At 66.2% G+C, this 56,541-nt stretch carries 52 protein-coding genes and 1 pseudogene (2 of these 53 running past the window's edge); 39 read left to right on the top strand and 14 right to left on the bottom strand.

Annotated elements, in window-relative coordinates:
- Positions 1-630: the 3' portion of an efflux RND transporter periplasmic adaptor subunit gene (locus IB256_RS25315; protein ID WP_192404556.1), read on the top strand. 711 nt of this gene lie to the left of the window's left edge; the window shows 630 of its 1,341 coding nt (coding positions 712-1,341); its start codon lies beyond the left edge, outside the window; it ends in the stop codon at positions 628-630.
- 5 nt (positions 631-635) lie between these two features.
- Positions 636-2,735, top strand: a complete 2,100-nt coding sequence (locus IB256_RS25320; RefSeq protein WP_192295647.1) for an HlyD family efflux transporter periplasmic adaptor subunit — start codon at positions 636-638, stop codon at positions 2,733-2,735.
- Positions 2,736-2,831: 96 nt separating this feature from the next.
- Here IB256_RS25320 and panB read toward each other — a convergent pair whose 3' ends face one another.
- Entirely contained in the window at positions 2,832-3,656 is an 825-nt protein-coding gene (gene panB / locus IB256_RS25325; protein ID WP_192295646.1) for a 3-methyl-2-oxobutanoate hydroxymethyltransferase, read from the bottom strand.
- An 85-nt stretch (positions 3,657-3,741) separates the two neighbouring features.
- Here panB and IB256_RS25330 point away from each other — a divergent pair, with 85 nt between their 5' ends.
- The 6 genes from IB256_RS25330 to IB256_RS25355 all read left to right on the top strand — a co-directional run bounded on the left by IB256_RS25330 (position 3,742) and on the right by IB256_RS25355 (position 13,933).
- Positions 3,742-4,536 (top strand): AraC family transcriptional regulator, encoded by a 795-nt coding sequence (locus IB256_RS25330; RefSeq protein ID WP_192404558.1) that lies wholly within the window; start codon positions 3,742-3,744, stop codon positions 4,534-4,536.
- Between the two features lie 159 nt (positions 4,537-4,695).
- Positions 4,696-6,993 (top strand): 5-methyltetrahydropteroyltriglutamate--homocysteine S-methyltransferase, encoded by a 2,298-nt coding sequence (gene metE, locus IB256_RS25335; RefSeq protein ID WP_192404560.1) that lies wholly within the window; start codon positions 4,696-4,698, stop codon positions 6,991-6,993.
- Between the two features lie 188 nt (positions 6,994-7,181).
- A complete protein-coding gene (cobF, locus tag IB256_RS25340; protein WP_192295643.1) occupies positions 7,182-7,946 on the top strand; it encodes a precorrin-6A synthase (deacetylating) in 765 nt (254 codons plus the stop codon).
- 154 nt (positions 7,947-8,100) lie between these two features.
- Positions 8,101-8,667, top strand: coding sequence for a cysteine dioxygenase family protein (locus IB256_RS25345; RefSeq protein WP_081516974.1), 567 nt, complete (start codon positions 8,101-8,103; stop codon positions 8,665-8,667).
- A 118-nt stretch (positions 8,668-8,785) separates the two neighbouring features.
- The gene (locus IB256_RS25350; RefSeq protein WP_192295642.1) at positions 8,786-9,922 is read left to right on the top strand and encodes a two-component system response regulator; all 1,137 of its coding nucleotides are present in this window, start codon (positions 8,786-8,788) and stop codon (positions 9,920-9,922) included.
- Positions 9,923-9,961: 39 nt separating this feature from the next.
- Positions 9,962-13,933 (top strand): response regulator, encoded by a 3,972-nt coding sequence (locus IB256_RS25355; RefSeq protein ID WP_192404562.1) that lies wholly within the window; start codon positions 9,962-9,964, stop codon positions 13,931-13,933.
- Between the two features lie 10 nt (positions 13,934-13,943).
- Here IB256_RS25355 and IB256_RS25360 read toward each other — a convergent pair whose 3' ends face one another.
- Entirely contained in the window at positions 13,944-14,720 is a 777-nt protein-coding gene (locus IB256_RS25360; protein ID WP_081516971.1) for an IclR family transcriptional regulator, read from the bottom strand.
- Positions 14,721-14,897: 177 nt separating this feature from the next.
- Here IB256_RS25360 and IB256_RS25365 point away from each other — a divergent pair, with 177 nt between their 5' ends.
- The 4 genes from IB256_RS25365 to IB256_RS25380 all read left to right on the top strand — a co-directional run bounded on the left by IB256_RS25365 (position 14,898) and on the right by IB256_RS25380 (position 18,446).
- Positions 14,898-15,656: an ABC transporter substrate-binding protein gene (locus tag IB256_RS25365; RefSeq protein WP_192382876.1), complete on the top strand. Its 759-nt coding sequence runs from the start codon at positions 14,898-14,900 to the stop codon at positions 15,654-15,656.
- Between the two features lie 110 nt (positions 15,657-15,766).
- Positions 15,767-16,423: an amino acid ABC transporter permease gene (locus IB256_RS25370; protein WP_138214369.1), complete on the top strand. Its 657-nt coding sequence runs from the start codon at positions 15,767-15,769 to the stop codon at positions 16,421-16,423.
- Positions 16,420-17,163: an amino acid ABC transporter ATP-binding protein gene (locus IB256_RS25375; RefSeq protein WP_081516968.1), complete on the top strand. Its 744-nt coding sequence runs from the start codon at positions 16,420-16,422 to the stop codon at positions 17,161-17,163. The genes IB256_RS25370 and IB256_RS25375 overlap by 4 nt, the downstream gene beginning before the upstream one ends.
- Complete coding sequence (locus IB256_RS25380) at positions 17,160-18,446, top strand: NAD(P)/FAD-dependent oxidoreductase (protein WP_192404564.1); 1,287 nt, start codon at positions 17,160-17,162, stop codon at positions 18,444-18,446. Before IB256_RS25375 ends, IB256_RS25380 begins: the two co-directional genes overlap by 4 nt.
- Before the next feature lie 22 nt (positions 18,447-18,468).
- Here the strand turns inward: IB256_RS25380 and IB256_RS25385 are convergent, their stop codons facing one another.
- Positions 18,469-19,242, bottom strand: coding sequence for an AraC family transcriptional regulator (locus IB256_RS25385; RefSeq protein ID WP_192404566.1), 774 nt, complete (start codon positions 19,240-19,242; stop codon positions 18,469-18,471).
- A 222-nt stretch (positions 19,243-19,464) separates the two neighbouring features.
- On the opposite strand from IB256_RS25385, the gene IB256_RS25390 reads away from it, so the two are divergent.
- From IB256_RS25390 to IB256_RS25405, 4 genes are all read left to right on the top strand, one after another.
- Positions 19,465-20,559: a polyamine ABC transporter substrate-binding protein gene (locus tag IB256_RS25390; protein ID WP_192404568.1), complete on the top strand. Its 1,095-nt coding sequence runs from the start codon at positions 19,465-19,467 to the stop codon at positions 20,557-20,559.
- Positions 20,560-20,764: 205 nt separating this feature from the next.
- The gene (locus IB256_RS25395; protein WP_192295636.1) at positions 20,765-22,123 is read left to right on the top strand and encodes a glutamine synthetase family protein; all 1,359 of its coding nucleotides are present in this window, start codon (positions 20,765-20,767) and stop codon (positions 22,121-22,123) included.
- 40 nt (positions 22,124-22,163) lie between these two features.
- Positions 22,164-23,249, top strand: coding sequence for a polyamine ABC transporter substrate-binding protein (locus tag IB256_RS25400; protein WP_081516963.1), 1,086 nt, complete (start codon positions 22,164-22,166; stop codon positions 23,247-23,249).
- 14 nt (positions 23,250-23,263) lie between these two features.
- A complete protein-coding gene (locus IB256_RS25405) occupies positions 23,264-24,559 on the top strand; it encodes an NAD(P)/FAD-dependent oxidoreductase (RefSeq protein WP_192295635.1) in 1,296 nt (431 codons plus the stop codon).
- Positions 24,560-24,764: 205 nt separating this feature from the next.
- Here IB256_RS25405 and IB256_RS25410 read toward each other — a convergent pair whose 3' ends face one another.
- Positions 24,765-25,565 (bottom strand): helix-turn-helix domain-containing protein, encoded by an 801-nt coding sequence (locus tag IB256_RS25410; RefSeq protein WP_225601952.1) that lies wholly within the window; start codon positions 25,563-25,565, stop codon positions 24,765-24,767.
- A 245-nt stretch (positions 25,566-25,810) separates the two neighbouring features.
- Between IB256_RS25410 and IB256_RS25415 the strand changes: the two genes are divergently transcribed.
- Positions 25,811-26,221 carry an MAPEG family protein gene (locus tag IB256_RS25415; RefSeq protein ID WP_192295633.1) on the top strand — a complete coding sequence of 137 codons (411 nt, stop codon included), beginning with the start codon at positions 25,811-25,813 and terminating at the stop codon, positions 26,219-26,221.
- Positions 26,222-26,228: 7 nt separating this feature from the next.
- Here the strand turns inward: IB256_RS25415 and IB256_RS25420 are convergent, their stop codons facing one another.
- Positions 26,229-27,269 carry an RNA methyltransferase gene (locus IB256_RS25420; RefSeq protein ID WP_192295632.1) on the bottom strand — a complete coding sequence of 347 codons (1,041 nt, stop codon included), beginning with the start codon at positions 27,267-27,269 and terminating at the stop codon, positions 26,229-26,231.
- 112 nt (positions 27,270-27,381) lie between these two features.
- Here IB256_RS25420 and ampC point away from each other — a divergent pair, with 112 nt between their 5' ends.
- On the top strand, positions 27,382-28,524 hold the full coding sequence (ampC, locus tag IB256_RS25425) for a class C beta-lactamase (protein ID WP_192404570.1): 1,143 nt from the start codon (positions 27,382-27,384) through the stop codon (positions 28,522-28,524).
- 147 nt (positions 28,525-28,671) lie between these two features.
- A complete protein-coding gene (locus IB256_RS25430) occupies positions 28,672-29,757 on the top strand; it encodes an MBL fold metallo-hydrolase (RefSeq protein WP_192404572.1) in 1,086 nt (361 codons plus the stop codon).
- Between the two features lie 85 nt (positions 29,758-29,842).
- On the opposite strand, the gene IB256_RS25435 is transcribed toward IB256_RS25430, so the two are convergent.
- Both IB256_RS25435 and IB256_RS25440 read right to left on the bottom strand, forming a co-directional pair.
- On the bottom strand, positions 29,843-30,547 hold the full coding sequence (locus tag IB256_RS25435; RefSeq protein ID WP_192295629.1) for an MgtC/SapB family protein: 705 nt from the start codon (positions 30,545-30,547) through the stop codon (positions 29,843-29,845).
- A 357-nt stretch (positions 30,548-30,904) separates the two neighbouring features.
- On the bottom strand, positions 30,905-31,849 hold the full coding sequence (locus tag IB256_RS25440) for a GlxA family transcriptional regulator (RefSeq protein ID WP_318652568.1): 945 nt from the start codon (positions 31,847-31,849) through the stop codon (positions 30,905-30,907).
- Between the two features lie 119 nt (positions 31,850-31,968).
- Between IB256_RS25440 and IB256_RS25445 the strand changes: the two genes are divergently transcribed.
- Entirely contained in the window at positions 31,969-32,763 is a 795-nt protein-coding gene (locus tag IB256_RS25445) for an alpha/beta fold hydrolase (protein ID WP_192404574.1), read from the top strand.
- A 202-nt stretch (positions 32,764-32,965) separates the two neighbouring features.
- Positions 32,966-33,586 (top strand): cell wall hydrolase, encoded by a 621-nt coding sequence (locus IB256_RS25450; protein ID WP_192295626.1) that lies wholly within the window; start codon positions 32,966-32,968, stop codon positions 33,584-33,586.
- An 11-nt stretch (positions 33,587-33,597) separates the two neighbouring features.
- Here the strand turns inward: IB256_RS25450 and IB256_RS25455 are convergent, their stop codons facing one another.
- On the bottom strand, positions 33,598-34,119 hold the full coding sequence (locus tag IB256_RS25455) for an RrF2 family transcriptional regulator (RefSeq protein ID WP_192295625.1): 522 nt from the start codon (positions 34,117-34,119) through the stop codon (positions 33,598-33,600).
- 324 nt (positions 34,120-34,443) lie between these two features.
- On the opposite strand from IB256_RS25455, the gene IB256_RS25460 reads away from it, so the two are divergent.
- Entirely contained in the window at positions 34,444-35,646 is a 1,203-nt protein-coding gene (locus IB256_RS25460) for an NAD(P)/FAD-dependent oxidoreductase (protein WP_192404576.1), read from the top strand.
- Between the two features lie 238 nt (positions 35,647-35,884).
- On the opposite strand, the gene IB256_RS25465 is transcribed toward IB256_RS25460, so the two are convergent.
- Positions 35,885-36,493, bottom strand: a complete 609-nt coding sequence (locus tag IB256_RS25465; RefSeq protein ID WP_192295623.1) for a TetR/AcrR family transcriptional regulator — start codon at positions 36,491-36,493, stop codon at positions 35,885-35,887.
- 103 nt (positions 36,494-36,596) lie between these two features.
- Here IB256_RS25465 and IB256_RS25470 point away from each other — a divergent pair, with 103 nt between their 5' ends.
- From IB256_RS25470 to IB256_RS25485, 4 genes are all read left to right on the top strand, one after another.
- The gene (locus tag IB256_RS25470) at positions 36,597-37,829 is read left to right on the top strand and encodes an oxygenase MpaB family protein (protein WP_192404577.1); all 1,233 of its coding nucleotides are present in this window, start codon (positions 36,597-36,599) and stop codon (positions 37,827-37,829) included.
- A 77-nt stretch (positions 37,830-37,906) separates the two neighbouring features.
- Entirely contained in the window at positions 37,907-38,929 is a 1,023-nt protein-coding gene (locus IB256_RS25475) for a DNA topoisomerase IB (RefSeq protein ID WP_192404580.1), read from the top strand.
- A 109-nt stretch (positions 38,930-39,038) separates the two neighbouring features.
- Complete coding sequence (locus IB256_RS25480) at positions 39,039-39,737, top strand: AzlC family ABC transporter permease (RefSeq protein WP_192404582.1); 699 nt, start codon at positions 39,039-39,041, stop codon at positions 39,735-39,737.
- Positions 39,734-40,048 carry an AzlD domain-containing protein gene (locus IB256_RS25485; RefSeq protein ID WP_045214509.1) on the top strand — a complete coding sequence of 105 codons (315 nt, stop codon included), beginning with the start codon at positions 39,734-39,736 and terminating at the stop codon, positions 40,046-40,048. The genes IB256_RS25480 and IB256_RS25485 overlap by 4 nt, the downstream gene beginning before the upstream one ends.
- A 13-nt stretch (positions 40,049-40,061) precedes the next feature.
- On the opposite strand, the gene IB256_RS25490 is transcribed toward IB256_RS25485, so the two are convergent.
- On the bottom strand, positions 40,062-40,622 hold the full coding sequence (locus tag IB256_RS25490; RefSeq protein WP_231708998.1) for a TetR/AcrR family transcriptional regulator: 561 nt from the start codon (positions 40,620-40,622) through the stop codon (positions 40,062-40,064).
- 201 nt (positions 40,623-40,823) lie between these two features.
- Between IB256_RS25490 and IB256_RS25495 the strand changes: the two genes are divergently transcribed.
- From IB256_RS25495 to IB256_RS25530, 8 genes are all read left to right on the top strand, one after another.
- Positions 40,824-41,159, top strand: coding sequence for a hypothetical protein (locus IB256_RS25495; RefSeq protein ID WP_192295618.1), 336 nt, complete (start codon positions 40,824-40,826; stop codon positions 41,157-41,159).
- Positions 41,160-41,233: 74 nt separating this feature from the next.
- Positions 41,234-41,899: a M24 family metallopeptidase gene (locus tag IB256_RS25500; protein WP_192404586.1), complete on the top strand. Its 666-nt coding sequence runs from the start codon at positions 41,234-41,236 to the stop codon at positions 41,897-41,899.
- Positions 41,900-41,914: 15 nt separating this feature from the next.
- On the top strand, positions 41,915-42,256 hold the full coding sequence (locus tag IB256_RS25505; protein WP_192295616.1) for a gamma-glutamylcyclotransferase family protein: 342 nt from the start codon (positions 41,915-41,917) through the stop codon (positions 42,254-42,256).
- A gap of 285 nt (positions 42,257-42,541) precedes the next feature.
- Positions 42,542-42,757 carry a hypothetical protein gene (locus IB256_RS25510; RefSeq protein WP_192295615.1) on the top strand — a complete coding sequence of 72 codons (216 nt, stop codon included), beginning with the start codon at positions 42,542-42,544 and terminating at the stop codon, positions 42,755-42,757.
- Positions 42,758-43,131: 374 nt separating this feature from the next.
- On the top strand, positions 43,132-44,631 hold the full coding sequence (locus IB256_RS25515) for an APC family permease (RefSeq protein WP_192404588.1): 1,500 nt from the start codon (positions 43,132-43,134) through the stop codon (positions 44,629-44,631).
- Between the two features lie 118 nt (positions 44,632-44,749).
- Complete coding sequence (locus IB256_RS25520; protein WP_192404589.1) at positions 44,750-45,931, top strand: iron-containing alcohol dehydrogenase; 1,182 nt, start codon at positions 44,750-44,752, stop codon at positions 45,929-45,931.
- 270 nt (positions 45,932-46,201) lie between these two features.
- On the top strand, positions 46,202-46,885 hold the full coding sequence (locus tag IB256_RS25525) for a DUF2272 domain-containing protein (protein ID WP_192404590.1): 684 nt from the start codon (positions 46,202-46,204) through the stop codon (positions 46,883-46,885).
- 32 nt (positions 46,886-46,917) lie between these two features.
- A complete protein-coding gene (locus IB256_RS25530; protein ID WP_192295612.1) occupies positions 46,918-47,526 on the top strand; it encodes a hypothetical protein in 609 nt (202 codons plus the stop codon).
- Between the two features lies 1 nt (position 47,527).
- Here the strand turns inward: IB256_RS25530 and IB256_RS25535 are convergent, their stop codons facing one another.
- Positions 47,528-48,430: a LysR family transcriptional regulator gene (locus IB256_RS25535; RefSeq protein ID WP_192295611.1), complete on the bottom strand. Its 903-nt coding sequence runs from the start codon at positions 48,428-48,430 to the stop codon at positions 47,528-47,530.
- A gap of 143 nt (positions 48,431-48,573) precedes the next feature.
- On the opposite strand from IB256_RS25535, the pseudogene IB256_RS25540 reads away from it, so the two are divergent.
- Positions 48,574-49,058 (top strand): annotated as a pseudogene (locus tag IB256_RS25540) (GFA family protein).
- Between the two features lie 3 nt (positions 49,059-49,061).
- On the opposite strand, the gene IB256_RS25545 reads toward IB256_RS25540, so the two are convergent.
- On the bottom strand, positions 49,062-49,277 hold the full coding sequence (locus tag IB256_RS25545) for a hypothetical protein (protein ID WP_225601954.1): 216 nt from the start codon (positions 49,275-49,277) through the stop codon (positions 49,062-49,064).
- A 107-nt stretch (positions 49,278-49,384) separates the two neighbouring features.
- Between IB256_RS25545 and IB256_RS25550 the strand changes: the two genes are divergently transcribed.
- Together IB256_RS25550 and IB256_RS25555 are read left to right on the top strand one after the other, a co-directional pair.
- Positions 49,385-50,893 (top strand): winged helix-turn-helix domain-containing tetratricopeptide repeat protein, encoded by a 1,509-nt coding sequence (locus IB256_RS25550; protein ID WP_192404591.1) that lies wholly within the window; start codon positions 49,385-49,387, stop codon positions 50,891-50,893.
- A 241-nt stretch (positions 50,894-51,134) separates the two neighbouring features.
- Entirely contained in the window at positions 51,135-52,124 is a 990-nt protein-coding gene (locus IB256_RS25555) for an AraC family transcriptional regulator (protein ID WP_192295607.1), read from the top strand.
- 98 nt (positions 52,125-52,222) lie between these two features.
- On the opposite strand, the gene IB256_RS25560 is transcribed toward IB256_RS25555, so the two are convergent.
- Positions 52,223-54,160, bottom strand: coding sequence for a tyrosine-protein phosphatase (locus IB256_RS25560; protein WP_318653576.1), 1,938 nt, complete (start codon positions 54,158-54,160; stop codon positions 52,223-52,225).
- Between the two features lie 130 nt (positions 54,161-54,290).
- Positions 54,291-54,683: a GFA family protein gene (locus IB256_RS25565; RefSeq protein ID WP_192295606.1), complete on the bottom strand. Its 393-nt coding sequence runs from the start codon at positions 54,681-54,683 to the stop codon at positions 54,291-54,293.
- A gap of 214 nt (positions 54,684-54,897) precedes the next feature.
- Here IB256_RS25565 and IB256_RS25570 point away from each other — a divergent pair, with 214 nt between their 5' ends.
- Both IB256_RS25570 and IB256_RS25575 read left to right on the top strand, forming a co-directional pair.
- Positions 54,898-56,112: an MFS transporter gene (locus tag IB256_RS25570; RefSeq protein ID WP_192295605.1), complete on the top strand. Its 1,215-nt coding sequence runs from the start codon at positions 54,898-54,900 to the stop codon at positions 56,110-56,112.
- A gap of 192 nt (positions 56,113-56,304) precedes the next feature.
- On the top strand, positions 56,305-56,541 hold the beginning of the coding sequence (locus tag IB256_RS25575; RefSeq protein WP_192404592.1) for a TonB-dependent receptor. 2,034 nt of this gene lie beyond the right edge of the window; 237 of the gene's 2,271 nt are visible here — the first part of the coding sequence; the start codon lies at positions 56,305-56,307; its stop codon lies beyond the right edge, outside the window.

Here is a 56,541-nt window from a genome sequence, read left to right on the forward strand (position 1 = left end):
ACGCCGCTCTTCGAGCTGGACGAAACCACCCTGCGCAGCCGCGCCGACGTGCTGGCCAAGGAAGTTGCCGTGGCCGACGCCGAACTCATGGCCGCCAGCCAGCGCGCCTTCGACAACCCGCAGAGCAAGAGCGAACTCTCGGTGCTCGACGGCCGCTCCCGCCAGCGCCGCGCCGAACTGGCCGCCGTGCAGGCGCAACTGGCGCGCACCCGCGTACTCGCGCCGCGCGCCGGCGTGGCCGTGTACAGCGACCCCAACGACTGGCTGGGCAAGCCGGTGGTGACCGGCGAACGCATCCTGCAGATCGCCGACCCGAAGGCACCAGGCATGCGCATCCAGCTGCCGGTGGCCGATGCCATCGCGCTGGAGCCGGGGGCACCCGTGGCGCTGTTCCTCACCGCCTACCCGCTCGACCCGCTGCACGGGGAAATCCTCGACACCAGCTACCAGGCCAAGCCCAGCGATGAAGGCGTGGCCTCCTACCGCCTGCTGGCCAGCGTGCAGGACGCCCCGCCCCATGCGCGCCTGGGCCTGCACGGCACTGCCAAGCTCTACGGCGAACGCGTGGTGCTCGGCTACTACCTGCTGCGCCGCCCGCTGGCGTCCCTGCGCGCCTGGACCGGCTGGTAGCGACGATGGACATTGCTGCCGAAGACCTGCCCACCCCGCCGCTGCGCGACGACCTGCGCCTGGACGAAGCCGCGCCCGGCCCGGACGGAGAGCCGGTGTGGGTGATCCAGGACAGCGTGCTCAACCGCTTCTACCGCATCGGCTGGCTGGAGTTCGAATGCCTGCTGCGCTGGGAACAGACGCCCCGGCAGATCAGCGAGCAGATCGCCGAGCAGACCGCGCTCAAGCCCGACGCCGAGCAAGTGCTGGGCTTCCGCCAGTTCCTCGAACACCACCAGCTGCTTCGTCCCGGCCCCGAGGCACTGGCGCGACTGGCCGCGCGCAGCGAAGGCAAGCAATGGACCACCTGGAACTGGTGGCTGCACCACTACCTGTTTTTCCGTATCCCGCTACTGCGCCCGCAGCGCTTCCTGCGCGCCATCGCCGGCAGCCTCGACTGGCTGTTCAACCGCTACGTGGCGATGCTGGTGCTGTTGCTCAGCCTAGCCGGCATCGTGCTGGTGGCGCACCAGTGGGACACCTTCACCCACGACGTGGTGGAGTCATTCTCCTTCGAGGGCCTGCTCAGCTTCGCCGCCGCGCTGGTGGTGGCGAAGACGCTGCACGAGCTGGGGCACGCGCTGGTGGCCACGCGACTGGGGCTGAAGGTCGCGCACATGGGCATCGCCTTCGTGGTGATGTGGCCGATGCTCTACACCGACACCGGCGAGAGCTGGAAGCTGCGCAGCAACCGCCAGCGCCTGGCGATTGCCAGCGCCGGGATCATCACTGAACTGGGCCTGGCCGGGTTGTCGACGCTGGGCTGGGCACTGGCCGACCCCGGCCCCTTCCGCAACGGGTTGCTGTACCTGGCGACCACCAGCTGGGCGCTGTCGCTGGCCCTGAACGCCAGCCCCTTCATGCGCTTCGACGGCTACTTCATCTTCTCCGACCTGCTGGACTTCCCCAACCTGCACGAACGCGCCGGCGCCCTGGCGCGCACCACGCTGCGGCGCAACCTGCTGGGGCTGGATGAGCCCTGGCCGGAGCATTTCCCCACCGGCAAGCGCCGCCTGCTGGTGGCTTTCGCCTTCGGTACCTGGGTCTACCGCCTGCTGCTGTTCCTCGGCATCGCCGTGGCGGTCTACTACTTCTTCTTCAAACTGCTGGGGATCTTCCTGTTCGCCGTGGAAATCAGCTGGTTCATCGTTCAGCCTGTGTGGCGCGAACTCAAGGTCTGGTGGCAGCGCCGTGCGGAAGTGAAGCCGCGGCGCAAGCTGGTGTTCCTCGCGCTGCTCGGCGCCATCGTCCTGCTGCTCGCCATTCCCTGGCGCACCCAAGTGCATGCCATGGGCGTGGCGCGTGCGGCGCAGCAGTTGCACGTCTACGCGCCCTTCCCTGCGCTGCTGCGCGACCTGCGCCCGGGTGGCGAAGTCGGCAAGGGGGAAACCCTGGCGGTGATGGAGGAGCCCGACATTGCCGCCAAGGTAGCTGGCAGCGAGGCGAGCATCCGCGGTTTCCAGGGGCGGCTGGCGGGGATGCTGGCCGACCCGTCCGGTCTCTCCGAGGAAGCCGTCACCCGCCAGCGCCTGGGCGTGGAGTACCAGCAGGCCCGCGCCGCCCGCAACGAAATGGCCCGTCTCAACCTGCAGGCGCCCTTCAGCGGACGCTGGATGGACGTCAACCCGGACTGGAAGCCCGGCCAGTGGATCAACACCCGCGAGCCCATCGGCGTACTGGTGGACCCGCAGCACTGGCTGGTGGACGCCTACGTCAAACAGGACGAAGTGCAACGCCTCACCGACGGCGGCCATGTGCGTTTCTACCCCGAAGGCGTGCCGCGCCCCATCGAGGGCCAGGTGGTGCTGATCGGCACCACGCGCATCAGCCAGCTGGAACATCCGATGCTCGCCTCGCGCTACGGCGGCCCGCTGAACGTCAATCCGCAGGGCGAGGCACTGGTGCCCAACCCGGCACTGTTCCATGTGCTGGTAAGGCTCGACGAGCCGCCACCGGGCCTTCACGAAACCCGTGGCCACCTGCAGATCGAGGGGACGCGGCGCAGCTGGCTGGGCGAGGGTTTCACCCGGTTGCTGGCGGTGGCATTGCGCGAGAGCGGGTTCTAGCGCCGGAGCTTTCCTGCCGGAGCGCGCCATGCGCGCGATTGCGGCATGGCCCGGCCCTGCAGATTGATGTTCCGTGCTCTTGGCCCCGCGCCGGGCTCACTCCTTCGCCATGCCGAAACAATGCCGCGCCTGCGGGAACTGGCGCTCACGCACCTCGCTGGCAAAGCGTTCGGCCGCCGCGCCGATCAGTTCGTCCACCCGCACGTACTGCTGCGCGAAGCGCGGAATCTGCTCGCCGGACAGCCCGAGCATGTCCTCGGTCACCAGCACCTGCCCTGCGCAGGCAGGTGAAGCGCCGATGCCGATCACCGGGATCTCCAGCCGCTCGCAGACCTGTCGCGCCACTGGCTCCAGCACGCCTTCGAGCACCACGCTGAAGGCCCCGGCGGCAGCGATGGCATCCGCGTCGCGCAACACCCGCGCAACGCCGGTTTCCTCCTTGCCCTGCACCTTGAAACCACCGAGGGCGTTGACCTTCTGCGGCATCAGGCCGATATGCGCCATCACTGGAATACCGCGCTCGACCAGGAAGGCTATGGTCTCGGCCATCTCCGCGCCCCCTTCCAGCTTCACCGCCTGCGCGCCACTCTCGGCAAGCACCCGCGCGGCGGCGATAAACGCCTGCTGCGGCGAGGCCTGGTAGCTGGCGAAGGGCATGTCCACCACCACGCAGGCCCGTTGCGAGCCCCGGACTACGGCGGCGCCGTGGACAATCATCATGTCGAGGCTGACGGCCAGCGTGTGCGGCATGCCGTAGAGCACCATGCCCAGCGAGTCCCCTACCAGCAGCACATCGACGTGCGGGTCGAGCAGCCGCGCCATGGGCGCCGAGTAGGCGGTCAGCACGACCAGACTGCCGGGCTCGCGGCGTTGGCGGATGTCCAGGATCGACAGGCGTTGTTGCAGGCGATGGCTGCTCATGGTGCTCTCCACGGATGGCTGATATTGGCCGGGGAAGACGCTACCATCGGCCCTCCATGACCCACTTCCGACAGTGAGACAAGCTATGCCGCCAGCGGGACAGGATGCTTTGGCACTTCCCGGCTTCACGTCGCTGCCCCGCCCCGTGTGGCTGCGCGCCTTCGACATGCCCGCCGGCCACGAGGTGGAGCCCCATTCTCACCCCTGGGGGCAACTGATGTACGCCGCCAGCGGCGTGCTTGAGGCGGCGACCGAGCAGTACGCCTGCGTGATTCCACCACGCCGGGCGATGTGGCTGCCGGCGGGCGTTCGCCACAGCGCGCGGGCGCGCACGCTGGTGGTCCACCGCAGCTTCTACCTGGCCCCGGAACTGGCCGTCGGCCTGGGCCCGTGCCGCGTGCTGGAAATCTCGCCGCTGCTGGACAACCTCATCCAGCGCGCCAGCGAATTCTCCCACGACTACCCCGACGAGGGCCCGGAAGCGCGCCTCATGCAGGTACTGGTGGACGAGCTGCACAGCGCGCCAGACTCCGGCCTGGCCCTGCCGCTGCCGCGTGATGCCCGCCTGCGGCGCGTCACCGATCACTTGCAGGAGCACCCCGGCGAGCGCCTGGGCATCGAGGACTGGGCGCAGCGCGTCGGCGCTTCAAGGCGCACGCTGGCGCGGCTGTTCCGTGACGAGACCGGGCTGTCGTTCCGCGAATGGCGCGAGCGGGTGCGCCTGCTGGCGGCCCTGCCGAGGCTGGAACGCGGCGAGTCGGTGACACTCATTGCCGGCGAGTTGGGCTACGAGTCCACCTCGGCGTTCATCGAGCTGTTCCAGCGCCAGCTCCACACCTCGCCTGGAGCTTTGGCGCGGCAAATGCGGGCAGGAAGGTAATCGCCCGTCAGAGCGTCCCTGGGACGGGCCAGCGCAGCACCAAGCAGAACGGGCGACGAACATGAGAGTTACTTATGTTCATCACAAGAACAATGAGTTTGTCTCATGAAGGCTGCGCCGGGAGAATTTCCCCATCGTTGATTCAATGGAGAGATTCACATGGCGCTGGCACACAACCTCGGCTTTCCCCGCATCGGCCGCGACCGCGAGCTGAAGAAAGCCCAGGAAGCCTTCTGGAAGGGCGAGCTGGACGAAGCCGGCCTGCGCGCCATTGGCCGCGAGCTGCGTGCCGCCCACTGGCAGGTGCAGAAGAACGCCGGCATCGAGCTGCTGCCGGTGGGCGACTTCGCCTGGTACGACCAGGTGCTGACCCACTCGCTGACCTTCGGCGTGATCCCCGAGCGCTTCCGCGCCCATGGCGAAGCCAAGCCCACCCTGCAGACCCTGTTCGCCATGGCGCGAGGCGTCAGTACGGGATGCTGCGGCGCGCATGCCCAAGAGATGACCAAGTGGTTCGACACCAACTACCACTACCTCGTCCCCGAGTTCAGCGCTGACCAGCAGTTCGAACTGAGCTGGGAGCAGCTGTTCGAGGAAGTGGAGGAAGCCCACGCTCTCGGCCATCAGGTGAAACCGGTGGTAATCGGCCCACTGACCTACCTCTGGCTGGGCAAGACCAAAGGGGCCGACTTCGACAAGCTCGACCTCGTGGAGCGCCTGCTGCCGCTCTACGGCCAGATTTTCCGCCGCCTTGCCGCGCAAGGCGTGGAGTGGGTGCAAATCGACGAACCGATCCTCGCCCTCGACCTGCCGCAGGACTGGAAGAATGCCTTCGAACGCACCTACAACCTGCTGCAGAGCGAGCCGCTGAAGAAGCTGGTGGCCACCTACTTCGGCGGCCTGGACGACAACCTGGGCCTGGCCGCCGGCCTGCCCGTGGACGGCCTGCACCTCGACCTGGTGCGCGCACCAGAGCAGTTCCCGACCATCCTCGACCGCCTGCCGGCCTACAAGATTCTTTCCCTCGGCGTGGTCAACGGCCGCAACGTCTGGCGCTGCGACCTGGAGAAGAGCCTGGAAGTGCTGCGCCACGCCCATGAGCGGGTGGGAGATCGCCTGTGGGTTGCGCCGTCCTGCTCGCTGCTGCACAGCCCGGTGGACCTGGAGCGCGAGGACCAACTGGATGCCGAGCTGAAGAGCTGGCTGGCCTTTGCCGTGCAGAAGTGCGCCGAAGTCGCCCTGCTCGCCCGTGCCGTCAATCAACCCGAGGCGCCGGAAGTCATCGCCGCGCTGGAGCAGAGCCGCACCGTGCAGGCCAGCCGCGCCGCCTCGCCACGCATCCACAAACCGGAGGTGAAGGCCCGCCTCGCGGCGGTGAAAGCCGCCGACTGCCAGCGCCAGTCGCCCTTTGCCCAGCGCATCGTCAAGCAACGCGCCGGCCTGAACCTGCCGGATTTCCCCACCACCACCATCGGCTCCTTCCCGCAGACCTCGGCTATACGCCTGGCGCGCCAGGCCTTCAGGCAGGGCAAGCTCAGCATCGCCGACTACACCCAGGCCATGCACAGCGAAATCCGCCATGCCGTGGTGATCCAGGAAAACCTCGGGCTCGACGTACTGGTGCACGGCGAGGCCGAGCGCAACGACATGGTCGAGTACTTCGCCGAGCAGCTCGACGGCTACCTCTTCACCCGCTTCGGCTGGGTGCAGAGCTACGGCTCGCGCTGCGTGAAACCGGCGGTGATCTTCGGCGACCTGAGCCGCCCGAAAGCCATGACCGTGGCCTGGATCCGCTACGCGCAGAGCCTTACCAGCAAGGTGATGAAAGGCATGCTGACCGGCCCGGTGACCATGCTGATGTGGTCCTTCCCGCGCGAGGACGTCTCCCGCGAAACCCAGGCGCGCCAGCTGGCCCTGGCGATCCGCGACGAGGTCGTCGACCTGGAGCGCGCCGGTATCAGGATCGTGCAGATCGACGAAGCCGCCTTCCGCGAGGGCCTGCCACTGCGCCGCAGCGACTGGGGCCGCTACCTCGACTGGGCCACCGAAGCCTTCCGCCTGTGCGCCTCCGGCGTGCGCGACGAAACCCAGATCCACACCCACATGTGCTACAGCGAGTTCAACGACGTGATCGAATCCATCGCCGCCATGGACGCCGACGTGATCACCATCGAAACCTCGCGCTCGGACATGGAGCTTCTGGAAGCCTTCGAGAAGTTCGAGTACCCCAACGAAATCGGTCCGGGCGTCTACGACATCCATTCGCCACGTGTGCCGGGCAAGGACGAGATGGTCAAGCTGCTGCGCAAGGCCGCGCAACGGATTCCCGCCGAGCGCCTGTGGGTCAACCCCGACTGCGGCCTGAAGACCCGTGCCTGGCCGGAAACGGAAGCGGCGCTGGTGAACATGGTCGCGGCCGCCCGCGAGCTGCGCAAGGATGTGGCGCTGCTGGGCTGAGCCGACCTGGCGCTCCACCCATCCTGCCTGACCCGCCCTACGGTGACGCCGCGCCAGCCCCGTAGGGCGCAAACGCCCCAGGCGTTATCCGCCCTACGCTTCTGCTACCGCGGCGATCCGGCAGATGAGCGTGGCGCCGGACAGGCGTAATCTGGTGCCCCTCCGGACGAAGGCACGCAGGACCAGACATGAAGCAGCTGCTCATCATCGGCATCGGCGCGGGCGACCCTGAATACCTCACGGTGCAGGCGATCAACGCGATGAACCGCGCGGACGTGTTCTTCCTCATGGACAAGGGCGCGGCCAAGGACAAGCTGATCCAGCTGCGCCGCGACATCCTCCAGCGCTACGTCTCCCGCAGCGATTACCGCATCGTCGCAGCCGAGAGCCCCGAACGCGTGCGCGAAGGCGACTACACCGGACAGGTACGCGACCTCAACCAGGCCAGGCAGCAGGTGTTCGAGCGGCTGATCGAAGACGACCTGCAGGACGGCCAGTGCGGCGCCTTCCTCGTCTGGGGCGACCCGTCGCTCTACGACAGCACGCTGCGCATCCTCGATGCGATCCTGCGCGGGGGCCGGGTGAGCTTCGACTACCAGGTCATCCCCGGCATCACCAGCGTGCAGGCGTTGGCCGCGCGCCACCGGGTGCCACTGAATGCCATCGGCCAGTCGGTACAGATCACCACCGGCCGCCGTCTGGCCGAGGGATTTCCGGCCAACGCCGAGAGCGTCGTGGTGATGCTCGACGCAGAAGACACCTACCGCCAGCTGGACGACCCGGAACTGGAAATCTACTGGGGCGCCTACGTCGGCACGCCAGACGAGATTCTTCGTAGCGGGCGGCTCGTCGAGGTCGGCGGCGATATCCAGCGCACCCGCCAGGCGGCCCGCGAGGCCAACGGCTGGATCATGGACACCTACCTGCTGCGGCGCGCGCCGAAGGACGCCTGAGCCCACACGCAGGGCGCATGACGGACACGGGGTGATCCGCCGAAATGGCGGATAACCCGTGCCGGATTAAGCGCCCTACCGTTCTGAGCAGGCTCGACAAAAGCGGCTAGAGTGATTTCGTTGTGTCGACAACGCCCGCCGGAGCGCACCGCTCATGCCCAACGTCAGCCTCGCCCGCTTCATCGAACACGCCACCCAGCTCAGCCGGCAGGAATCCGAACCCTGCCAGTGCGTCGCCTCCCTGGCGCCCTTCATGATGGAGCTGCTGGCCCATGCCGGCGACTTCCTCGAAGCGCACCACTACCAGAGCGACCCGTTCCACTACGCGCGCAACCTGGTCTACCAGGCGCCGGACGACAACCTCTCGCTCTACGCCCTGGTCTGGTCGCCGGGCCAGTGGACGCCGGTGCACGACCACGGCAGCTGGGGCGTGGTGGGCATAGTCGAGGGCGTGCTGGAGGAGCGCAGCTACGTCTGCCTGTCCGCCGACCGTAACCGCGACGAGGGCATCGAACTGGTCAAGGGCGGCATGATCCTGCTGCCGCCCGGCGCGGTCACCAGCTTCGTCCCCAACCCCGACCACATCCACGTCACCGGCGTTCCCGCCGACCGTCCGCGCGCGGTCAGCCTGCACCTTTACGGGCGGATGATGAACAACTACCACATCTATGACGTCGAGGCCGGCACGCGGCATTTCGTCGAGGTCGAGCACAACGGCTGAAACACCCGCCGAACACGCCTGCCGGATCACCCCGGAGGCTTGCCCGGCGCGATCTATACTCACACCGGCGCGCGGGCAGGAAGTCCCGCAGCGCTTGCCCTGTGGCGGAGGATGGTCAATGAATGCACCTGGTCCCGTTGTTCGTCCGACGATCCTGATCGTCGACGATGCTCCCGAGAACCTCACGCTCCTCTCGGAACTGCTCAAGCTGCTGTACCGCGTCAAGGCAGCGCGAACCGGCGAGAAGGCACTGCAGATCGCAAAGTCCGACGATCCGCCGGATCTCATCCTGCTGGACGTGATGATGCCAGGCATGAACGGTTTCGAAGTCTGCCGGCGCCTGCGCGAAGACCCCCGCACGCAGCGCATCCCGGTGATCTTCATCACCGCCCAGGTCGCCGCCGACGAGGAAATCCGCGGCCTGGAGCTGGGCGCGGTGGACTACCTGACCAAGCCGATCAATCCGCCCACCGTGCTGATGCGCGTGGACAACCAGTTGCGCATCAAGGCCGCCGCTGACTTCCTGCGTGACCAGAACGAATTCCTCGAACAGGAAGTGCAACGACGCACCCGCGAGCTGGCGGCCATTCAGGACGTCACCATCATCGCCATGGCATCCCTGGCGGAGACCCGCGACAACGAGACCGGCAACCACATCCGTCGTACCCAGCACTACGTCAGCGCGCTGGCCGAACACCTGCAGCAGCACCCACGCTTCGCCGCCGAGCTGAATGAGGAAACCCGCCAGCTGCTGTTCAAATCGGCGCCGCTGCACGATATCGGCAAGGTCGGCATCCCCGACCATATCCTGCTCAAGCCCGGCAAGCTCACTGCCGAGGAGTTCGAGCTGATGAAGACCCACACGACCCTGGGGCTCGAAGCCCTGGAGAAGGCCGAAGAGCGCCTGGGCATGGACGTGCCCTTCCTGCGCCTGGCCAAGCAGATCGCTTACGGCCACCACGAGAAATGGGACGGTAGCGGCTACCCGCAGGGCCTGGCCGGCGATGCGATCCCGCTGTCGGCGCGGCTGATGGCGGTGGCCGATGTCTACGACGCGCTGATCAGCAAGCGCATCTACAAATCGCCGATGACCCACGCCAGCGCCGTGGACTTCATCCGAAGCCAGCGCGGCCAGCACTTCGATCCGGATATCACCGATGCCTTCCTCGCCCTGCAGGACAGCTTCCGCGGTATCGCCGAGCGCTTCAACGACGGCGCGCAGGCTGCCCCCATTCCGGCACCGGCCAGGGTCTGATTCGCAGCGCATACGGCAAACCTGCCTGGAGGCGGCCCCATGTTGACTCCGCTCGGCTTTCTTCAGCGCCTGAGGCTGCGCACCCGGCTGGCGCTCGGGTTCGGCGGCATCCTGCTGCTCGCCCTGTTCCTCGGTCTCTACGGCCTGCACGTGCAGCGTCAGCAGATCGAACAGATCAACGTGATCTACGAGAAAGAGATGCTCGGCCTCTCGCACATCGAGGCAGCCCGCGTCGCCCTGGCGGGCATGGGGCGCAGCATCCGCCAGTTCGTCCTGGCCGCCGACGAGAACGGCCGAGCGCAGGCGGTCAAGCAGTTCAACGAGGTTCGCAGCAACCTGCGCGAGGAAATCGAACTGGCGCGGCCGCTCATCTACCGGACCTCCGCCCAGCAGGGGCTGGTGCGATTCGAGGCCGCCTACGAGGAGTATCAGGACCAGATCAAGCACGTCCTGGAGCTCAACGACCAGCCTATCCGCCACGGACAAGCCACTGACCTGGGCGCCATCGCCCTGCTCTCCTCCACCGCACTGCAACGGCCGGGCGAGGTGGCCAACCAGGCGCTGGCCGAGGTGGCTCAGGTCAAGCGCCAGGGCGCCGATCTGGAAGTGAACCTGGCCACGGAGCGCTTTTACCGCAGTGTCCAGCTGACCATCTGGCTTCTGGTGCTGGGCCTGGGCGGCGGCGTGCTGTTCGGCATCCTGATCAGCCAGTCGATTCGCCGGCCGGCCGATCAGCTGCGGTTCTCGGTGGATGCCCTGAGCAAGGGCGAGCTGGATGTACAGGTGCCGTTCCAGGATTATCCCAACGAAGTCGGCGAAATGGCGCGGGCGATCACCGCCCTGCAGTCCGAAGCGCAACAGATGGCCGATCAGCGCTGGGTGAAGACTCAGGTGGCGACGCTCAGCGGGCAGATGCAGTCGGTCGCCGGCTCCAGCGAGCTGGGCGATCGCACCCTGGCCGCCCTCGCGCCGCTGCTTGCGCTGCGCCGCGCCTCGCTGCACATCCACGCGCAGGACAGCGAGGAGCTGGTCCTGCTGGGCAGCTACGCAGCGCCGCCGGATCTGCCCCGGCGCCTGCCCCTGGGCCAGGGCCTGATCGGCCAGTGCGCCAAGCAGCGCGCGCCGATCCACCTGCACCAGCCTGACCGTCAGCAGGAGGGCGAGTACGCGCCGCCGCTTTTCCTCGACATACTGCCGCTGATCCATGGCGAGCGCCTGGTCGGCGTATTGGCACTGGAAAGCCTGCAAGTGCGGGAGGCGAGCCAGAGGTCGCTGCTGGACGAGTTCGCGCCGTTGCTGGCGATGAACCTGGAAATCCTCGAGCGCAACTCGCGCACTGAGCAATTGCTCAAGGAGACCCTGAGCCAGGCGGAACTGATGGAGCAGCAGGCCGCTGCCCTGCAGGAAAGCGAGAAGCGCCTGCAGTACATCCTCGACTGCAGCCCGGTCAGCGTGGCCATCGCCACCCGCGACCGCCTGCACCTGGTGAACCCGGCATTCAGCGAGAACTTCGGCCTGAAAGTCGGCGACGCAGCGGCTGGCCTGTATGTCGAGATGGCGGAGCGCGAGTCGGTCTGGAACGACATGCTGGCCGGCGAACAGATGATCGAGCGCGAAGTCCGCATGTACGACAGCCAGGGTGGCGAGCGCGACATCCTCGCGACCTACCTGCCGGTCCTTCACCATGGCGAGCCCGCCGTGCTCGCCTGGCTGTACGACATCACCGCACGCAAGCTGGTCGAGCAGCAGACACATCGCGCCAAGGAGCTGGCCGAGGAAGCGACGCGGGCCAAGAGCGAGTTCCTCGCCAACATGAGCCATGAAATCCGCACGCCGATGAATGTGATCATCGGCATGAGCAGCCTCGCCCTGAAAAGCGGGCTCGACACTCGCCAGTACAATTACGTGCAGAAGGTCCACCGCTCCGCCGAGGGCCTGCTCGGCATCATCAACGACATCCTCGACTTCTCGAAGATCGAAGCCGGGATGATGAGCGTGGAGCACGTCGAATTCCGTCTGGAGGACGTGCTGGAGCAGTTCTCCGCGCTGGTCGGCTTCAAGGCCGAGGAAAAATCCCTCGAACTGCTGTTCCAGCTCGACCAGCGACTGCCCACCTCGCTGGTGGGCGACCCACTGCGTCTGGGGCAGATCCTGCTGAACCTGGGCAACAACGCGGTGAAGTTCACCGAGCTCGGGGAGATCGTCCTGGGCATCGAGCCGGCAGTGATCGGCAGCGACGTCACCGAGCTGCACTTCTGGCTGCGCGACACCGGCATCGGCATGACCGCCGAGCAATGCGCGCGCATGTTCCAGTCGTTCATCCAGGCCGACACCTCCACCTCCCGCCGCTATGGCGGCACCGGGCTGGGGCTGTCGATCTCCAAGAGTCTGGTGGAGCTGATGGGCGGGCGCATCTGGGTGGAGAGCGAGCCGGGCAAGGGCTCGGTGTTCCACTTCCATGCCCACTTCGGCATCCCCGAAACTGCCGCGCCCCGGCGCATGCTGCGGGCGGACGAACTGCTCGGCGTGCGCGCCCTGGTGGTCGACGACAACGCCTCGGCGCGGGAGATTCTCTCGGGCATGGCTCTCAGCTACGGGCTGGAAGTGGACGTCGCGCGCAACGGCAGCGAAGCACTGGAATGGATCAGCGAAGCCGAACAGCGGCAGTTGCCGTATCAACTGGTGCTGGTGGACTGGCAGATGCCGGGCATGGATGGCATCGAAGTGGTCGCACGCCTGCACGAGGGCCACTGCGAGAGCGTCCCGGCAGTGATCATGGTCACCGCCTTCGGCCGCGAAGAAGCGCTGGACGCCGCGCAGCAACGCGGCGTAGAGCTGGGCACGGTGCTGACCAAGCCAGTGACGCCCTCTACCCTGCTGGAGTCGATCAACATCGCCCTGGGCAAGGAGAGCGTCGTCGAGCCACGCAGCCGTGAGCGCCAGAGCGCCACGGACGAGGCGTTGGCCCGTGTCGCCGGCAGCCGGGTATTGCTGGTGGAAGACAATGAGCTGAACCAGGAGCTGGCGATGGAGTTGCTGGGCGACGCCGGCATTGAGATCGTGCTGGCCTGCAACGGCCAGGAAGCGCTGGACCGGCTGGCCACCGACACGCGCTTCGACTGCGTGCTGATGGACTGCCAGATGCCGGTGCTCGATGGATACGCGGCCACCCAGGCGCTGCGCCAGCGCCCGGAACTGGCGCAACTGCCAATCATTGCCATGACCGCCAACAACATGGCCGGTGATCGTGAACTGGCGTTGGCCGCGGGAATGAACGACCACATTGCCAAGCCCATCGACCCGCCCGCGATGTTCCTCACCCTGTCGCGCTGGATCGCTCCCCGGCAGCGGCAAACCAGCGGCGCAGCGGCGCCTGCACCGGTGGAGAGGCAGATTGGCGACCTCGACCTGCCAGGCATCGATACCCATGCCGGACTGGCGACCTGCGCCGGCAAGACCGCGCTCTACGAACGGCTGCTACAACGTTTTGGTACCAGCTACCGGGATTTCATTGGCGAGTTTCGCGCCCTCGACTCGGCAGCCGATCCGACCGCCCGCCGCCGGACCGCTCATACCCTGCGCGGCGCGGCAGCCAACATAGGCGCCCTGGAACTGGCCAGGGCCGCCACGGCGCTGGAGGAGGCCTGCCAGGCCAGCGCATCCGAGGAAGCGATCTCGCGCCTGCTGTTCGAGCTGCAAGCACAGCTGGAAAGAGTGCTGGCCGGCCTGGCGACGCGTACCGCTCCGCCGCTCGAACAGCCGGCGGCGCCGGGGCTGTCCCCAGCGCAGATCAGCAGCCTGCTCCGGCAATTGCACGCCCTGCTCGAAGACAGCGACACCGGCGCCGGCGAGCTGGTCGGCCGGCTGGGCAGCGCTTTCGCTGACCCGCTACGGGCCGGGCTGCTGCGGGAAATAACCGAAGCCGTCGAGGGCTTCGACTACGAGCGCGCCCTGGCGCAACTGCAACGGCTGCTGGACGCGACACCCGAGCCCCTGCAGCCGCAAGCCTGAGCGTGCGGCCTCAGAGCGTCCTGATCGAGGTGCTGATCGCCCGTGCGCACTCGATGGCCGCCGGCGCCAGGCGGCGCTCGGCGTCCTCGCGGGTCCAGCGACTGGTGGGCGCCACCACGTGCACCGAAGCCACCGGGCGGCCCTGGCTGTTGCGCACCGGCGCGGCGACCGCCATGTCGCCCAGGAACAGCTCCTCGCTGTTGATCGCATAGCCCTTGCGGCGGATCTCGGCGATTTCCGCGAGGATTTCCTCCAGCGAGGTGCGGGTGTATTGGGTATGGCTGGACAGGTCGCTGCCCTGCAGCAGTTCCAGCACCTCGTCATCACTCAGCGCACTGAGGAAAGCGCGGCCCGAGGCGGTGCAGTACATGGGGATCCGGCTGCCGATGGGCAGGTGGATCGGGATGAACTTCGGCCCCACGAAGCGCGCGACGTAAAGCATGTCGGTGCGCACCGGCTCGGTGAGGTTGGTGGTCTCGCCGGTGGTCTGCGCCAGCTCCGCGAGGAAGGGATTGGCGACGTCCACCAGGGTGTCGGCGGCGAGGTAGTTGTAGCCGATCTCCATCACCTGCGGCGTCAGCTGGAAGCGCTTGGTCTGCGGGTGCTTGCTGACGTATCCCAGTGCTTCGAGCGTGTGGATCATCCGCTGCGCCGAGCTCTTGGTGATGTCGGCGGCCTCGGCTACCTCCGCCAGGTTCATGGTGCGGTTGCGCGCGTTGAAGCCGCGCAGCACGGCCAGGCCCTTCTCCAGCGACTGGTTGAACAGGCTGTTTTCGTTGTCGCTCATATCTCTTCCTTGGGAAGGATCACGCCTTTTTCAGGCTATTAATATCGATATGCGATATTTATAAATCTCTTTACGATTCTTGTAAATCATTTATATTGCAGCCAACGCCTCCTGCCGATACTCGAGGCCATCCATAACGCATAAAGACAACAAACCGCGTCAAATGGGAGTTCACCAATGCATCCTCGCCTCCGCGTGTTTTCCTGCGCCCTCGCGCTCGTCGCCAGCTGCGCTGCATCCTTCGCCGCCCAGGCCGAACCTCTGAAAGTCGGGGCTACTGCCACCGGCGTGCCTTTCACCTTCCTCGACGTCAAGACCAACAGCATCCAGGGCATGATGGTCGACTCGGCCCAGGCCGTGGCCAAGGCCGGCGGCTTCGACGTGGAAATCGCCCAGACCACCTTCGCCGCGCTGATTCCCTCGCTCACCGCGAAGAAGATCGACCTGATCTCCGCCGCCATGCTGCGCACGCCCGAGCGGGAGAAAGTGGTGCAGTACTCCGATCCGGTGTTCGAGTACGGCGAAGGCCTGGTGGTGCGCGCTGACGACGACAAGGCCTACACCAGCATGGATGACTTCAAGGGCGAAGTGGTCGGCGCGCAGGTCGGCACCATCTTCATCGACAAGCTCAACCAGCGCGGCATCTTCAAGGAAGTGCGCGGCTACGACTCCCTCGCCGACCTCACCCGCGACCTGGCACTGGGCCGGATCAAGGCCGGCTTCGGCGACCACCCGATCCTCGCCTACCAGATGGCCAAGGGCAGCCTGAAGAAGGTCCGCCTGGTGGACAGCTACCAGCCGCAGATCAAGGGCGAAGTCTGCCTGATCCTGCGCCAGGGCGACCCGCAGCTGCTCGCCCAGGTCAACCGGGGCATCGCCAGCATCAAGGCCGACGGCACCCTCGCCGCCATCATCGGCAAGTGGCACCTGGACTGACGTCCGCCTTTCTTCACGCCGCACCCAAGACTGACCCGCACCTTTCGCCGGAGCCCCGCGCCCGGTGAAGGGTGACGGCCGCCCTCAGCTTCCCGCTCACGGACATCCCTATGTTTCTCCAGAATGCCCTGGACTTCCTGCCCATTCTATTGAGTGGCGCGGTGGTCACCGTGCAGGTCACGATTGCGTCGTTCCTGCTCAGCTCGCTCATCGGCCTGGCCTTCGCCCTGATGATGGTGTCGAAAATCCGCGCCGTGGCGCTGTTCGGCATCTCCGTGGTCAACGTGATCCGCGGCCTGCCGATCATCGTGCAGCTGTTCTACATCTACTTCGTGCTGCCGGACTTCGGCGTGCAGCTTTCCGCCATGCAGGCCGGCATCATCGGCCTGGGCATCGCCTACTCGGCGTACCAGGCGGAGAACTTCCGCGCCGGCATCCAGGCCATCCAGCAGGGGCAAATCGAAGCCGCCGAGTCCCTCGGTATGCGCGGCCCGATGATCATGCGCCGGGTGGTGCTGCCGCAGGCCTTCCGCATCGCCCTGCCGCCCTACGGCAACACCCTGGTGATGATGCTCAAGGACTCCTCGCTGGTGTCCACCATCACGGTGGCCGAGATGACCCGCGCCGGCCAGCTGATCGCCTCCTCGACCTTCGAGAACATGACCGTCTACACCCTGGTCGCCCTGCTCTACCTGGCCCTCAGCCTGCCGCTGTCGTTCGCCCTGCGCCGCCTCGAAGCGCGCATCGCCACGAGGAAGAAAGCATGATCCGCATCCAGTCGCTGCACAAAAGCTACGGCAGCACCCGCGTTCTCGAAGGCATCGACCTGTCGGTGGAAAGCGGCCAGGTGGTGTGCCTGATCGGTCCGTCCGGCTCGGGCAAATCCACCCTGCTGCGCTGCATCAACGGCCTGGAAACCTACGAGGGTGGCGACATCCTGGTCGGCCAGGAACGTGTCGACCGCCACGCCCACTCCATCCACGAAATCCGCACCCAGGTGGCGATGGTGTTCCAGCGCTTCAACCTGTTCCCTCACCGCACCGCGCTGCAGAACGTCATGGAAGGCCCGGTGTACGTGAAGAAGGAGCGCCCGGACGCTGCCCGTGAGCACGCCCGCGCCCTGCTGGAAAAAGTCGGCCTGAGCCACCGCATGGACGCCTACCCGGACGAACTCTCTGGCGGCCAGCAGCAACGCGTCGCCATTGCCCGCGCCCTGGCCATGCGGCCCAAGGCGATTCTCTTCGACGAGCCGACCTCGGCGCTGGACCCGGAGCTGGTGGGCGAAGTGCTGGCGGTGATGCGCAAGCTCGCCGACGAAGGCATGACCATGGTGGTGGTGACCCACGAGATGGGCTTCGCCCGCGAAGTGGCGGACAAGGTGTGCTTCCTCTATGGCGGGCGCATCGTCGAGGAAGGCGCCGCCAAGGATGTGCTCGGCGCGCCGAGCCAGCCGCGTACCCAGGAATTCCTCCGCCGCCTGCTCAACACCGACGGGGGCCAGGCATGAACGCCCAGCCCCTGGCACTGCCGCCCTCGCTCTGGGCAGCCACCGCGAACGCCGGCCCGGCCACACCGGCGCTGGCTGAAGACAAGCAGGTCGACGTCGCCATCGTCGGCGCCGGCTATACCGGGCTGGTCACCGCCCTGCACCTGGCCCGCAACGGCGTGCGCGTCTGCGTGCTGGATGCTGGCGAGCCGGGCTGGGGCGCTTCCGGGCGCAACGGCGGGCAGGTGATCCCCGGACTCAAACATGACCCCGACGACCTGCGGCGCATGTTCGGCGGCGAGAAGGCCGAACGCCTGATCGACGTTGCCGGCGGCGCTGCCGATGAAGTCTTCGAGCTGATCCGCCGCTACGACATCGACTGCGAAGCCACCCGCAAGGGCTGGATCCAGCCCGCCGCCTCGCCGGCCGCCCTGCGCGCCATCGAGAAGCGCGCCGGGCAGTGGCGCCAGCGCGGCGTAGCGGTGGAGATGCTCGACAAGAGCAGCGTCGCCCAACGCATCGGTAGCAACGACTACCTCGGCGCCTGGGTCGACCCGCGCGCCGGCAGCGTCCAGCCGCTGAGCTACGTGCGTGGCCTGGCCCGTGCTGCGTTGAGTGAAGGTGCCGCGATCCACGGCCACACCCGCGTGAGCAACCTGCGTCACCACGGCAGCGGCTGGCAGCTCAGCACCGATAGCGGGCACAGCGTGACCGCCGAACGGGTGATCCTCGCCACCAACGGCTACACGGACGACCTCTGGCCGAAACTGCGGCAGACGGTGATCGCCGCCAACAGCTTCATCGTCGCGACCAAACCCTTGCCGGATAACCTGCGGCGCAGCGTGCTGCCCAATGGCGAAGTCTGCTCGGATGCGCGCCGGCTGCTGCTGTACTTCAAGCAGGACGCTCGCGGCCGGCTGTTGCTGGGAGGTCGCGGTCCGTTCGCCGAGCCGCGCTCGCCCGGCGACTGGCTGCACCTGAAGCGCTCGCTGCTGGGCCTGTTCCCGCAGTTGGCCGAGGTGGAGTTCGAATACCAGTGGAGCGGTCGCGTGGCGCTCACCCCGGACTTCATGCCACGGCTGCATGAGCCGGCGCCGAACCTGAGCATCCTGCTGGGCTACAACGGTCGCGGCATCGCCATGGCCTCGACCCTGGGTCGTCACCTGGCGGAGCGCCTGCTGGACCGCGAGAAGGACTTCCCCTTCCCCGTCACCCCGGTGCGGCCGATTCCCTTCCATGGGTTGCAGCGCCTGTACCTGGGCGTGGGCATCGCCTGGTACCGGCTGCTCGACGCCGTTCTCTGAGGGCTCCCGGCCTGACGCCTTGTCAGGCCGGACCGCCTTCCTGCAGCGCCGCCAGGTAAGCACGCGGCGGCTGCCCGGTGTGCTCGCGGAAGCAGCGGTAGAACACCGACAGCGAATTGAAGCCCACCGCGAACGCCAGTTCGTCGATGCGCGCCGCCGGCTCCTCGCGCAGGCGCTCCAGCAGATGGCCGATGCGCGCCTGGTTCAGGTAGCGGTAGAAGCTCTGCCCGAGCACCTGGTTGAGCAGGTAGGAAATCTGGTTGCGCGTGTAGCCGGTGGCCCGTGCCAGGCGCTCCAGGTCCATCTCCGGGTCGAGATAGGGATGGGCGCTGCCGAAGTAGGATTCGATATCCAGCAGCATCTTCCCCACCTGGGCCGAGTTCAGGCCCAGGCGACGCTGGTCCTTGACGCCCTCCTCGCGCTGCTCGCGCACCGGCGTGGCGTACTCGTGGACGCGCCAGATCAGACCGTCGCGCACGGTGATCGCCTCGCTGGCACGGAACGAGGCCAGCCGGCTGCTGCGCCGCAACGTCAGGCGCGAGCGGTACTGGATGAACGCCGTATCGCCATCGGCGCGAATCTGATCGATGTGTTCGATGTGATGCTGCGGGCTGCGCGGCATGGCCGTGCGGATATAGCCGGGCAGCTCGCTGGCGGGGATTTCCAGGTCGTTGTAGAAATCGCAGTACTGCACCTGCGGGTGGAACATCGCCAGCACGCCTTCGACGTCGCGGTTCATCCAGCACTGGTGGTAGCGCGTGACCGCTTCGCGGGTGCGCTCGGTTTCGTCATTCATGGTTTTCCCTCCGCCTGGGGCCGCAGCGTAGGGCGCGGGCAGCGCGCTGCACAGTGCCGCGGGTCCGCAGCAGCATCGCCGATTCCGCCCGTGCACGGAAGAACGACGCAAAGCCGCGCCGCGCCTAGTTTTCGGCCAGGGCCGAGAACAACAGAACAAGGCCCGTTTCCCACCTGCCGATCGCATTGGCGCCGCGCAAGCCGGCGTCCTCCAGGAGTGAAGATGAACAAGCGTGCTTTGGGTTGTCTGGCCGGCCTGCTGGCCGGTGCCGCGTTGCCGGCGCTGGCGGCGCCACAAGAGGTGCATTTCGCCAACTGGGCCGACTACATCGGGCCGACCGTGCTGCAGGACTTCCAGAAGGAAACCGGAATCAGGGTGGTGCTCGACGCCTTCGAGTCCGACGAAGTGCTGGAGGCCAAGCTGCTCACCGGGCATTCGGGCTTCGATGTGGTGGTGCCCTCGGCGGACTTCCTCGCCCGCCAGCTCAAGGCCGGCGTCTACCGCCCGCTGGATGACGCACTGCTGCCCAACCGCAAGAACCTCGACCCCGACCTGCTGGCCCGCGTGGCCCAGTCGGACCCGGGCAACCGCTTCGCCGTGCCCTACCTCTGGGGCACCGTCGGCATCGGCTACAACCCGGCGAAAATCAAGGCCGCGCTGGGCGCCGACGCACCGCTGGATTCCTGGGATCTGGTGTTCAAGCCGGAGAACCTCGCCAAGCTCAAGGGCTGTGGGGTGGCCTTCCTCGACTCGCCGGCGAAGATCCTGCCGCTGGCCCTGCACTACCTGGGCAAGGACCCCAACAGCAACAATCCCGCGGACTACGAGGCCGGCACCAAGCTGCTGGAAAGCCTCAAGCCCTCGGTGACCTACTTCAGCTCGACCAAGTACATCGCCGACCTCGCCAACGGCAACGTCTGCGTGGCCATCGGCTTCTCCGGCGACGTGCTGCAGGCGCAGAAAAGCGCGCAGGAAGCCGGCGGCGCGGTGGACGTGCAGTACAGCGTGCCGAAGGAAGGCACCAACATCTGGTTCGACAACCTGGCGATCCCCAAAGACGCCCGCAACCCCGAAGGCGCTCACGCGTTCATCAACTACCTGATGCGCCCGGATGTGATCGCCAGGACCAGCGACTACCTGCACTACGCCAACGCCAACGTGCCAGCCAAGTCGCTGATGGACCAGAAGGTCCGCGAGAACCCGGCCGTCTACCCCAACGCCGAGCTGGTCAAGGGCATGTACGTCAGCCTGCCGCCGAGCCCGTCGATCCTGCGCCTGATCACCCGCGACTGGAGCCGGATCAAGTCCGGGGTCTGATCTGGCAGCCCTTCCGTTCACACCAGCAGCCCCGGTCGCCACAGCGCCCGGGGCTGTCTGCACGGGAAGCGGGAGGTTTTCAACGACGATTCCCAAGCCTTGCGGAAAGTGGATAGAACGTACACCTGCCTCCAGCCGACACTAGCCTCGCCTGGCAGCACGATGCTGCGTGCGCATCCATTACAAAATCAAAACCGAGGCTTGTATGACCACCCCCGCCGAGCAACTGGAGCAACGGCTGAAGCAACAGAAAATCACCGAAGTCGAATGCGTGGTGAGTGACCTCACCGGCATCGCCCGCGGCAAGATTTCCCCCACCAACAAGTTCCTCGGCGAAGGGGGCATGCGACTCCCCGAAAGTGTCCTGCTGCAGACCGTCACCGGCGATTTCGTCGACGACGACATCTACTACGACCTGCTCGACGAAGCGGACATCGACATGGTCTGCAAGCCCGACCCGGACGCCATCTACCTGGTGCCCTGGGCGCTGGAGCCGACCGCGATGGTCATCCACGACACCTTCGACAAGGTCGGCAATCCCATCGAGCTGTCCCCGCGCAACGTCCTCAAGCGCGTGCTCAAACTCTATGCCGACAAGGGCTGGAGCCCGGTCGTGGCGCCGGAGATGGAGTTCTACCTGACCAAGCGCAGTAGCGACCCGGACTTCCCGCTGGAAGCCCCCGTGGGCCGTTCGGGCCGCCCGGAAAGCGGCCGCCAGAGCTTCTCCATCGATGCCGCCAACGAATTCGACCCGCTGTTCGAAGACGTCTACGACTGGTGCGAACTGCAAGGCCTGGACCTGGACACGCTGATCCACGAAGACGGCCCGGCGCAGATGGAAATCAACTTCCGTCACGGCGACGCGCTGAGCCTCGCCGACCAGATCATCGTGTTCAAGCGCACCATGCGCGAAGCCGCGCTCAAGCATGACGTCAGCGCCACCTTCATGGCCAAGCCGATCACCGACGAGCCCGGCAGCGCCATGCACATCCACCAGAGCGTGCTGGACATCGCCACCGGCAAGAACATCTTCGCCGCCGAAGACGGCTCCATGAGCCAGCTGTTCCTCCACTACATCGGCGGTCTGCAGAAGTACATCCCGAAAGTGCTGCCGATGTTCGCGCCCAACGTGAACTCCTTCCGCCGCTTCCTGCCGGACACCTCCGCGCCGGTGAACGTCGAATGGGGCGAAGAGAACCGCACCGTGGGCCTGCGTGTCCCCGCCGCGCCGCCGATCGCCATGCGCGTGGAAAACCGCCTGCCGGGCGCCGACGCCAACCCGTACCTGGCGCTGGCCGCCAGCCTGCTCTGTGGCTACCTGGGCATGATCGAGCAGATCAACCCCAGCGCCGCCGTCCAGGGCCGCGCCTACGAGCGCCGCAACCTGCGCCTGCCGATCACCATCGAGGACGCGCTGCAGCAGATGGAAGACTGCGACGTACTCAAGGAATTCCTCGGCGAGAAGTTCGTACAGGGCTACGTCGCGGTGAAGCGCACCGAGCACGAGAACTTCAAGCGGGTGATCAGCTCGTGGGAACGTGAGTTCCTGCTGCTGAGCGTCTGATCCTCATCCCTGACTTCACAACAACAATTCGGGAGTCCCCATGAGACTGCTGCGCACCCTTGCGCCCTTCGCCCTGGCAGCCCTTGCCTCGGCCGCACATGCTGCACCGACGGTCAGCATCTACAACTGGACCGACTACATCGCTCCGGACACCCTCGCCGGCTTCCAGAAGACCACCGGGATCAAACCGGTCTACGACGTCTTCGACTCCAACGAGACCCTGGAAGGCAAGCTGCTGGCGGGCCGTTCCGGCTACGACGTGGTGGTGCCGTCGAACCACTTCCTGACCCGTCAGGTGCAGGCTGGCGTGTTCCTCGAACTTGACCGCAGCCAATTGCCGAACTGGAAGCACCTGGACCCGGTACTGCTCAAGCTGCTGGAACAGAACGACCCGGGCAACAAGCACTCGGTGCCCTACCTGTGGGGCACCAACGGCATCGGCTACAACGTGGCCAAGGTCAAGCAGGTGCTGGGCGTCGACAAGATCGATTCCTGGTCGGTGCTGTTCGAGCCGGAGAACATCAAGAAGCTCCAGGCGTGCGGCGTGGCGTTCATGGACTCGCCCGACGAGATGATCCCCTCGGTGCTCAACTACCTGGGCCTGGACCCCAACAGCACCAACCCGGCGGACTATCCCAAGGCCGAGGCGAAGCTGGTGGCGGTACGTCCGTACGTCACCTACTTCCACTCGTCCAAGTACATCTCGGACCTGGCCAACGGCAACATCTGTGTGGCCTTCGGCTACTCCGGCGACGTGTTCCAGGCCGCTGCCCGCGCCAAGGAAGCCAAGAACGGCATCGAGATCGCCTACAGCATTCCCAAGGAAGGCGCGAACCTGTGGTTCGACCTGATGGCGATCCCCTCGGATGCCGGCCATCCGGAGCAGGCCCTGGCGTTCATCAACTACGTCCTCGATCCGAAGGTGATCGCCGGCATCAGCGAGTACGTCGGCTACCCCAGCGCCAACGCTGACGCCAAGACCCTGCTGCCCGAGGAAATGCAGAACAACCCCGAGGTTTACCCGAGCCAGGCCGTGCTCGACAAGCTGTACATCGCCAAGGCGCCGCCGCCCAAGATCATGCGCCTGATGACCCGCAGCTGGAGCAAGATCAAGTTCAACCAATGAAACGAGAAAGCGCCATGAAGCACACCGAGGAGCACGCCGCGTCCTATTACGCCGCGACCGCCCGCGACCGGCAGCAGTACCCTACCCTGACCGGGGATGTGCGGGCGGACGTCTGCGTGATCGGCGGTGGCTTCACCGGCGTGAACGCAGCCCTGGAGCTGGCCCGGCGCGGCCACTCCGTGGTGCTGCTGGAGGCCCGGCGTATCGGCTGGGGCGCCAGCGGGCGCAATGGCGGGCAGCTGATCCGTGGCATCGGCCACGACGTCAGCGGCTTCGCCAGGTACGTCGGCGAGGAAGGCGTGCGCTACCTCGAGCAGGCGGGTGTCGATTCGGTGGCCCTGGTCGCCGAACGCATCCGTGAGCTGGATATCGAGTGCGACCTGCGCTGGGGCTTCTGCGAGCTGGCCAACACCCCGGCGCAATACGCCGCGATGGTCCGCGAGCAGGACTCCCTGAGCACTTCGGACTACCCCCACGAGACCCGGCTGGTACCACCGGAGCGCATGCGCGAAGTGGTCGCCAGCAACTGCTACGCGGGTGGGCACATCGACATGGGCTCGGGCCACCTGCACCCACTCGACCTGGTGAAGGGAGAGGCCCGCGCGGCCAAGGCCTTCGGCGCGCAGATCTTCGAACAGAGCCCGGTGCTGCGCATCGAGCACGGAGCCACGGCTGTGGTGCATTGCGCCCAGGGCCGAGTGCTGGCGAACACCCTGGTGCTCGGCTGCAACGCGCACCTGGAAGAGCTGGAACCCAAGCTCACCGGCAAAGTGCTGCCCGCCGGCAGCTACGTGGTGGCCACTGAGCCGCTGTCGGAGGAAGTCGCGGCGCAGCTGATCCCGCAGAACATGGCGCTATGTGACCAGAAGGTGGGACTGGACTACTACCGCCTGACGGCCGACCGTCGCCTGCTGTTCGGCGGCGCCTGCCATTACTCGGGACGCGACCCGGCAGACATCGGCGCCTACATGCGGCCGAAGGTGCTCAAGGTGTTCCCGCAGCTGGAGCAGGTGAAGCTCGACTACCAGTGGGGCGGCATGATCGGCATCACCGCCAATCGTTTCCCGCAGGTCGGCCGGCTCAAGAGCCATCCGAACGTGTACTTCGCCCAGGGCTATTCCGGCCACGGGCTGAACGTCACGCACTGGTCGGCCAAGCTGCTCGCCGAAGCCATCCACCAGGGTGAGAGCAAGGGGCTGGACCTGTTCAGCGCCGTGCCGCACCTGACCTTCCCCGGCGGCAAGCTGTTGCGCTCACCGCTGCTGGCGCTGGGCATGGCGTGGTATCGGGTGCGCGAGCTGATCGGCTGAAGACGATGCTCTTGCAGGATGACTGGGGCGCAGCGTACCCATCCTAAGGCTCCACGCCAATTGCACCTCTGCAGCCCCGCAGGGCGCATAACCCGGACCGGGTTATCCGCCCTGCGGGGCTACACGGAAGCTCCGAGTTCCATTGCAGGAGCAGGCCATGGCCGCGATCCGCGGACAACGTCCGCGCCTATGACGACCTTCGATACTAGGCCCGGCCGCCCTGCTTCGCCGTGGTCTTCGGATACTCGCCGAACAGCGCGAAATACGACTGGGAAAATCTCCCCAGGTGCCAGAACGACCACTTCATCGCCACCTCGGCCACGGTCATGCCGGACTCGGCGGCAGCCAGCAGGTCACGTCGCGCCGCGTTCAGGCGTCGGTTGCGCAACCAGACGATGGGCGGGATGCCGGCATAATGCAGGAACGACTGCTGCAGCGTGCGCGGCGAAACACCCACCTTTGCAGCTAGATCAGCCATGCCGAACTGCTCGTCGGGGCAGTCGCTCACCACCTCCTTGACCCGCTGCACCACGCGCTTGGCCTGGACGATGGAGCGCGCCCGGCGTTCGCCATCCAGCGGCGCTTCGCACAGCAGCGAGAAACAGTGGGAGACGATGCTCTGCGCCACGCCCGGCGCATCCATCGGGTCGCCGCCGGCCGTGGCGCCGGTCAGCAGGTTGCTCAGCGAAGTCGCCACCGACTGGCAGTGGCCCGAGCGCAACGGCGTCAGTACCAGGTCGGCGAAAGCATCGGCCGGCTGGCCCCAGTTCGCCGATTCCTTGATCACTACCGCCACCTCGCGGTAGTTCTCCGGCGTGACCCAGGCGTTGCGGGTCTCCCCGTCGAGCAGGTAGAGCGCGTTGTCGGACATGTCGAAGCTGAACACCAGGGCGCCGGGCGGGGCGTGGAACTCCTGCTCGACGCGCAGGTTCATCTGCTCTTCAAAGAGCTCGATCCCCTCGACTTCGGCGTGCAGGATGCGCCCGGCGAATCGCCCGGCGGACATCTGCGTGTACTGCTGTTCCCAACCAGGAATGGCTATGCGCTGCTGATCTACTTCTTGTGCTTCGACAACCCGGATCGCCATACCCAGCCCTGCTGGTTTTTTCAGATGCGAAAGGCTACCAACCGGGGCGAGCCTCATGCAAGTCAAACGCAGCTGCCATCGGCTCTGGCGCCGCTTACGGCAACTCCGTTCGTCGCCTATAGTGAGCCCCATCCGCCCGTTTCCCGAGTGAAGGATCACCCGCCATGCACCCGCTCATCCTGCCCATGGCCACCCACGTGGCGTGGGCCGCACTCCTCTACGCGCTGCTGACCGTTGCCCGCGCTCCGAAGATCTGGGGTATTGGCCAACGCGCGGACGGCAGTAATCCCTGGGCCGATGTCGAACCGCGCATCAGCGCCAACCTGTCCAACCAGTTCGAATGGCCGCTGTTCTTCTACGCCGCCTGCCTGCTGCTGATCCAGCAGCGGCTAGACCTGGCCGCAGCGACCTGGCTCGCCTGGCTGTTCATCGCCGGCCGCGTGGCGCACAGCGGCGTGCAGATACTCACCCGCAACATCCGGCTGCGCGGGCTGGTGTTCACCGTCAACTTTCTCGCCGTGCTCGGCTTGTGGGTGGTGGTCGTTCTGTCGCCCTCGGGCAGGCCCGCTGCCTGAGCGGCGGCTAGAGCAAGGGACTGCGCCGGCGTGTGGTGGCGATCAGCTCGGTGGCCCGCGCACGCAACTGGCCGCAGCCGCCATCGACATCCTGCCCGGCGCTGTTGCGCACCTTGGTCAGCACGCCACGGCTGTGCAGGTAGCGGACGATCTCGACGATGCGCTCAGCGTCCGGGCGCTGGTACTGGTCGCCTTCCAGCGCATTGAAGGGGATCAGGTTGAGCACGCCGAACTTGCCCTTGAGCAGCCGCAGGATGCCGTCGAGCTCTTCCTGGCTGTCGTTGACGCCCTTGAGCAGCGTCCACTGGTACTGGATCGGATAGTTCGTGGCGCGCGCGTAGGCCTCGCCCTGCTCCACCAGCTCCTCGGGCGTCAGCTTCGGCGCACGCGGCAGCAGATGCTCGCGCAGCACGGCATTGCTGGTGTGCAGTGATAGTGCCAGGGCCGGCTTGATCCGCTGCTGCGGCAGGCGCTCGAAGACGCGCGGGTCGCCGACGGTGGAGAACACCAGGTTCTTGTGGCCGATGCCACCGTCGGTGCCGAGACGGTCGATGGCTTCGAGCACATTGTCGAGGTTGTGCGCCGGCTCTCCCATGCCCATGAATACCACCTTCTTCACCGACCGAACGCGCCGCGCCAGGACCAGCTGGGCGACGATCTCGGTGGTGGAAAGCTGGCGCAGCAGGCCGCTCTTGCCGGTCATGCAGAAGCGGCAGCCTACGGCGCAGCCGACCTGGGTGGACACGCACACGCCGCCGCGCGGCAATAACACGCTCTCCACCATCTGCCCATCGGCCAGGCGCACCAGCAGGCGCTCGGAGTTGTCACCACCGGGATGGCGCGAGTGGAGGGTCGCCAGGGCGTCCAGTTCGGCGGCGACCTGCGCCACACCGTTGCGCACGCTCAGCGGCAGGAAGTCCTCGGTGGCCTGCCGCTTGGTGCCGGCGTCCAGCGGCCGGCCCTGCAGCCAGGCACGCAGCATCCGCGCACGGTGCAGGGGCAGCGCGCCAAGGTCGGCGAGGCGTTGGTCGAGGTCGTGGATTCGCATGGGGCGCGAATCCTACCACCGCCATGCTCAGCGGCGTAGCGCTACCGGTCTGGCTGGAGACCTGGCCGCGGCGATGCTAGGGTCAGCCCATTGCACTGCCCAGGAAGTCGTCATGCACCGGACCGCCCCGCTCGTACTCAGCCTCACCTCCCTGCTCATCGCCAGTCTCGCTCAGGCTGCCCCACCGGACTTCGATGCCAAGGTGAACAAGCTCGCCCAGCAGGTCATGCGCGAGCAGAACATCGCCGGCCTCGCCATCGGCATCACCGATCACGGCGAGCAGCGCTTCTACAACTTCGGCGTGGCGTCGAAGGAGAACAAGCAACCGGTGAGCAGCGACACGCTGTTCGAGATCGGTTCCGTGAGCAAGACCTTCACTGCCACCCTCGCCGGTTTCGCCCAGGCCGCGGGCAAGCTCAAGCTGCAGGACAGCCCGACACGCTACCTGAAGGAACTGCGCGGCAGTGCGCTGGACAAGGTGACGCTGATCCAGCTCGCCACCCACACTGCCGGCGGCTTCCCGCTGCAACTGCCCGACGAGGTGAAGACGCCCCAGCAGCTCACCGACTACTACAGGAACTGGCAGCCGCAGTACCCCGCCGGCACCCAGCGCAGCTACGCCAACCCCAGCATCGCCCTGCTCGGCATCGTCACCGCGCGGTCGCTCGACGTGCCATTCAAGACCGCGATGCAGCGCAACGTCTTCGCGCCGCTGGGCCTGAGCAATACCCATATCGACGTGCCAGTGACCCGCCAGGCCATCTACGCCCAGGGCTACGACAAGGATGATGCTCCGGTGCGGGTGAACCCTGACCAGATCGCCGACGAGGCCTACGGAGTGAAGTCCAGCAGCCGCGACCTGCTGCGCTTCGTCCAGGTGCAGCTGGGCGAGGTGAAGCTCGGCGACAAGTTGCGGGCGGCGGTGGATGCCACTCGTACCGGCTACTACCAGGTCGGCCCGATGACCCAAGACCTGATCTGGGAGCAGTACGCCTACCCGCCCAAGCTCGCCGAACTGCAGCAGTACAACGGCAGCAGCATGGTGCTGCAAAGCCAGCCGGTAACGGCGCTGCGCAAACCGTTGCCGCCGCAGCAGGACGTCTGGGTAAACAAGACCGGCGCCACCGGTGGATTCGGTGCCTACGTGGCTTTCGTCCCGTCGAAGCAGCGCGGCATCGTCATCCTCGCCAACCGCAACTACCCCAACGAGGTGCGGGTGAAGCTGGCCTGGGACATTCTCTCGAAACTCAACTGACCCAGGGCAATACCAGCGCCCGTGCAGGACCGGCGGGGGCTCCCATCGATAACGGTGATGTTCTGAATCAAAATGCCGGTAATGCTCCCTGGCGGCTGAACCTGTAGCGTGCTTCCCTGACGCATTCCGCCACTGAGGATCAGTGCCTTGCCCCGCCTCCCACTGCACCGCGCGCCCATCGACGACTACAGCCACTCGCCGCATTACATCGCCGGGAGATTCCGCAACCTCAAGGCACGCCCGGCCGACATGCCCGAACCGAGCGCCAAGGTGCTCTGGGATGTGCTGTTCAACAAACCGAAGAACACCGTGCCGCGCGCCCCGGTGCCGGTGCGCGCGCTGAGCCGTGAAGAGCTGGAGCAGGCGCCCGACCGCAGCCTGTACCGCCTCGGCCACTCCACCCTGCTGCTCAAGCTGCGCGGCGGCTGGTGGCTGACCGACCCGGTGTTCTCCGAACGCGCCTCGCCGTTCAGCTTTGCCGGGCCCAAACGCTTCCACGCGCCGCCGATTGCCCTGCAGGACCTGCCGCCGATCCGCGGCGTGATCCTCTCCCACGATCACTACGACCACCTCGACCGCGCGACCATCGCCGTGCTGGCCGAGCGCGCAGAAGTCTTCCTCACCCCGCTGGGCGTGGGCGATCGCCTGCTGGACTGGGGCGTGCCGGCGGAAAGGATCCGCCAGCTGGACTGGTGGCAGAGCACCACGGTGGACGGCCTGTGCCTGACCGCCACCCCGGCGCAGCATTTCTCCGGCCGTGGCGTGCGCGACGGCAACCGCACCCTGTGGTGCTCCTGGGTGATCGAGGACGACAGCCTGCGCGTCTTCTTCAGCGGCGATACCGGCTACTTCGACGGCTTCGCCGAGATCGGCCGGCGCTTCGGCCACTTCGACCTGACGCTGATGGAAACCGGCGCCTACAACGAACACTGGCCCTACGTGCACATGCACCCGCAGCAGACCGTGCAGGCGCATCAGGACCTCAACGGCCGCTGGCTGCTGCCGATCCACAACGGCACCTTCGACCTGGCCATGCACGCCTGGTACGAGCCCTTCGAGCGCGTGCTGGAAATCGCTGGCGAGCGCGGGCTCACCGTCACCACGCCGATGATGGGCGAGCGCATCGACCTCGTGGCACCCCATCAGGGTGAGCGCTGGTGGCGTGGCGTGGTGGCCGAAGAAGCCCGCGCACCGGCGCCGCGTTGCGGCTGCCGCATCGCCCGCGAGAGCTGAGAGCTGCGAGCTGCGAGCCCTTGTAGGATGGCGTGGAGCGTAGCGATACCCATCCTACGAAGAGCCCAGGAGCGCGCGTGGACTATCAATCGCTGGCCAACTCGAACAGCTGCCAGCGCACCGAGCTGACGCCCTTCTCCAGGCTGATGCGGCTGACCATCCGTTCCAGCTGGCCGGTGGCGCCGTGGCCACCGAGCAGCTCGGCGCGCACTTCCAGTTTCGCCGGATTGGTCTGGTCCTCGCTGTGCAGCGACTGCAGGCGCAGCTCGCTGCTGTCCAGGCTGTGCAGCATCAGGCTGCGCACCTGGATCTCGTCTTCGGCACGGCAGATGATGGCGACGCCATAACGCTGCTCCGCCTCGCTGGCCGGCAGCACGTCCTGGTGGTTGATGCGCTGGGCGATGTCACGCAGCAGGATGTTGGCGCAAAGCACCACCACGCTGCCCAGCGCAGCTTCCAGCAACAGGCCCATGCTGCACAGCACGCCGATGGCAGCGGTGCACCAGAGCGTGGCGGCAGTGTTCAGGCCACGCACGTTGAGGCCATCGCGCATGATCACGCCACCACCAAGGAAGCCGATTCCGGACACCACGTACGCAGCGATACGCGGCGCATCGGCGGATAGCCCCGGCATGGCCTGGGTCATCAGCACGAACAGGCAGGCACCGGTGCTGACCAGCGCGTTGGTGCGCAGGCCGGTGAGGCGCTGGCGCAGTTGGCGTTCGGCGCCGATCAGGGCGCCCAGAATGAGTGCCGCTGCGACCCGCAGCAGGAAGATTTTCCAATCCATGTTCCACCTCGTTTGCGGCGCAGGGCCGCTCCATGCGCCGGGCGATGCCGGCGCGCATTCGGGTGATGGATTGCGAGGGAGCGAAGGGCCGGACCGGCCCCGCAGGGGAATGGTGCGACGTCATCCCGTGGCGGGATGCGTAGCGCCACTGTCCGCAACGCAGCGAGACAGTGGCAGGGTTCTGCCGGACGGCTCGCTGTTCAGGCCTGTCGCAATCGACCAGGGCAAGTGTCCAAGGCAGGACTCCTCTGTGGATTCAAAAAAAGCGGCCGGCCCCGGTGTGAGCACTGCCCGGGACAGCTACCGGCCGCGAGTCGCCATCATCGCCGAGCTGCCTTAAGGTTTCCTTAGCGGCCCTCACGAAGCACCTTCACGCCAGCGCGCCGGGGTGGTGCCGACCTGCGTCTTGAACAGGCGGACGAAGAAACTGACGTTCTCGTAGCCGACCTCGGCGGCGATTTCGCGCACCGACAGCTGGGTCGCCAGCAGCAACTTCTTCGCCTTGTCGATGCGCACCTGCTGCAGATAGAGATTCGGTGGCAGCTTCGTCGCTTCGCTGAAACGGCGCTTGAAGGTGCGCTCGCTGACCCCGGCCTGGCGCGCCATCCGCTCGATGGTCAGCGGTTCGGCGTGGTGGCTTTCGATCCAGTCCTGTACCCGCAGCACAGCATCGTCGCAATGGTTGCGATGGCCCGGCAGGATCGGTCCGAGGCGGTGTGGATCGGCGACCAGCAGATGGGTGGCGCAGAGCTGGGCGAAGCGGTCACCGCAATCGCGGGCGAGAATATCCAGCAACGCATCGAAGCAACCATTGAGCGAACCGGTGCTGTAGAGCCCACCCTCCTGCAAGAAGGATTCGCGCGCCACGAAGCGGCACGCCGGATAGCGCTTGCCCAGTTGCCGGACAAAGGCCCAATGCGTGGCGAGCAGGCCGCCATCGAGACGCCCGCTGGCTGCCAGCCAGGCAGCGCCCGTGGTCAACGCCAGCACCCGCGCGCCAGCGTCGATGCGCTGGCCCAGCCACGCCAGCACCCGCACATCTGCCTCGAAGCCGGCCAGACGCGGCCCTTCGATGGCCGGCAGGACGATCAGCGAGGCGGCCTCGACATCCTCAAGCGCAGCCTCCGCCGTAATGACGTGACCACCTGCCGCGCACACCGGCGCGCCATCAACAGAGACCACGCGCACCGAGAAGGACGGCTCCACGCCCAGGTGCTGCTCCAGCAAAGCTGCAATGCGGAAAAAGTCCGCCGCCGAAAACAACCCCATCGCCCAACAGCCGTCATAGGCCAGAATCGCCACCTGTTTCAAATACCCTCCTGGCCCGATCGGACTATGAACACGCCCGTCTGAACATCGCCTCGGGCACCTGGCGGGAATACTATGACCGAACCCACAGCGAGTCAGTACAGGAGAGTCTCATGTCGTTGCCCGTCATCACCCGGGAGCACTGGATCAGCAGCGAGAAGGGCCAGCTGTTCGCTCAGGACTGGACGCCCGCCGAAACCGACGGTGAGCCGATCCTGCTGCTGCACGACTCGCTGGGCTGCGTGACGTTGTGGCGCGATTTCCCGGAGCAGCTCGCGCGCAGCACCGGTCGCCAGGTGATCGCCTACGACCGCCTCGGGTTCGGCCGCTCCGAGCGCTATCCCGGCGGCCTGCCGCTGGACTTCATCGACGACGAGGCGCGCAGTTTCTTCCCCCTGCTGCAACAGCACTTCGGCTTCGAACGTTGCGTGGTGTTTGGCCACAGCGTCGGTGGCGCCATGGCGGTGGCCTGTGTGGCACAGCATCCGCAGTCGTGCGCGGCGCTGATCACCGAGTCAGCCCAGGCTTTCGTCGAGCACCAGACCCGCGACGGCATCCGCGCCGCCGAGGTGGAGTTCGCCCGCGAAGGGCAACTGGAGCGCCTGCAGAAGTACCACGGCGACAAAGCCTTCTGGGTCCTGCGCGCCTGGGTCGATACCTGGCTGTCCGACGATTTCAGCGACTGGAACCTGGATGCGGAACTGGCGCAGGTGAGGTGCCCGATCCTCAGCCTGCATGGTGAGCAGGACGAGTACGGCTCGGCCGCGCACCCGGAGCGTTTCACCTCGGTCCCCGGCGTACCGACGATGCTCAGGCTGCTGCCCGATTGCGGCCACGTTCCGCACCGCGAGCAACAGCCGGCGGTACTGCAGGCGGTAGACGAATTCCTTCAGCGTTATGTGCCCTAGGCCCCGCCACTCGTGGGCTACGGCGGCTACCGTCTGGCTGGAAAGTTGAATCTAATTCCGCGCAGCCCAGTCACAACGACCAGGCGCAGTCGCCTCGCCACTTCGAGACGTAGGGAGGCGGCCTGAAGGGCGTCGTTGCGCGACTGCTTCGCAGGATTCGCACAACGACCTGACTGATTTCGCTGCGCAGGTAGGTTCGAGCATGTGCCGCCTTCTTCCATTGTTGCTGCTCACTCTGTGGGCGCCGTCTTCCTTCGCCACCTCCATCGGCACCTCCACCGACGAGAAAGCCCAGGCCGCGGTGAACAAGGCCGAAGTGCTGGAACAGCAGGTCGCCCACCCGGCGACGGCAGTAACCAGCCCGGCGCCCATCAGCAAATCCGAGGTCAAGGCGCTGGACCCGGCCGGCAAGGCGCCGCTGGACGACGCCATCACCTGCCTGTCGCGGACCATCTACTGGGAAGCCAAGGGCGGCGGCAAGGCGGACATGGAGGCAGTGGCCAATGTGGTGCTCAACCGCATGGGCCATGGGGGCTTCCCCGACACCGTGTGCGGCGTGGTCAAGCAGGGGCAGGCGCAGAAGCACTGCCAGTTCTCCTGGTGGTGCGACGGCCGATCCGACCAGGTGGAAGAGAAGAACCGCTACGACATCGCCAAGGAAATTGCCCGCCGGGCCCTGAACCAGCAGCTCAGCGACCGTACGCGCGGCGCCATGTACTTCCACGACCGTCACGCCTCGCCTGGCTGGGCGAAGGAATACATCCGCACGGCAGAGACCGACGAGTTCATCTTCTACAAGCCGCGCGGCGGTGATGCGCGCTAGGGTGCTTCAGGTCAGCTGACGACGCTGGAACCGTCGCGCTGGCCGTCCATCCAGCGCACCAGGGCCTCGCCGAACTCCGGTGGAGCCTTGCGCCCGACGCGGCGCGCGAGGTCGAGCACGGTGTGCTGGGCGAGGGCTTCTTCCATGCGTTTCTGCGCGGTGAGCATGACCGCGTGGATCGAGCAGGTGCCGCAGGTCGCCCATTCCGGGGGCGAGCCTTCGAACACGGCGCAGCGCCCACGGATGTCGCGGCACTCGAAGATCTGCTTGTCGCCGTCGATGGCCTTGACGATATCCAGTACGGTGATTTCGTCTGCCGGCCGCGCCAGGCGGAAGCCGCCGCGCACGCCTTCGGTGGCCGCCACCAGACCGGCCTTGGCCAGCTTGGTGAAGACCTTGGCAAGCAGCTCCTGGGGCACGCCCTGCAGTTCCGCCAGCGCACGCACGCTGGAGTCGCGGCTGTCGCCCTTCTCGTCTGTCAAATAGAGCAGGCAATGAATGCCGTACTCCACGCCTGCACTGTACAAAGCCATCACAAACTCCGACTAAATCAGTCGCACTATTCTCAAGCCCTGCCGGGCATCCGGCAAGCACTTAAGCATGCAACCTGACGAGCTGTCATCTGCGGCACGCGGGCTATCGGCTCCTTGTCCTGTTCGCCAAATAAACAGAAGCAACGCCTTTTTCCCGCCCCAACCGTGACGAACGGTCGGAGTTTGCAGCAGAAATCGGTTGCGTCGCTTAACTACGACAAATATAGTCGTAGTTATCCGAGGCGAGCCGGGAAGCGAACCGCTCCGATATCAGGCACTCGGGAACCCAACAACCTGGATTCATCCTTCTCGTCGGAGAGCACCATGAAACAACGCATCCTGATCGTCGGCACCGGTTTCGCGGGCATGTGGAGCGCCCTGAGCGCCACCCGTCTGCTCGACCTGCACCAGCGCGGCGACGTCGAAGTCGCGGTCCTCGCGCCCCAGGCCGAACTGCGCATCCGTCCGCGCTTCTATGAGCCGAACGTGCACCAGATGGCCGCGCCGCTGGGCGACCTGTTCGGCGCCGTGGGCGTGACCTTCATCCAGGGCAGCGCCGAGCAGATCGATGTCGACGGCCGCCAGCTGGATTACCGCAACGCCAGCGGCGAAATCGCCACCCTGGGCTTCGACCGCCTGATCCTCGCCAGCGGCAGCAAGGTGGCCCGCCCCGCCCTGCCGGGCATCGAGCACGCCTTCGACGTGGACGAGATCGACCAGGCCGTGCGCCTCGAAACGCACCTCCGCGCGCTGCACCAGCTGCCGGAGTCCGAAGCGCGCAACACCGTAGTCGTCGCCGGCGGCGGCTTCACCGGTATCGAAACCGCCACCGAAATGCCGGCGCGCCTGCGTGAAGTGCTCGGCGCGGACGCCAAGGTACGGGTGATCGTGGTCGACCGTGGCACCGAGATCGGCGGCGCACTGGGCGTCACCTCGCAGTCCGTGGTGGCCGAGGCTTCCGCCGAGCTGGGCGTGGAGTGGCGCCTGAAGGCTTCGGTGGAATCCATCGACGAGAACGGCGTGACCCTCTCCAGCGGCGAGCGCATCGAGGCGAAGACCGTGATCTGGACCGCCGGCGTTCGCGCCAGCTCGCTGACCGAGCAGGTTTCCGGCGAGCGTGACCGGCAGGGCCGCCTGCACGTGGACCGCAACCTTCAGGTGATCGGCCAGGACGCGGTATTCGCCACTGGCGATACGGCCTACGCTGCCACCGACGATGTCGGCAACTATGCGCTGATGACCTGCCAGCACGCCATTGCCCTGGGCCGCTCGGCCGGCAACAACGCCGCCGCCGACCTGCTGGGCGTAGCCCCCATCCCCTACAGCCAGCCCAAGTACGTAACCTGCCTGGACCTGGGAGCCTGGGGCGCGCTGTTCACCGAGGGCTGGGACCGCCAGGTGCGTTTCCAGCGCGAGGAAGGCAAGAAGATCAAGACCGAGATCAACACCGTGTGGATCTACCCGCCGGCCGCCGATCGCGCCACTGCACTGGCAGCGGCCGACCCGATGATCCCTGTCGTAGCCTGATGCGTTGAACAGAGCCCCGGTCGGCGCGAGCCTTCCGGGGCTTTTTCTTTGGCACTTTCTGGCGGTACCCGCTGGCACCATACCTGCCGGTAACTCTGCGTAGGATGGGTGGAGCGTAGCGATACCCATCGTCAGGGTTGCCCGTCATGCCAGCAGCATGGGTATCGCTGCGCTCCACGCCATCCTACTTGTGCCTTCCTGATGCCTTGCGACGAACGCTGCGCCGCTGCCGGCGCTCCTATTGGCTGGGCCGGGTGCGTGGCGCACAGAGGGACTCGACCATCCGCGCCAGCGTCCCGATCACCTCCTCGCGCCCCAGCAGCGGCTGCGCCTCGCTCAGGTAGCGCGCGGTGGTGTACTGCACGGAGTTGATAATCACGAACAGCACGGCCGGCAGGTTGTCGATGCGGTAGTCGTCGAAGTGGCGCATCAGGTACTGCCGGCACACCTCCATCATCTGCTGCTCCAGGGTCTGGAACACCGGCGCGGAATTGAGCCGGTGCCAGTGCCGCAGCAGCTCGCGCTGCGCCGCATCGCCCTCGACCTGCTCGAAGATGCCCTCCAGCACAGCGCGGGTGACGCTGCCGATGTCTGCACCCAATAACGGCGTGACGCGCTCGTGCACCACCTTCATCAAGGTCCCGGCGCGCTGCATCAGCAGGGCCTCGACGATCATCTCCTTGTTGGCGAAGTACTGGTAAAGCGAGCCGACGCTTACCCCGGCGCGACGTGCCACGTGGTTGGTGGTCAGGCCGTCGAGGCCGCGCTCGCCGATTTCCAGCGCCGCCGCCTCGACCAGCACCGCCACCATGTCACTGGCGCGCTGCTGCGTGGGTTGCTTCCTCATGCCTCTCTCCTGGTGCGAGCCGGATGCGAGTTGAATGCGAGCAAATACTCGCAATAGCGTAATTCGAGGAATCCGCCCGGCCACCCAACCAAGGTATGAATCGATGAGCGCAACCGCCCTGCCCACCCGCCACGGCGCCGACCTGCAGCGCGCCCGCCGCACTGCCGCGCCGGTACGGCGCTTCCTCAAGGGTCCGAGTGAACCGGATGCCGCGACCTGGCAGGCCATCGGTGAGTCCCTCACGGTGGGCGATGCACCCATGGATACACTGGTGGAGTGGATGTTCGACGTCGGCCTTGGCAGTGGCATGCGCCTTTACGAGCAGGCGCTGAACCAGGGTATCGCCGCTATCCCCGGCGCACCCGAGCCGCTGAAGACCTTCTTCGCCCAGGTCAACGCGCTGCCCGCCTGGGTCGACCTGCAACGCCTCGATGAAGGTGCAGGTGCCTGTGGTCTGTCGGGGCTCACCGGCATGCGCGTACTCCGCGACCTGGGCCTGCTGGCCGGCTACCAGGCTTCCGGAATCAACCGCACCCTCGTGCTCACCGGCGCGCTGGAGAAAGGGCCGCAGCGGCGCATCGCCGAAACCACCAAATGGTGGATCGACTGCACCCGTCCCGGCGGCATGGCGCAGGGCGCGGCGGGTTATCGCAGCACGCTGCACGTGCGGCTGGTGCACGCCCTGGTGCGCCGGCGGGTTTCACGGCTGGAAGCCTGGGACTTCGCCCACTACGGCCTGCCGGTCAATCAGGGCGACATGCACGCGACCTACCTGGCCTTCTCGGCGATCTTCCTGATCGGTCAGCGCATGCTGGGGGTGGCCCTGAGCCGGAGCGACCGCGAAGCGATCATCCACCTCTGGCGCTACATCGCCTGGCTGATGGGCGTCGAGGAGCGCTGGCTGTGCGCCAGCGAGAACGATGCGATCCGCGCGCTCTACCACAACCTGCTGTCCCAGGCGCCGCCAGACGACAGCAGCCGTATTCTCGGCTCGGCGCTGGTGGATGAACCGCTGCAGCGCCACTACGCCAACTTCGCCTGGCTGCGCGGGCGGCTGAACCGGGCCATCCACCTGAGCATCGCCGGCACCTTCATCGACGCCCAAGGCCGGCGCGCCCTCGGCCTGCCCGGCGGCAGCCTGCCGTGGTACCCGCTGCTGAGCGCGCCGCCACGTTTGCTCTTCCACTGCCTGCTGCGCGCACTGCCCGGTGGCCGCGGCTGGCTGGTGCGCCACGGGCTGCAAAGCCAGGAGGATTATCTGCGCACCCTGTTCGGCGGGGCGGATCCCCGGCTGATCTCGCCCACGCACCTGGCAGTGGAGGACGTCCGCCACTGAATCTGGCCATGTGAAAAAAACGGCACTCGAAGCGCCAATGCGCGATCCATACACGCAAGAACCTTCGAGGAGCCGCCATGGGTACACCGTCGGAACTGCCTGAGCTACCGCCCGACCTGCACTACGTCGACGACAGCCTGCCGGGTATCAGCCGGCGCCGGCTGCGCGGGCGCTTCGCCTATTTCGACCCGGGTGGCGAACGCATCCGCGTGGAGGCGGAAATCCAGCGCATCGACCAGCTCGCCATTCCGCCTGCATATATCGATGTGTGGATCTGCATCGACCCGCTTGGCCACCTGCAGGCCACCGGGCGCGACGTGCGCGGGCGCAAGCAATATCGCTACCACCCGCGCTGGACCGAGGTGCGAGACAGCGCCAAGTACGAACGCCTGCTGCGCTTCGGCGAGTGCCTGCCAGCCCTGCGCCGGCGCATCGAGCAAGATCTGGCGCAGCCGGGCCTGGGCGCGGAGAAGGTCATGGCGACCGTGGTCGCGCTGCTCGATCGCACACTGATCCGCATCGGCAACCAGCGCTACCGCAAGGAGAACCGCTCCTTCGGCCTCACGACCCTGAACAACCGCCATGTCGACGTGCAGGGCACCCGCATCCACTTCGCCTTTCGCGGCAAGAGCGGCGTCAAGCACAGCGTGGACATCGAGCACCCGCGCCTGGCGTGCATCCTCCGGCGCTGCCTGGAGCTGCCCGGCCAGCAACTGTTCCAGTACCTGGACGAAGAGCGGCAGCGGCATATGATCGACTCCCGCGACATCAACGCCTACCTGCGTGAGCACGCTGGCGAAGGGTTCACCGCCAAGGACTACCGAACCTGGGCGGGCACCGCCCTGGCCCTGGAGTACTGCCGCAAGACCCGCTGGGAGGACGAGAAAAGCGCCAACCGCCAGCTCAAGGAGATCATCCAGCGGGTCGCCGACGAGTTGGGCAATACCCCGGCAATCTGCCGCAAATGCTACGTGCATCCGCTGGTGGTCGAAGCCTTCCTCGCTGGCGAACTGGCCGGCCTGCGCAAGCAGCGCAAGCGGCAGAACCTGAGCGCCGAAGAGGCCACCCTCCTGGCATTTCTCTCGCGCACGCCGTCCTGAGCGTTCGCCAGAAGGAAGCGCACGAGGGCAATGACAGCAAGATTGTTCAAGCCAGCACAATCGTATCTCTGCCACGCTGAAAGCACTTACCTGCCTGCAAGAAACGTTCATGTCCCAAGATCAGCTTCCCTCACGCGCCTTCCTCAGGGGCACCATCGACATCATGCCGCTGTCGCTCGCGGTCCTGCCCTGGGGCCTGCTGGCCGGCTCCCTGGCCATCGACGCCGGCCTCTCGCCACTGCACGGCCAGGGCCTGTCGGCCATCGTTTTCGCCGGCGCCGCGCAACTGGTGGCCATCGGCATGCTCAAGGGCGGCGCCGGATTCTTCTCGATCATGATCACCACCCTGCTGCTGACCTCGCAGCACCTGCTCTACGGGATGACCATGCGCCCGGTGATTGCCCCGCTGCCGGGGCGCTGGCGCGCCGGGCTGGGCTTCCTGCTCACCGACGAGCTGTTCGCCCTCACCAGCGGCCATGACCGCGAAACCTTCAACCGCTGGTACGCCCTGGGCGTGGGCCTGACGTTCTACATCGCCTGGAACCTCTTCACCCTCGCCGGCGTGCTGGTGGGCACCAGCATTCCCGGCCTCGAGCACCTGGGGCTGGACTTCTCCATTGCCGCCACCTTCGTTGCCCTGATCGTGCCGGTGGTGAAGAACATCCCGACCGTGGTCTGTGTCGCCGTCTCGCTGTTCTGCTCGGTGCTGCTCAGCTACTGGCAGGTCGGTTCCGCGCTGGTACTTTCCGGCCTGGCGGGGATGTTCGCCGGCTTCCTCTGCCAGAAATTCTCGGGGGTGCGCGCATGATGGCCTGGGCAGTGATCTTCGGCATGGGCCTGATCGTGTTCTTCAACCGCTACGTGTTCCTTGAGCCGCGCCTGCCGATCCGCCTGAGCAGCAACGTGAGGCAGTTCCTCGGCTTCGCCGTGCCGGGGATGCTCACGGCGATCTGCGGACCGATCGTGTTCCTTCCCGAACACCAGTTGAACCTGCGCGTGGACAACCCCTACCTGCTCGGCGCCATCGTCGCCGTGGCCCTGGTGCTGTGGACACGCAACGTACTGCTGAGCGTGCTCCTCAGCATGGGGGCGTTCTACCTGCTGCGCTGGTGGCTGTGACCGGCGCCGGGCTTCAGCCCGCCTCGCCCCGCCCGTAGTACGCCAGCACCAATCGCACCAGCGCTTCCTCGATGCCCTCGCGCCGCCCCGGCGCCAGGGCAGCGGGATCCTCCAGCAGGGCGCGCAGCACGCCACCGACAGCGTGGGCGAGCACGAACACCTCGGGCTCGTCGAGCTTGCGCAGCTGCTGGTCATGGCCGATCAGGCCATGGGTCACCAGGTGGGTCATGATGCTGCCGCGCAGCGCCGGCAGCGGGCTGCCACCGCCGCGGGTCATCAGGTAGTGCATCAGCGCCTTGTGCGCGCCGGTGCGCCCGCCGTAGGCGCTGACGGCCGCGTGGATCACCGCGCGGATGCGCTCGCCGGGCGTTTCCGGCGGGCGAGCGGACAGCGCGCCCATGATCCCGGTGGCCAGCGCCGCCAGTTCGCGTCGGGCCAATTCGTCGAGGATGCGTTCCTTGTTGGGGAAGTACTGGTAGAGCGAACCGACGCTCACCCCGGCCAGTTCGGCCACGTGGTTGGTGGTGAACCCCTCCAGGCCATGACGCTCGAGGATGCGCCGGGACGCCTCCAATATGAGTTCGACCTTCTCCAGTGCCCGCGCCTGCCTCGGCAAGCGACGGCTATCTGACTGATTTTCCGCAGTTTTTCGTGTCACCTGGGGCCACCGGGAAAGCGAGTACAGCAAGCGCCGCATCCTTCCTATCATGGCAGCCACAACGAAGCCGGCAAGGCGAGCGGATGAACCGCAGCGGCCGGCCCGGGAGATCCCGCCATGAGCCACAAGAGCCACACCGCGCAACTGGACGACGACATCTGCGTGCACATCTTCGCCGCGTCCGGCGCCATGGTCGGCGTGTGCCTGACGGTAGTCGGCATCCTGCGCATCATCGTCGGCCAGCACCGGGTCGACATGATCGGCCAGGACATGCTCGCGCTGAACACGGTGATCTACCTGGCCACCACCCTCGCAGCCTATTTCGGCCTGCGCACCCGCAAGCTGCAGCGCAACCATCGCCTGGAGCGCCTCGCCGACACCCTGTTCCTGGTCGGCTTGAGCATCACTACCCTGACGACCGCCTTCATCGCCTGTGCAATGTCCTGCTGTTGAGCCCGCGATTGAATTTCCCTACCGGTATGTAGAAATATATACGGCGATAAGGTTGTCGCTCAGAGAGAAGAAGAATGAATACCGCCGTGTACGCCAAGGAAGCCGTCGGCGCGAATTACGCGCTGGAATCGATGCAATACGCCCAGGCTCGCACCTGGGAAGCCGTGGACGCCATCGCCGCCGCGATCGTCCCCGGCATGACCGAACTGGAGGCCGTCGCCATCGGCAAGCAGGTGCTCGCCGACCTGGGCATGGAGCGCATCTGGCACCCGCTGCTGATCCGCTTCGGCGCCAATACCCTGAAGACCTTCAAGCAGCGCTCCGAGGGCAACCCGGTGCTGGGTGAGAACGACATCTTCTTCATCGACATGGGCGTGGTCTGGCGCGGCCATGAAGGCGACGCCGGCGCCACCTTCGTGACCGGCGACGATCCGCAGATGACAGCCTGCGCGGCGGCGGCGAAGACGCTGTTCAAGCGCGTCGAGGCGCGCTGGCGCGAGACCGGCTGCAGCGGCGTCGAGCTCTACGACTTCGCCCACCAGCAGGCCGAGACCATGGGCTGGAAGCTCAACCTGGACATCAAGGGTCACCGCGTCAGCGACTTCCCCCACGCCATCTACCGCGCCGGCGACCTGGGCGACTACGCCGAGCATCCCCACGGTGGCCTGTGGATCCTGGAAATCCAGATCGCCCACCCGAGCAAGGCCTACGGCGCCTTCTACGAAGACCTGCTGGCCTGACCCGGAGCCCCTGCGATGACTGAAAACGTACTGCTGTTCTCCTACGGCACCCTGCAGGACAAGGCCGTGCAACTGGCCAGCTTCGGCCGCGAGCTGCAAGGCCGCGGCGACGCGCTGGTGGCCTTCCGCACTGACTGGGTGGAGATCACCGACCCGGCCGTGCTCGCCACCAGCGGCAAGACCCACCACCCCATCGTCCAGTACAGCGGCGAGGAGGCCGACCGCGTGCCCGGCACCGTCTTCGAGATCACCCCGCAGGAACTGCTGGCAGCGGACGCCTACGAGGTATCCGACTACCAGCGGATCAATGTCCGGCTGCAGTCGGGCCTGCAGGCGTGGGTCTACGTGAAGGCCTGACAACAGGCCCGACTCGTTAGGCGCCTTGCATGGATTCATTAGCAGGGCTTCAGGGTTGGCTATTTCGCGATCAGCGACAGGTTGACCGCATTCTCCCACCAAGCCAGCTATTCCGCTGGCTGCAAGGCAGCTCCCGACTCGACGAGGGCTGGCCTGAATCAACTGGCCTGCGCGATTCGATCATTCCCAGCAGTTTTCCTCATGGGTTCGTGCGGTGACCGGTCAGTAGACTGTGGCCACTCGCGAGCAACACCTACCTGAAGTCCACTACCCGAGAACTCCTTCATGAAACTGCTCACTGCCAGTGTCCTGTCCCTCGCTGCCCTGCTCGCCAGCCAGGCTTCCATGGCCGAAGAATCCGCCCTGATGACCAACCGCCTGACCAAGTCCAACTATCAGGCCATGCAGGCCACTCGCGCCAAGACCGACGCCGAGCAGCAGACCGCACAGAACGCCCAGCCGGAAGCCGAGAAGAAGGCCGGGCAAGACAAGCACTGCTGATACTGCTGTACGCCGGGAGCGCGCCGTCGCTCCCGGTTCCCGCCTTTCCCGCTCCTTACCTGCCCTCCGCCCAGCCTGATCGCTGGTACGCCCGCTCCTGCACGGGCAATCCCCTGCCTGCCCTGGCATCATTCCGGCAACCACCCCACAAACATCAGCCTCAATTGATGTCAGCCCAATCAAATATGAATTTTTCCTGATGCGGCAGCACCCTACTCTGGCTCTGCGCTGCACTGACAGCGCCAGCTACTCAGCCGTCCCTAGAGACGCGGGTTCTCGATAACAACTCCAACTGCCCCGAGGATCTCCCATGCGCCTTCGCCCACTCATGCCTGGCCGTGAATCCCCCTTTTCCCTGAACACCGGAGGCCGGCATGTTTGACCTTCGCAGCTCCACCGTCGCCAGTGGCGACGAAAGCCTGCTCGCCAGCCACGGCTACCGCCAGGAACTGGACCGCGGGCTGAACCTGTGGTCCTCGTTTTCCGTCGGCTTCGCCACCATTTCCCCGGTCGTCGGCATCTACTCGGTGATGTCCCTGGGCGCCATGAGCGTCGGGCCGTCGTGGGTGTGGATCGTGCCGCTGTGCCTGCTGCTGCAACTGAGCGTGGCGCTGGTGTACGCCGAACTGTCCTCGCAGTTCCCCCTGGCCGGCGGCTGCTACCAGTGGGTGCGCCGACTGATCGGCGACCGCGCGGCCTGGTTCACCGGCTTCCTCTACCTGGCCTCTGCCCTCGCCTCGCTGACCACGGTTGCCTACCTGGGCGGCTTCTGGCTCGGCCTGCTGGTGACCGGCGAGCCGCCATCGGCCAACGCCCAGGTCCTCTGCGGCGCGGCGCTGTTGGCCCTGGGCCTTGGCGTGAACCTGCTGGGCATCAACCCACTGAAGTACTTCGTCAACGCCGGCATCTTCGCCGAGGCCATCGCCTCCATCGGCATCGGCGTGCTGTTGTTGCTGTTCTTCCGCAACCACTCCTTCGAGATGCTGTTCAGCAGCCTGAATGCCCTGGAAGTCTCCGGCGGCACTTACTGGTCGGGCTTCCTCACCGCGCTGGCGGTGGGCGGCTGGGCCTTCCTCGGCTTCGACGCCTGCTCGCAGATTTCCGAGGAAACCACCGATGCCCGCGTCTCCACGCCGCGCGCCATCCTGCGCTCGATGCTGGTCGTCGGGCTGACCGTGATGCTCACCGCCTTTGCCGTGACCCTGTCGTACAAGGACCCGGCCGCCGTGGTCAGCGGGCAGATCATCGACCCGGTGACCCCCGCCGTGGTGGACGCCTTCGGCGCCTGGGCCGAGCGGCCGTTCGTGGCCATCGTGCTGGTGGCCTTCGTTGCCTGCGTGGTGTCGGTGCAGACCTACATCGGCCGCGCCATCTTCGGCATGGCCCGCGATGAAATCCTTCCCGGTTCCGCCCTGCTGCGTCGCGTGGACAAGCGCAAGGTGCCGATGGCCGCGATGGTCTGCAGCACCCTGCTGGCCAGCCTGGGCCTGGCGCTGGGTCTGAACGCCACCGCAGTGGGCACGCTGATCGCCTTCGGCAGCGGCGGCTTTTTCTTCGTCTTCCTGATCGTTGCCGCCAGCGCGCTGTATGCCCGCCTGAGCGGTCGCTGGGACCCGGACAAGGGCGCACTGAAGCTGGGCCGCAAGGGCCTGCTGGTCAACGTCATCGCCGTGGCCTGGCTGGTGTTCGAGGCGATCAACGTGGCCTGGCCGCGGGAAATGCTTGCCCCACCCGGCGCGCCCTGGTTCCAGGTCTGGGCGGTGGTGGTGGTGTTCTCCGTGCTCGCCCTGTTCGGCCTGGCCTACCTGTTCATCGCCAAGCCGCACCGCCGCATCGCCACCAGCCTGAGCTTCGCCGGCCGCGCGGTCGGCTGAGCCTCCTCGACTGAATCAGCGGCGCCGGTACGCTCCGGCGCCCTCCTTCCCTTCCTGCCTGGCCGGGCCGCCTTGCGCCCCGGCGCGGGAAGGTCATGCCTGCAATCCGGAGCTTCCCATGTCCACCCTGAACTACTGGAACTACCCCACGGAAATCCTCTGCGGCGTCGGCGCCCTCGACCAGTTGGCCGAGCGCTGCCGTCTCGCTGGAATGCGCAAGCCGCTGCTGGTCACCGACCCCGGCATGCTCGAACTGCCGCCGCTGCACGAAGTGCGCCGCCGCCTGGAAGCCGCCGGCATCGATTACGCGCTGTTCCACGGTTTCTCCAGCAACCCCGCGCTGGAGGAAGTCACTGCCGGCGCCCAGGCCCTGGCCGAAGGTGGCCACGAATCGCTGATCGCCCTGGGGGGCGGCAGCGCGCTGGATGCGGCAAAGGGCATCGCCCTGCTCAGCCGTGATGCCGATGGCCTGCGCCATTTCGAATGGTCACAGCTGATCGCGCAGTACCCGACCCTGGGCGATCATCCGGCCCTCGACCTGCCGCCGCTGATCGCCATTCCGACCACCGCCGGCACCGGGTCCGAACTGGGCCGTGAAGCCGTACTGACCGACACCTCGCGCGGCATCAAGATCGTCGTCGGCCACCGCGAATTGCTGGCCCGCTCGGTGATCCTCGACCCGGCGCTGACCGTCGGCCTGCCGAAGTCGCTCACCGCCGCCACCGGCATGGACGCCCTGACCCACCACCTGGAGTCGCTGTTCTCGCCGCTCTACCACCCCATGTCCGCCGGCGTCGCCATCGAAGGCGTGCGCCTGGTCAAGGAGCACCTGCAGCGCGCCGTCCACAACGGAACCGACCTGGCCGCCCGTGAAGGCATGCTGGTGGCTTCGGCCAGCGCCGCCGTGGCCTTCCAGAAGGGACTGGGCGGCGTGCATGCGCTGGCCCATCCGCTGGGCGCCAGGCACCACAAGCATCACGGCCTGCTCAATGCCGTGCTGTTGCCTTACGTGCTGGTTGCCAACCGCTCGGCCATCGAGGCGGACGCCACGCGACTGGCGCGTTATCTGGAACTGCCGGAAGCCAGCTTCGATGGCCTGCTCGGCTGGGTGCTGGAACTGCGCTCGTCCGTGGGCATTCCCCATACGCTCAAGGAACTGGGCCTCAATGGCGAAGACGCGCCGTGGGTCGGCGAGCAGGCGGTGGCGGATATTTCCTCTTCCGAAACCAACGCCCTTCCACTGCAAGCCGAGGACTACTCGCGCATCTATCTCAACGCGATAGCAGGACGGCTTGCATAACCCTTTACGGCAGGACGGCACCGGTGGAGGTTAACCGACGTCCTGCGCTCGGGTTCCGGATGACGGGCAGTGAAGCCTGCTCGTCGCCGGAGCCGTGCGGCCACTTCGGCCCAGGCCCCATCCTCTCCAATGGAAATAATGCAGATATCCAAATTGCAGAACCAATTCCGAATGACTCGATAAAATTAGAAGCCGGTCCCTCGGAAGTAACCGCACAACCGCCAGAATACGCAATCGGCCCTGTCATGAAAACAACGTCAGGAAACCACCATGTTCACAGACGAATTACTGGAGCGTACAACTTCTGAATGGGAAAGATTCGGAAAGGACACCGGCCGCAAAGATAAATACATAGCCCCGGACAAATCCACGACCACGGAAAAGTCCACCGGTGGCAAGCTCAACCCAAGAAAGGAAACTGTCGACCCCTACTCCAGCCGGATAGCCGATTACTGGTTGGCGGTAGAGAGCAAGGATTACAAGAGTCTGGTCCAGACCTATGCAAAGGACAAGGGCAAGCTCGATGGCACCATCAATATTGCCTGGTCGGCGGCTTTTATTTCCTATTGCATGCAAATGGCCGGGGCCGGTGCATCCTTTCCTTACTCGCCAGGGCACTACCGCTGGATATACAACTCGATCAAGAACAGAAAAACCAACAAGCTCTCCGCAAGCCTGGTTGGCTACCGTCCCGCAGAACTACCCTTGAAACCCGGCGATCTGCTGGGCAAGTCGAGGATCCCTGGAGTTGCCTATGACAACGTGCTCGATGTTGGCTGGTTTGAAAGCCATTCGGATGTTGTCGTCGAGGTCGACGCTGGCGAGAGCAAGGCATTCGTTATCGGTGGCAACGTCGGCCAATCGGTGAGCAAGGTCGAAGTGAAGCTGACTCCCGAGGGGCTGGTTGCGAACCCTGCTGAATGGCTCGTGCACATCAGAAACAACATTCAGTAACAGCGACCGGGTTTTCGACAGGGAGAGTAGCCATGGCTAACAACGAAGCCAGTCCATCATCAATTCTAGGCAACGGAAATACCGCACCCTTCATATCAGTTGCCCTGGGATACTGCCTGTTAATTTCACTGCCATTTATTGTCTTCCTGCTGATACAAGCATTAAGCAGCGGCCCGCAGGGAGAAAAGACCATCCCGGGATGGTTGTCGGAGACGACCTACGTGGTCATAGTCCGACTGGCGTTATTCAGTGCAGTTTTATGCTTTGGGGCTCTGGGATCGGCAATCAGCCTGATCTCCAGAGTACGCAACGGCGAAGCATTGCTTCCCGTCGTAACGGTACACGAACTGATATCGGTGCAGACCATTGGCGCTGTCTTTGCGCTAGTGCTTTCTCTCATTTTCATGGGCAACCTGATAGCCGGTTCCATCTTTCCAAGCTGGGACCCTTTCTACACCATCGTCTACTCCCCTCCTGCTTTTGCGAAGTTGCTGGTTTGGTCTTTCATCGCCGGGTTCTTCGAGCGTTTCGTCCCTCATATGCTGGACAATCTTTCGAAGCGGGCCGACGAACAGGAAGATGAGCAACCACGCCTTCCATTTCCCCGGAAAGACGTATCAGACGAAAAGAGCGAGTCGTGACTTAAGCCGACAGGCCGTGCACGCTCAGCAGGTCTTCTATGAAGGCGCGGGCGGCCTCGCTGCGGGGGCGCCCGGCGTAGGTGATCATGCTGTGCGTCACCTCGTAGCAGAGCTTCTCTGGCAGCAGCGGCTTCATCCGCCCGCGCTCGACCCAGATGTTCGCGTAGTGGGTCGGCAGGTAGCCCAGGTGCGTGCCGGCCAGCACCGAATGCGCCACCGCCTCCATGTGATGCGCGGTGGCGCTGCTGCGTTCGGGGCGGAACGGCAGCTCCTGGTCCGCCGGCAGAAAGCCATGGCGCACCCAGTTGTACTCGGCGATCTGCTTCAGCGTTGGCTTGCGCGCGCTGAACAGCGGGTGGCGCTCGCCGCAGAACACACCGATCTCCTCGGTGTACAGCGGCAGGTAATCCAGCGTCGGCCGGGTGCGGCTGAAGTAGGAGATCGCCAGGTCCAACTGCCCATCGATTACCGCCAACTCCAGCTCGGTCGGCGAGTTAACGTAGAGGTTCAGCTGCACGTCCTGCTCGCGACCGTGGAAGGCCGCCAGGGTCTCGTCGAAGCGCGCCTGCGGCAGGGTCGTGACGTTGTCCGCCAGCCCCAGGTACAGCTCACCGACCAGTTGCCCGGACAGCGCCTGCGCCTGGTCGCGGAACAGCCCGATGGCGTCGAACATCGCCTGCGACGCTTCGAGAATCCGCTGCCCCTTCGCCGTCAGGCGGAAGCCGCCCTTGCCGCGCTCGCACAAGCGGTAGCCCAGGCGTTTTTCCAGGCTGCCGATGTGCATGCTGATATTCGACTGGCTCATGTTCAGCTCGGCCTGCGCCGCGGTGAAGCCGCCGCACTTCACCACGGTGGCGAAGATGCGCAGCAGGCGCAGATCGAGGTCGGTGAAATTCCTGAGCATGGGCAGAGTCCGGCGCCGGGCGGGCGGCTAGTCTACTGCACGGGGCGGAGCCAGTCCCGCTGGTGCGATCCGATGGAATTCCCGGCGCGCCCGCGAGTCCCTGTCCAGGTATCCCTCAAAGCCCACCAGCAGGGAGAGACGCCATGCTGCTCGAAGGTTCCTGCCACTGCGGCGCAGTGCACTTCAGCCTGCACAGCGCCCACCCTACCCTTACCAGCGCTGCTACTGCTCGATCTGCCGCAAGACCCAGGGCGGCGGTGGCTATGCGATCAACCTCGGCGGCGAGGCTGCCAGCCTCAGGGTGCGCGGGCGCAAGCACATCAGCATCTACCACGCGAAGATCCGCGAGGAAGGCCAGCGCACCCAGACCAGCGGCGCCGAGCGGCATTTCTGCAGCCAGTGCGGCAGCGGGTTGTGGCTCTACGATTCACGCTGGCCGGAGCTGATCCACCCCTTCGCCTCGGCCATCGACACGCCCTTGCCAGTTCCCCCCGAGCACACGCACCTGCTGCTGCGATCGAAGGCCGGCTGGGTCGAGGTGGAGGCCGGGCCACATGACCTGCAGTTCGACGATTACCCGCAGGAGTCCATCGCCCATTGGCACCAGCGCCTCGGACTGGAACAGTGACAGTCATGCGCGCCAGAACGGCTTGGCAATCTCCTGTGCCACCCGGTGGCGCGTCAGGCCGATGTCCTCGATCAGGTGCGGATTGGCCCTGGCCATGCAGGCGAGCTGGCGGCGGACCCGCGCACGCGTCTGCCAGAGCGCAAGCAGTTGCAGCAGGGACGGCAGGCTGAACGACCGGCGCGAGGCTTCCGGCAGCAGCAGGCGGGGAGTATGGTTCATGGCAACCTCCATTCGACTCGTGCCTCATGGGGCCGAGCATGGCGGTCGTCAGTGGCGCCGTCCTCAAGCGGCGCCAAACACTTCCAAAAACTTGCAAAGGGGGCGTCATGCAGCAATCGCGTCTGGCTTTCGGCCCCTTCGTGCTCGATGGCCCAACCGGCGTGCTCAAGCGCAACGAGCAGCCCGTCACCATCGGTTTTCGCGCGCTGAACCTGTTGCAGACCCTGCTCGAGCGGCCGGGTGAGATTCGTACCAAGGTCGAGCTGATGGATGCCACCTGGCCAGGCCTTGTAGTCGAGGAAGGCAACCTCACCGTGCAGATCGCCCACCTGCGCAAGGTGCTCGGCGAAGCAGCGGACGGCAGCTCGTGGATCACCACCGTGCCCCGTGTCGGCTACCGCTTCAGCGCTGCCGTGCAGCGCCTGGCGGACGCACCGCGCACGCCGCCGGCCTTGCCGGAGGAGCCATCCATAGCCGTGCTGCCCTTCGTCAACCTCGGCGACGACCCGCAGCAGGCCCTCTTCGCCGACGGTCTGACCGAAGACCTGACCACTGAGCTTTCGCGGGTCGGCGGGCTGTTCGTCATCGCCCGCACCTCGGCCTTCGCCTACAAGGGCAAGGCCATGGACGTGCGCGAGATCGCCCGCGAGCTGGGCGTGCGCTACCTGCTCGAAGGCAGCGCGCGGCGTGCCGATGCGCGCGTGCGGATCAACGCCCAGCTGGTGGACGCCTGCACCGGCGAGCATATCTGGGCCGAGCGCTTCGAGAGCCGCCTGGAAGACCTCTTCGACCTGCAGGACCAGCTCACCGGGCAGATTATCCAGGCCCTGCTCGGCCACCTGCGCACACCGCTGCCGCGCAACCGGCCGAAGAACCTGGAAGCCTACGAACTCTGCGTGCGCGCCCGCCAGCTGATGGATGATTCACCGCTGGCCGCACGGGAAGCACACCTGATGCTCAGCCGCGCCATCGCCCTCGACCCGCAGTACGCCGAGGCGCGGCGCTGGCTGGCGATGAACCACTGGATGGGCTGGATACACAGCGGCGGCCCGACCACGCTTGAGCGCGAGGCCGCCCTGGCGCAGGCGCGCGAGGCCGTGGCCATCGACCCCAACGATGCCGGCTGCCGCTGGAGCCTGGCTTACCTGCTGAGCTACGAGCGTGAATACGCAGAAGCCGATGCGCAGTTCCAGCGCGCGCTCGAGCTGGACCCCAATGACGCCGACGCCTGGACCGCGCTGTCCGATGTCAGGGTGCTGGCCGGGCGCATCGACGAAGGCCTGGAGCACATCCGCCGGGCCTTTCGCCTCAACCCCTTCCCCGCCGGCTGGTACTACCTGACGCTGGGCCAGGCGCAGTACGCGGCGCGCGATTACCAGGGCGCGATCCAGACCCTGCGCCGCGACGAAACCTATCGCAGCAGCTCGCGGCGTTTCCTCGCCGCCAGCCTCGCGCAGCTGGGCCGGCTGGACGAAGCCCGTGCGGAAACCGAGTTTTTCCTGGTCACCAACCCGGACTTCAGCATCCGTCACTGGGTGGAGACCGAGCCCCTGCGGGACGGAGCGGTGCGCGAGCACTTCGTCGAAGGCTTCCGCAAGGCGGGACTGCCGGATTGACGGGTTGCGTCACCTCGTAGGGCGCATAACCCGGAACGGGGGATCCGCCGGCCACCCTGGCGGATAACGCTAGGGGCGTTATGCGCCCTACACCTGCATCACCCTTTGATTGAAACGGCGGGCGGACTTCGCGCCGGCATCACGGATTTGTAATCCACGCCCGCTAACTTGCTCGCCCACATTCCGCACCCCGGCACACAACAGCCGGAGCGGCCCGACCGGCGCTGCCAGAAGACGGACCATGACGGTAGACACGAGCACCTCGCGCAAGCAGTTCCTGATCCGTTCCGAGAACATGACCGCCGATGATTTCGGCGAGCTCTACACGCGGATGTTCGGCAACCTCTATTCGGGGATGCCGCGCCCCGAAAAGCCCATCGCCATCGGCGGGGTCTACGGCCGCTACGAGGGTGTGAGCTTCCGCCGCCTGAGCTTTCGCGGTGACCTGCTGGCCGAGATGCCGGACCTGGACGACGAGATCACCTTCATCTTCCCCAGCGCCGGCCGCGTCGTCTTCAACCAGTGCAGCGACAGCATCGGCCTGCCCAGCGTCGGTCTGGCCATGGAGAAGGCCTCGGTACGATCGGTCGGTTTCATCGACGGCCACGCGCACCATGGTCTATCCGTGCGCCGCTCACTGTTCGCCCGTCGCCTGGCGACCCTGCTCGGCCGGCCGATCAGCCACAAAGTGCGTTTCCAGCCACGGGTGGACCTGAGCAACGACGCCTTCCAGGGCATCAAGGCCATCGTCGCCATGGCCACCGGCAACGAGTTCGACCTGCTGATCAATTCCAGCGCGTTAATGCCGGCGCGCCTGCAGGAAATGCTGGTGGACTCGGTGCTGGAAATCTGGCCGCACAACTACAGCGACGCACTCAGGCGCCCCGCCCCGCAGATCGCTCCGCGCCACGTGAAGCTGGCCATGGACTACATCCAGGAGCATCCCGATGCGATGGTCAGCGGCAGCGACCTGGCCGAGCTGACCAACGTCAGCCTGCGTGCCCTGCAGGACGGTTTTCGCCGCTTCGTCGGCAGCTCCATCGTCGCCTACCAGCGCGAAGTGCGCCTGCAGCGCGCCTATGACGCGCTGCAGCAGGACAGCGCGCAGTCGGTCAGCGAGATTTCCCTGGCGCTGGGCTTCAGCAACGTCGGCCGCTTCTGCCAGTATTTCCAGAACGCCTACGGGGTGAGCCCGGCGGACCTGCGCAGGAACCTGACGCTGCCCGTGTAGGGCGCATGACCCGAACGGGTTATCCGCCGTACTCGCTCTTCGAATGCAAACGGCCCGGCGGGTATTCCCGACGGGCCGTTCTTACAGCGCGGTACCGATCAGAACTGGTAGCTGGCCTTCAGGCTGCCACTGGCACCATGGCTGCCGCTACCGCCCAGTACGCCAGCTTCGGCGCCGACGCTGAAGTCGCCCTGGCTGGCGGTCAGGCTGAACGCGCCGCTGAACTGGTCGCGGTTGTCGAAGGCGGCACGCTGGGAAACGTCCAGGCCCAGCAGGTGGCCTTCGCTGTCGACCTTGTAGTCACCCAGCGCGTGGTCGTAGCCCACTTCCAGGCCCGGCACCATCTGCCAGCCGCTACCCAGCGCCACGGGAGCGAAGGAAGCCTTGAGGTTGGCATAGGCGCTGCGGCGGTTCTCGCTCATGTCGTCGACGTCCAGCGCCAGCTCGCTGCCCTTCTCCTGGAAGCCGTCCAGGTCCAGGTGGCTGTAGCGCAGGCCGATGCTCGGCTCCAGGGTCACGCTGGATACCGCCGTGCGATAGCCCAGCGCGATGCTGCCACCACTGAGGTTGCCGCTGGTGTCGCTCTTGGCTTTACCCAGGCCGCCGCCGATGTCGCGCTTGCTGTCGTAGTCGAGCCAGCCGTAGCTGAGGTCGGCATCGACGAACAGGCCCTGTTCCAGGCCGTCGAGGGCAAAGCGCGCGCCGCCACGGATGAAGGTCAGGTCGGTATCCACGTCACCACCGGCGCCGCCGATGCTGCCCTTGCTGTAGCCGAAGCCGGCGTTGCCGCTGAGCTGCTCGGAGAAGCGCTGGGTCACGCCGATCATCATGCCCTGGGTGTGTTCGTTGCTGCTCTCGGCGCTGGAGGTGGCGGAGTTGCCCTGGTAGCCGGCCAGCGCGGTGGTCCACAGGCGGGTCTGCCCGGTCTTCAGGTCGACACCACTGGCATAGGGCGCGGCGGCGCGGTCGATCAGCGCATCCTGGCGCAGCAGGTAGCTCGCCGCGTCGGCATGCACCTGGCCGCCGACGGTGGACTCGACACCGCCTAGGGTGCCAGCGTCGATGGCCGACTGCAGGTAGTAGTTGTAGGCGGTGTAGTCGCCGGACAGGCTGCTGTTCTGCAACTGGGTCAGCAACTGCGCGCCGGCGGCAGCGTTGCCGGAGAGGCCGGCGACACCCGGCAGGGTGCTGTAGTAGACCATCTTGCCGCGCAGCACGTAGATGGTTTCCTGGGACAGGCCGAGGCCTTCCTTCAGGTAGTTGTCCATGGTGCCGTATTCGGCGGTCACTTCGTCCAGGCCGGCCTGCAGGTAGCTGGCCTGCACACCCAGCAACGGCTCATAGATGGCCGCCATGCTCGCCGGCAGCATCGCCAGGGTCGCCTTGACCCGCGCGGCGGTGTAGTCGTTGGTGGCCAGGTAGTTTTCCATGATGGTCTGGCTGTCCACCCCGGCGATGCTCAGCAGCACGGCGGCGGTCCAGCCGGTGCGGTCCTTGCCGGCGGTGCAGTGGAACACCGAGGCGCCGTCGGCGGCGGCCAGCTCGTTGAACAGCGTGGTGAACTGGCTGCGCATGCCGGCGTCGCTGACGAAGGCACGGTTGGTCTCTTCCATCATCTCGATGGCCTGGGCGGCGCTGGTGAAGGAGATATTGGTGACATTGGCGCCGGAGGTGGTGCTGCCGATGATGTCGATGTTCTGGTAGGTCGCACCCGCCGGCAGGGTGTCCGGCGTGCCGGCGATTTCGCTCGGGGTACGCAGGTCGAACACATCACTGATACCCAGGCTGTTCAGTACCGCCAGGTCCGTGCCCTTGGGCGTCAGCGCGTTGGAGCGGTAGAACACCCCGGAGCGCATCACACCATCGTTGGACGTGGTGTAGGCCGTGGTGGTGCCGGCGATGTCACGGAAGTTGTCGATACCGGTCAGGTGCGGAGTGTCCAGTGTGTAGGTCTCGGCCGCGTTGGCGCCGGCGATGGACAGACTGAGCAAGGACAGGCCGAGGGTGGATGCGGAAAGCAGAGCGCGATGGAACACGATGTAGCCTCTTTGAGCTTTGTTGGCGGGGGCTACTATCGGTGGCGCTCGGGACTCGAATGTGACAGTTCCGCGCCCGGTGCAAATGGGCGCGCGATCTGTCCGTGAGCTGCGTTTTCTGTCCGTGCGGCTAGTCTTCGCTGCGCCCGCCGGACTCGCGGTCGCGCTCGTAACGATGGCGCATGGGGAACGCCGGCAGCCACGCCTCGCGGCGGCAGGTCCAGAGTTCGTAGGTGGGCTGGAAGCGGTCCGGCTCGTCCAGCGCACCGAGGCTCACTTCCACTTCGTCGCCGCTACGGCCGAACACCGAGGAACCGCAGCGCGGGCAGAAGCATCGCCCCTGATACTCCTGCGTGTCGCCTTCGATACGCACGGCGCTCTCGGGGAAGATCGCCGAGGAGTGGAACAGCGCGCCATGGTGCTTGCGGCAGTCCAGGCAATGGCAGATACCGACCCGGTAAGGCTGGCCCGTCGCCTCGATACGCACGCTGCCGCACAGGCAGCTGCCGGTGGTCTTGTCCATGTTTTAGCGCCTCTCGTGCCCGAAGAAGATGGGTTGACCGGCTCTGGCGGCGCCCGCTCCGCCAGTCCGACGCGTGGCAGATTTGGCCGTTTCGCGATATTCGTCGTCCGGATCGCGTGAGACAGCCAGGGTCCGCACGCCTAGCATAGGCCTCCCAATACGAAGAACCCGGCGCGCCCTGCCCGCGCGCCACACCTTGCTGCCCCGGAGTCCCATGTCTACCACCGCTTCTTCCCTGGCCACGCCGTCCGTGGCCAGCCAGGCCAGCCCGCTGGTCATGCGCGTGATCGGCGCGTGCGCCCTCGCCCACCTGACCAACGACCTGATCCAGGCCGTGCTGCCGTCGATCTACCCGGTGCTCAAGGCCAACTACGGCCTGAGCTTCACCCAGGTCGGCCTGATCACCCTGACCTTCCAGCTCACCGCCTCGCTGCTGCAGCCCTGGGTCGGCTACCACACCGACCGCCATCCCAAGCCCTGGCTGGCGCCGCTGGGCAGCATCTGCACGCTGATCGGCATCCTCATGCTGGCCTTCGTCGGCAGCTTCCACGCCATCCTGCTGGCCTCGGCGCTGGTGGGCATCGGCTCCTCGACCTTCCACCCGGAAACCTCGCGCATCGCGCGGCTGGCCTCCGGCGGGCGCTACGGTCTGGCACAGTCCACCTTCCAGGTCGGCGGCAATGCCGGCAGCGCCTTCGGCCCGCTACTGGCGGCGGCCATCATCATTCCGTACGGCCAGGGCAACGTGGCCTACTTCGGCCTGTTCGCGGTGTTCCTCGTCGGTGTGCTCTGGGGCCTGAGCCGCTGGTACAGCCACCACCTCAACCTGTTCAAGCTCAAGGCCGGCGGCGTGGCCACCCACGGGCTGTCCAAGGGCCGGGTGACCGCGTCCCTGGTGGTGCTGGCGCTGCTGGTGTTCTCCAAGTACTTCTACATGGCGAGCTTCACCAGCTACTACACCTTCTACCTGATCGAGAAGTTCGACCTCTCGGTGGCCAGCTCGCAGCTGTACCTGTTCGGCTTCCTCGGCGCGGTGGCGGCCGGCACCTTCTTCGGCGGCCCGGTGGGCGACCGCATCGGCCGCAAGGCGGTGATCTGGTTCTCCATCCTCGGCGTCACGCCCTTCACCCTGGCGCTGCCCTACGTCGACCTGTTCTGGACCAGCATCCTCAGCCTGGTGATCGGCTTCATCCTCGCCTCGGCGTTCTCGGCCATCGTGGTCTACGCCCAGGAACTGGTGCCGGGTAACGTCGGCATGATCGCCGGGGTGTTCTTCGGCCTGATGTTCGGCTTCGGCGGCATCGGCGCGGCCTTCCTCGGCCACCTGGCCGACATCCACGGCATCGAGTACGTCTACAAGCTGTGCTCCTACCTGCCGCTGCTGGGCTGCCTGACCATCCTGCTGCCGTCCACCAAGAAGAAAGCGTAAGCCTTCTGCCGCCGGCCTCGAGCCGGCGGCAGACCCTTCGCCCGGCCGTTCGTGCGCGGGCAAATGTAATGGATTGTTGTAAAGCGCCCCGAGCCTCGCCGGCGATACATTTGCGCCGCCTGGGCCACGGGCCATCACTGTTAGCCTTCCAGCAATGCAAATAACTCGCATTTGCCGGAGAGCTTTCCGTCCATGTCGTCCCGCCTGAACCTCACTCCCGTTACCCGTTCCGAAGCACCTCTCACCCTCGCCCCCATCGTCGGCCTCGCCACCTTCATGGCGATCCCACTGAGTGCCTGGGCGGATCAGCCGCCCACGACCGATGACCAGGACGCCCTGGCCCTGCCCGACAGCACCGTGCAGGCCACCCGGGAATCGCCTTACAAGGTCGACCGCGCCAGCTCGGCGAAGAACACCGAAGCGCTGCGC

The organism is Pseudomonas sp. PDM17 (assembly GCF_014851985.1).
Classification (GTDB): domain Bacteria; phylum Pseudomonadota; class Gammaproteobacteria; order Pseudomonadales; family Pseudomonadaceae; genus Pseudomonas.

Coding starts and splice junctions, on each gene's coding strand:
- IB256_RS25320 (WP_192295647.1), top strand. CDS start 636: ATGGACATTGCTGCCGAAGACCTGCCCACCCCGCCGCTGCGCGACGAC.
- panB (WP_192295646.1), bottom strand. CDS start 3,656: ATGAGCAGCCATCGCCTGCAACAACGCCTGTCGATCCTGGACATCCGC.
- IB256_RS25330 (WP_192404558.1), top strand. CDS start 3,742: ATGCCGCCAGCGGGACAGGATGCTTTGGCACTTCCCGGCTTCACGTCG.
- metE (WP_192404560.1), top strand. CDS start 4,696: ATGGCGCTGGCACACAACCTCGGCTTTCCCCGCATCGGCCGCGACCGC.
- cobF (WP_192295643.1), top strand. CDS start 7,182: ATGAAGCAGCTGCTCATCATCGGCATCGGCGCGGGCGACCCTGAATAC.
- IB256_RS25345 (WP_081516974.1), top strand. CDS start 8,101: ATGCCCAACGTCAGCCTCGCCCGCTTCATCGAACACGCCACCCAGCTC.
- IB256_RS25350 (WP_192295642.1), top strand. CDS start 8,786: ATGAATGCACCTGGTCCCGTTGTTCGTCCGACGATCCTGATCGTCGAC.
- IB256_RS25355 (WP_192404562.1), top strand. CDS start 9,962: ATGTTGACTCCGCTCGGCTTTCTTCAGCGCCTGAGGCTGCGCACCCGG.
- IB256_RS25360 (WP_081516971.1), bottom strand. CDS start 14,720: ATGAGCGACAACGAAAACAGCCTGTTCAACCAGTCGCTGGAGAAGGGC.
- IB256_RS25365 (WP_192382876.1), top strand. CDS start 14,898: ATGCATCCTCGCCTCCGCGTGTTTTCCTGCGCCCTCGCGCTCGTCGCC.
- IB256_RS25370 (WP_138214369.1), top strand. CDS start 15,767: ATGTTTCTCCAGAATGCCCTGGACTTCCTGCCCATTCTATTGAGTGGC.
- IB256_RS25375 (WP_081516968.1), top strand. CDS start 16,420: ATGATCCGCATCCAGTCGCTGCACAAAAGCTACGGCAGCACCCGCGTT.
- IB256_RS25380 (WP_192404564.1), top strand. CDS start 17,160: ATGAACGCCCAGCCCCTGGCACTGCCGCCCTCGCTCTGGGCAGCCACC.
- IB256_RS25385 (WP_192404566.1), bottom strand. CDS start 19,242: ATGAATGACGAAACCGAGCGCACCCGCGAAGCGGTCACGCGCTACCAC.
- IB256_RS25390 (WP_192404568.1), top strand. CDS start 19,465: ATGAACAAGCGTGCTTTGGGTTGTCTGGCCGGCCTGCTGGCCGGTGCC.
- IB256_RS25395 (WP_192295636.1), top strand. CDS start 20,765: ATGACCACCCCCGCCGAGCAACTGGAGCAACGGCTGAAGCAACAGAAA.
- IB256_RS25400 (WP_081516963.1), top strand. CDS start 22,164: ATGAGACTGCTGCGCACCCTTGCGCCCTTCGCCCTGGCAGCCCTTGCC.
- IB256_RS25405 (WP_192295635.1), top strand. CDS start 23,264: ATGAAGCACACCGAGGAGCACGCCGCGTCCTATTACGCCGCGACCGCC.
- IB256_RS25410 (WP_225601952.1), bottom strand. CDS start 25,565: ATGTCCGCCGGGCGATTCGCCGGGCGCATCCTGCACGCCGAAGTCGAG.
- IB256_RS25415 (WP_192295633.1), top strand. CDS start 25,811: ATGCACCCGCTCATCCTGCCCATGGCCACCCACGTGGCGTGGGCCGCA.
- IB256_RS25420 (WP_192295632.1), bottom strand. CDS start 27,269: ATGCGAATCCACGACCTCGACCAACGCCTCGCCGACCTTGGCGCGCTG.
- ampC (WP_192404570.1), top strand. CDS start 27,382: ATGCACCGGACCGCCCCGCTCGTACTCAGCCTCACCTCCCTGCTCATC.
- IB256_RS25435 (WP_192295629.1), bottom strand. CDS start 30,547: ATGGATTGGAAAATCTTCCTGCTGCGGGTCGCAGCGGCACTCATTCTG.
- IB256_RS25445 (WP_192404574.1), top strand. CDS start 31,969: ATGTCGTTGCCCGTCATCACCCGGGAGCACTGGATCAGCAGCGAGAAG.
- IB256_RS25450 (WP_192295626.1), top strand. CDS start 32,966: ATGTGCCGCCTTCTTCCATTGTTGCTGCTCACTCTGTGGGCGCCGTCT.
- IB256_RS25455 (WP_192295625.1), bottom strand. CDS start 34,119: ATGGCTTTGTACAGTGCAGGCGTGGAGTACGGCATTCATTGCCTGCTC.
- IB256_RS25460 (WP_192404576.1), top strand. CDS start 34,444: ATGAAACAACGCATCCTGATCGTCGGCACCGGTTTCGCGGGCATGTGG.
- IB256_RS25465 (WP_192295623.1), bottom strand. CDS start 36,493: ATGAGGAAGCAACCCACGCAGCAGCGCGCCAGTGACATGGTGGCGGTG.
- IB256_RS25470 (WP_192404577.1), top strand. CDS start 36,597: ATGAGCGCAACCGCCCTGCCCACCCGCCACGGCGCCGACCTGCAGCGC.
- IB256_RS25475 (WP_192404580.1), top strand. CDS start 37,907: ATGGGTACACCGTCGGAACTGCCTGAGCTACCGCCCGACCTGCACTAC.
- IB256_RS25480 (WP_192404582.1), top strand. CDS start 39,039: ATGTCCCAAGATCAGCTTCCCTCACGCGCCTTCCTCAGGGGCACCATC.
- IB256_RS25485 (WP_045214509.1), top strand. CDS start 39,734: ATGATGGCCTGGGCAGTGATCTTCGGCATGGGCCTGATCGTGTTCTTC.
- IB256_RS25495 (WP_192295618.1), top strand. CDS start 40,824: ATGAGCCACAAGAGCCACACCGCGCAACTGGACGACGACATCTGCGTG.
- IB256_RS25500 (WP_192404586.1), top strand. CDS start 41,234: ATGAATACCGCCGTGTACGCCAAGGAAGCCGTCGGCGCGAATTACGCG.
- IB256_RS25505 (WP_192295616.1), top strand. CDS start 41,915: ATGACTGAAAACGTACTGCTGTTCTCCTACGGCACCCTGCAGGACAAG.
- IB256_RS25510 (WP_192295615.1), top strand. CDS start 42,542: ATGAAACTGCTCACTGCCAGTGTCCTGTCCCTCGCTGCCCTGCTCGCC.
- IB256_RS25515 (WP_192404588.1), top strand. CDS start 43,132: ATGTTTGACCTTCGCAGCTCCACCGTCGCCAGTGGCGACGAAAGCCTG.
- IB256_RS25520 (WP_192404589.1), top strand. CDS start 44,750: ATGTCCACCCTGAACTACTGGAACTACCCCACGGAAATCCTCTGCGGC.
- IB256_RS25525 (WP_192404590.1), top strand. CDS start 46,202: ATGTTCACAGACGAATTACTGGAGCGTACAACTTCTGAATGGGAAAGA.
- IB256_RS25530 (WP_192295612.1), top strand. CDS start 46,918: ATGGCTAACAACGAAGCCAGTCCATCATCAATTCTAGGCAACGGAAAT.
- IB256_RS25535 (WP_192295611.1), bottom strand. CDS start 48,430: ATGCTCAGGAATTTCACCGACCTCGATCTGCGCCTGCTGCGCATCTTC.
- IB256_RS25545 (WP_225601954.1), bottom strand. CDS start 49,277: ATGAACCATACTCCCCGCCTGCTGCTGCCGGAAGCCTCGCGCCGGTCG.
- IB256_RS25550 (WP_192404591.1), top strand. CDS start 49,385: ATGCAGCAATCGCGTCTGGCTTTCGGCCCCTTCGTGCTCGATGGCCCA.
- IB256_RS25555 (WP_192295607.1), top strand. CDS start 51,135: ATGACGGTAGACACGAGCACCTCGCGCAAGCAGTTCCTGATCCGTTCC.
- IB256_RS25565 (WP_192295606.1), bottom strand. CDS start 54,683: ATGGACAAGACCACCGGCAGCTGCCTGTGCGGCAGCGTGCGTATCGAG.
- IB256_RS25570 (WP_192295605.1), top strand. CDS start 54,898: ATGTCTACCACCGCTTCTTCCCTGGCCACGCCGTCCGTGGCCAGCCAG.